Origin of the sequence: Ligilactobacillus pobuzihii E100301 = KCTC 13174 (assembly GCF_000349725.1) — a bacterium.
Lineage (GTDB): Bacteria > Bacillota > Bacilli > Lactobacillales > Lactobacillaceae > Ligilactobacillus > Ligilactobacillus pobuzihii.
The window spans coordinates 51,180-107,698 of record NZ_KB714701.1 but is presented as its reverse complement, the minus strand read 5'-3'; the positions used below and the strand labels follow the sequence as shown (position 1 = coordinate 107,698).

Sequence of the window (56,519 nt, the reverse complement as noted above, 5' to 3'; positions counted from 1 at the left end):
TACACCTGTTCCCATGCCGAACACAGAAGTTAAGCTTCGTCACGCCGAGAGTAGTTGGGGGATCGCCCCCTGCGAGGGTAGGTAGTTACCGCGCTTTGTTTTATTCCGGCATAGCTCAGTCGGTAGAGCATCTGACTGTTAATCAGGGTGTCGACGGTTCGAGTCCGCCTGCCGGAGTTTTTTAGTAGTTCAAAGCACTATTTTGACCCGTTGGTCAAGTGGTTAAGACACCGCCCTTTCACGGCGGTAACATGGGTTCAAATCCCGTACGGGTCACTTAACTGAATTAGTTTTGCCGGCTTAGCTCAGTTGGTAGAGCATCGGTATCGTAAACCGAGGGTCACAGGTTCGACTCCTGCAGCCGGCATAAAATAGTGGCTTAAAGTACTGATCTAGTAATGTTTTGTAAAACAAATCACCCATTTATTATCCACAATTTTCATTTTGAGAATTGTGGGTAATTTTTTGTCTTTAGTAAAACAAGCAAACTTCCGGTATGTTCTTCTGATTTAGCTTTGTATTTTTCAATAAGATAAACATATTTTTAGATGCAATCTACCATATTGGAATGGTCCGAGTGTTTGCTGGCAGCATATTCGATCGTCAAATAATGATGATTTTTCTTTTATGATCCTTTTTAATTAAAAAAAGCAAAAATTACGTGATTGTAGTCATGATTTGAAGTGTGTGACTGCGAGATCAAATGTTTTTGGTTTATGTTTACCAGGTTTAAAATACTATACTTAATTATGGAAGGTTACGATTTTTTAAAGATGAAATTTCATTTGAAGACACAGGATCATAAGTCGTAAAAAATGGGTAGTGCCATTTTATGCATATGTTCAGAAGATTTTTTATGATCATATTTTCAAGCCCATACATTAAAATTTAACCCTTGAAGGTAAATCATTTATTGTTCATATGAAATTTTTGCCTGTAAAATCGAAAATCCTAGCAGTATATTTTTTAATTTATTCTGAATAATAAATTCTCATTGAGTAAAATCAAAGAGTAAAATCAAAATAAGTAAAACTAGGTGAATATCGCTGACAAATCAAATATGCCTAACGAACCATTAAAAAATGCTTACGCTAACTTAGTTTATATGATTATCTACGAAAATTTACTATAAAAAGCTAAGGCTGCCCTTAGCTTGAAATGATAAAATGTTTAGCTAACAATTAATAATTGATGAATTTCATTGACGCATATATTATTGAATTTTATAATTAGTAATGTTATTTAATTTTATTTAAATGAATAAAACCCTTAGGGGTAAAGTATGGAGGAATCATATCTAATGAGTGGTAGTAAGGAGCCATCATTTCTTGGACACCCACGTGGTCTATCTACGCTGTTCTTTACTGAAATGTGGGAAAGATTCAGTTATTATGGTATGCGTGCCATTTTACTGTATTATATGTATTTTGCTGTTAGCAAGGGTGGATTAGGCTTTGATAAACCGACTGCAGCATCGATCATGTCGATTTATGGTTCACTAGTTTATCTTTCGAGTGTGCTTGGCGGATTTGTTAGTGATAGATTGTGGGGGCCACGTCGGACTGTCTTTGTCGGTGGTATCTTGATCATGTTTGGACATATCGTCTTGTCAACGCCATTTGGTAGTGCTGCATTGTTTATTTCAATTGGCTTGATCGTTATCGGTACTGGTTTATTGAAACCAAACGTGTCTGAAATGGTCGGTGGCCTTTATTCTGAAGAAGATACACGCCGAGATTCTGGGTTTAGTATTTTTGTTTTTGGTATTAATATGGGTGCATTCATTGCTCCTTATGTTGTTGGCTGGTTAGGCCAAAATGTGAACTTCCACCTTGGTTTTTCCTTGGCAGCTATCGGAATGTTTTTCGGATTAGTTCAGTATACGCTAGACGGTAGAAAGTATTTACCAAAAGACAGCTTGTATGCTTCTGATCCAATTCAGCCAGAAGAAACAAAATCGTTGATCAAGAAAGTTTCTATTGGTGTTGTAGCGATCATCTTGATTTTTGTCATCATGGCATTATTCAAAATGTTTAATATTAATAATGTAATCAATATTTTAAGTATCTGTGCTGTTTTAATACCTGTATTTTACTTTATTAGTATGTTGACCAGCAAGAAGGTAAGCAAAACTGAACGTTCGCGTGTATGGGCTTATGTTCCTCTATTTGTTGCTTCGATCCTATTTTGGTCAATTGAAGAACAAGGTTCAGTTGTTTTAGCATTGTTTGCTGAAGAACAAACAAAATTATCGATTGCCGGGTTCAACTTCCCAGCAAGTTGGTTCCAAAGCGCGAACCCATTATTCATTATGTTATATACACCATTCTTTGCAATGTTGTGGAGCAAGTTGGGTAAGAGACAGCCATCTTCTGGTAAAAAGTTCTCATACGGACTCTTCTTTTCCGGCGCATCTTTCTTATGGATGATGATTCCATTGTTAATGCATGGGACTGATACAAGAGTCAGTCCATGGTGGTTGATTGCTAGTTGGGCCTTGGTAATTATTGGTGAAATGCTAATTTCTCCAATTGGTTTATCAGTTACTACTAAGCTGGCTCCAAAAGTTTATCAATCACAGATGATGAGTATGTGGTTCTTAGGTGATGCGGCTGCGCAAGCTATTAATGCACAGATCGTTAGATTTTTTACTCCATCCAACGAAATCATGTACTTTGGCTTGATCGGTGGTATTACAGTTATTTTTGGTGTTATTTTATTATTCTTCGTTCCTAAAATTGAAAAACTTATGGCTGGGGTTAAGTAGCCATGAAAAGCTTTATGCCTTTCCTTTATAGGGGTATGAAGCTTTTTTTTAACTGGATTTGGATTTTTTTATATATTATTTAAAATAAATGTTGCATTTTAGTTGGAAACAGGTTATTATAAATAGGTCGGATAAATTAGACAAACATTTTTGGAAGGGTAGCGAAGTCTGGCTAAACGCGGCGGACTGTAAATCCGCTCCTTCGGGTTCGGTGGTTCGAATCCACTCCCTTCCACCATTATTGGGGTATAGCCAAGCGGTAAGGCATCGGGTTTTGATCCCGTGATTCGCTGGTTCGAATCCAGCTATCCCAATTAAAATAACTGATTCTCCTAAATCTTCGTTGAATGTTGATTTGGGAGTTTTTTTATCCTCAAGATTCAATAATTTGTTATAATCTAGAATGAAAAGAACATACAGTAGAAAAAGATAGGAGACTAAAATATGAGAATAGGTTTCATTGGTGTTGGTAATATGGCAAAAGCAATCATTGAAGGTATATTAGTAGCAGGTAAGATACCGTCACAAGATATTTATATTCATAGTGCTCACACTAATAATTATGAAAATTATGCTGAAGAAAAGAAGCTTGTAGCTTGTGTAGATAATAATGAGGTTGTGCAAAAGTCCGACATGGTGTTCTTAGCTGTTAAGCCTTTAGCAGCGGGTAAGGTCCTAGAAGAGATCAAGGACAGCGTATTAAAGAAAAAGGTTATTTTAGTTTCAATGTTAAGTGGGGTAAGCATAGAAGATCTAGAGAATTTTATTGGCTCTGATCAAGTAGAATTTTTGCGTATCATGCCAAATGTCAATGTAGCAATCAACCAAGGGATCACGGCGCTTGTTTCAAACCGGTCTTTAACTGATGAACATTATCAACAAGCTCAGTCTATCTTGAGAGACATTGGTCAAACTATCGATTTAAAAGAATCCGACTTTAGTACTTTTGTTGCTTTGGCAGGCAGCTCCCCGGCTTTTGTTTATTTCTATATTGATTCAATGGCTAAAGCAGGAGTTAAGTATGGTCTGAAAAAAGATGACGCAGTCAAAATCGCGGCTCAGGCAGTTTTAGGTAGTGCCGCTAATGTTTTGCAAAGCTCTAAAAGCCCACAGGATCTTGTAGATGATGTTTGTTCTCCAGGTGGAACGACTATCGCTGGATTACTTGCAATGGAAGAGACTGGCTTTATGCGTGCTGTAGTTAAGGGGATCGATGCGACTATTGCAAAGGATCAAGAATAGGTAATTAATTTAAGCTAAAAGCGTGAGTCAACTTGTTTTTTTGGTATATACCGATTATGATAGATATATTGAATCTAAATGAGGTGTAAAAATGAGCAAAGTACTAAAACATGCAGTAATTTATACAGGTGAAGAAAAAATAAACGATGGTTATTTGCGTTTTTCTAAAGAAATCGAAAACGTTGGACCAATGACAGATTTTTCTCCCCAGGCGGGTGATAATGAGGTCGTTGATCTGGAAGGAAAAATAGTAGTTCCAGGTTTCATCGATGTACATAGCCATGGCGGTTATAGTTTCGATGCAATGGACGGAAATGCGGCTGAGTTAGATGAAATGGTCACAGACATGGTATATGAAGGTGTGACCGGTTATTTCGCAACAACAATGACTCAATCAAATGAAAATATTGATAAAGCTATGATTGCTGTTGATGAAGCAATGAAAGAAAATCCTGTAATTTTAGGTGCGCACCTTGAAGGACCGTTTGTTGCAATGGATTTTAAAGGCGCTCAACCACCAGAATATATCAAAGATCCAGATGCCAAATTACTGGCTCATTGGAATGAGTTAGCTGGTGGAAATATTAAAATGATCACGTACGCACCTGAGCATAAAGGAACTGCAGAATTTGAAGACTATTGTTTAGCACACGGGATCGTACCATCTGCTGGCCATAGTAATGCTACTAGAGCTCAAATGAAGGCTTCTAAAGCGAGCCATGTCACCCATTTATATAATGCCCAGCGTGAATTTAAGCATCGTGAACCAGGTGTGACAGGCCATGCTTTGTTAGAAGATAACATATACTGTGAAATGATCGCCGATGGTTTCCATGTGATTCCGGATATGGTCAAATTAGCCTATGAACTTAAAGGACCTGACAAATTAGAGTTAGTCACTGATTCGATGCGTGCAAAGGGAATGCCTGAGGGAATTTCAGAACTTGGCGGACAAAAGGTGATCGTTAAAGATAAGCAAGCTCGATTGGAAGCTGGAAACTTAGCTGGTTCTGTTTTGCAATATCAAGATGCCTTTGTTAATATTATGAAATTCACAGGTTGTGGGATAAAAGAAGCAGTTAAAATGTCTTCTGTTAACCAAGCTAAAGAATTTGGACTAGAGTCTAAAGGTGGTTTACAGGTCGGTAAGGATGCAGATCTAAATGTTTTTGATACAGATCTTCATTTACAAAGAACTTATAGTTACGGCCGCCTTTTTGAAAAATAATGGTGGTAGATTTATAGAAAGATATGAATTGTAGAGGAAGTAGGGGTGCCGAGTGAGTTCGCCAATATATATACAGATCCATAATAAAATTAAGCAGACTATCGAGTCGGGCCAATGGAAAATTGGAGATCGGATCCCAGCTGAACGAGACTTAGCAGTTCAATTTGGTGTTAGTCGGATGACCTTGCGGCAAGCTGTGCAAACTTTAGTCGACGAAGGTATCTTGGAACGTCATGTTGGTTCTGGAACATTCGTTGCTCGACAAAAAGTGCAGGAAAGAATGTCTTCTGGTGTGACTAGTTTTACAGAAATTATTGAATCGCAAGGCAAGCAGGCTTCGAGTAAGACAATTTCTTATTTGGTCACTATGCCATCGATTTCTGAAAGTGAAAAATTGCATCTGATAAATGGTGAGAAAGTTTTACGCATGGAGCGGATCAGGTATGCAGATGATTTGCCAATTTGTTTTGAGGTAGCAACTTTGCCTTATAATTTGATCAAAGATTATGAACGCGCGCAAATTTCTGCTTCATTATATAAAACTTTAGAGGAACACGGTTTGTCGATTGGCCATGCTGAACAAACTGTTTCGGCGACATCAGCGCCCGAGCGAATCGCAGACTATCTTGATGTTAAGCGTGGGGCTGCAATTTTACGTTTACGGCAAACAACTAGTCTGAGTGACGGTCGCCCGTTTGAATATGTCAGAACTCAATATGTTGGTGAACGTTTCGAGTTTTATTTGGCAAAATAACATGAATAAAAGTTCAACTTGGTTATATTGGTGTGATATACACTGACATGACTTCACTGAGCTTTCTATTTTAAAGCAAATATAAAAAGAGGCTGGGCAAAACAATGTCCCAGTCTCTTCTTTTGCTAAAAATAATCAAATTATCGCTTGTAATTTTTTATAGCATAAACGCGTTTCAAAAGTCTGAATCCTCAGTGTAATGCCATTTACGCCATTCCTGTCCTGCGCCTTGCTACGGCCAAAAATGACGTAAACGACATTACACACCGGCTTCAAAACGGCTTTTGTCCCGCTCTCTTTATACATACTTTGTAATTAAAATTTGAAATCATAATCGCTATCTTTCATAGCCTCAACGTCACCTAACAAGTAACCATTACCGACCTGTGAAAAGAAATCGTGGTTAGAAGTAGAAGTTGAGATACCGTTCATAACGACTGGGTTCACATCTTCAGCGGTATCAGGAAAAAGCGGGTCCATTCCTAAGTTCATGAGCGCTTTATTAGCGTTATAACGTAAGAATGTTAACACGTCTTCTGCCCAACCAACTTGATCATATAATAAATGGGTATATTTTTCCTCATTTTCATAAAGGTCATACAGTAGGTCATACATCCATTCTGTCATCGATGAGCGTTCTTCCTCTGTCAATTCGTTAAAGCCAAGTTGAAACTTGTAACCAATATATGTTCCGTGGACTGATTCGTCACGTAAGATCAACTTAATGATCTCGGCAACGTTTGCTAGCTTGTTATGGCCTAACCAGTAAAGCGGAGTGTAGAACCCTGAATAAAACAAGAAAGTCTCTAAAAAGACAGAGGCGACTTTCTTTTGCAAGGGGTGTCCATTGTGGTAGATATCATTGATTTTTTGGGCCTTGTACTGTAGAAATTCATTGTTGTTCGTCCATTCGAAGATATCATCGATTTCTTTTGGTGTGTTTAAAGTTGAAAAAATTGATGAATAACTTTTAGCATGTACAGATTCCATGAATTCAATGTTATTTAACACAGCTTCTTCTTGTTGAGTTCGGATATCTTTTTTTAAAGATGCCATCCCATCTTGAGATTGTAAAGTATCTAGTAACGTTAAACCACCGAACACTTTATCTACTACATCTTTGTCATTGTCAGATAACGAACGCCAATCACTCAAATCATTTGAAAGCGGGATCCGAGTATCTAACCAAAACTGTTCAGTTAATTTTTCCCAGGTTGCTTTATCGATTTGATCTTCCAAAACGTTCCAATTTATCGCAGTATAATTTTCATTGTTCATTAAAGTTAACTCCTTAGAATAAAAAGGTCTTTAAATCGAGCAGCTTTCACATTCATTTGCCCCGATCACACCATTGTCGTCGGTAAAAGTCCGAATGTAATAGATCGATTTGATTCCTTTAGCGTGAGCATAATTTCTTAAGATAGAAAGGTCACGTGTAGTTAATTTGTCTGATTGAGGATCTTTCCATTCGTACATTCCTTTCGGAAGCGTCGAGCGTACAAATAAAGTCATACTTAGTCCCTGATCAACGTGGGTTTGTGCAGCTGCATAGGTATCGATCACTTTACGCATATCCATATCGTAAGCAGAAGTATAATACTGGATCGTATCGTTAGACAAGTATGGAGCAGGGTAGTAGATTTTACCGATCTTACGCTCCTGTCGTTCTTCGATCCGATTAATGATCGGTTGTAATGAAGCTGTTGTGTCATTGATATATGAGATCGAACCGGTTGGAGCAACTGCCATACGATTTTGGTGGTAAAGACCATCTTTTTTGATAGCTTCTTTTAATTGTTCCCATTCTGTTGGTCCAGGGACAAAGATATCTTTGAAAAGGTCTTGTACTTTTTTTGTTTGGGGACCAAAATTTTTTTGCAAATATTGATCAAAATACGAACCGTTTGCGTATTTACTCTTGGAGAAACCTACAAAAGTTTCTTGACGTTCTTTGGCAATCTTATTTGATGCAGCTAATGTCCAGTAGTTCAAAAGCATAAAGTAGACATTGGTGAAGTCAATTGCTTCTTTTGAACCATATTCAATATGATTCTTAGCCAGGTAGCCATGTAAGCCCATTGCACCTAATCCGATCGTATGAGCCTGATGGTTACCATGTTCGATCGATGGTACCACGTCGATCTTAGAATGATCTGTCACAAATGTAAGGGCACGTGTCATAGTTTCGACCGATTTACCGAAATTTGGAGATTCCATAAGATTAGCGATATTAGTTGAGCCAAGGTTGCAACTGATATCTGTACCTAATTGATCATATTCTTGACGGTTATTAACAATTGATGGCTTTTGTACCTGCATGATCTCTGAACAAAGGTTACTCATAATGATTTTGCCATCGATCGGATTAGCCTTATTTGCAGTATCTACGTTAATAATGTAAGGATAACCAGATTCTTGTTGTAACTTCGAGATTTCTTCTTCAAGTTCACGTGCTTTGATCTTTTGTTTAGGAATATCGGGGTTAGCTACCATATTGTCGTATTCTTTGGTAATGTCTACGTAAGAGAAAGGAGTATGATAAACTCGTTCAACGCCCCAAGGATCAAAGAGATACATGTCTGCGTTATTTTTCGCCAATTCATAGAATTTATCCGGGACAACCACACCCAAGGACAGAGTTTTGACACGGATCTTTTCATCAGCATTTTCCTTTTTGGCTGACAAAAACTGTACGATGTCAGGGTGAAAGACGTTTAAGTAAACAACGCCGGCACCTTGTCGTTGACCTAGCTGATTAGAGTATGAAAAACTATCTTCCAACAGTTTCATAACTGGTACAACACCTGAAGCAGCGCCTTCGATTCCTTTGATTGGTGCACCCGCACCACGTAAGTTACTTAAGGTGATCCCAACACCACCACCAATACGCGAGAGTTGCAAAGCAGAGTTAACACCACGTCCAATAGAGTTCATATCATCAGTCAGTTGAAGCAGGAAACAAGAAACGAGTTCACCACGACGTTTGCGACCGGCGTTTAGAAAGCTAGGGGTAGCAGGTTGGTAACGTTGATGGATCATTTCATCTGCTAAGCTAAGAGCAAGATTTTCATCACCATTAGCAAAATACAATGCATTGATCGCAACCCGGTCTATGTAACTTTCTAAATATGAATCATTATCATTTGTTCTTAAAGCGTACTGTGCGTAAAACTTATATGCTGCCATGAATGTTTTAAATTCAAAATCAGCACTTTTTAATTGTTGGTAAAGTTTCTCGATAAAAGACATCTCATATTTAGACAAAAATTCTTTTTCCAAATAATCATTTTTGATCAAGTAGTCAAATTTTTCTGGTAAAGAATCAAATTTGACCATATTTGGTTCAACATTTTCCTTTAGAAATGCTGCTAGAGCATCTTTGTCTTTGTTTAATTGGATCTTATCGTTCATCGGAATATTGACCTGGTTATTTAAGTCGTAGTAACTGACATTGTTACCATCTAATTGTTTAAGACTCAATTTCTTTCACCGCTTTCTCAAAATTTGTGACATCTTTAGTAGTCCCGTTGAATTCAAACGTATATAGAAGTGGAACGTTAAATTCCATCGCGATATCTTTAGCTGTAAAGACAAATAGTTCAGCAAAATTCCGGTTTCCCGTGCCGGCCACTCCTTGAAGTAGTTCTTGATTATTGCCATAATATAAAAAGTCGGTGACCGGTTCGGTAATGTCTTTTTCATACGTAGGTACGATCAAAACAAAGGGTTCACCAACTTCAATTTCTGGATCGATCGGATCGATCTCATATGTGTCGTTCATTGTCAGCTTTTTGACAAATCTTTTAGTTTGTCCAGTTACGCTAAAATAAACTATTTTCATTGTGCGATCAACTTTTTCAAAAGGTCAGGGCGGAAGCCGTTTACGATCGGCTGAGCATTGTTTTCCAAGACAGGAACACTGCGGAAACCTTTACCTTTTAAATAATCAATATATTCTGGTGTGTCATTAATATTTTTTTCGGAAAAATCAATGTTATGTTCTGTCAGAAACTTTTTCGTCATTTTACATTGGATGCAGTTGTTTTTTGTATAAAGTTCTAAGCTCATTTCGAGGACCTCCTAGATTGATTTACTTGATTTAGTATACAACAATATTTGATGATTTCAAGTATAAAACACCAGATATAGTGTAAAGTTTTGCAAAATTCATCGATATATGGTGTAACGGTGGGGGGCTAAAAAATATATTAGTAAAAAATATGTTAAACCAAAGAAAGTAATTGATAGTCAACTTGTCTTAATTTAAGATAAAGAGTGGAAGAAAAATAAAAAATATTTTTAAAGTACTTAACAGTAAATCTTAGAAGAAAAAGAGGAAAATCATTGGCAGATCATTATTATACAAAAGATCCGACTGCAAAACACGCTGAAAAATCATGGACGTTTTCTCTTTATGAACACGACTTTGTTTTTACTACAGATAGTGGTGTTTTTTCAAAAAATACGGTCGACTTTGGTTCAAGGACACTCTTAGATGCGATCAAAGAGCTTGAATTCGTGCAAGGCGAATTTTTAGATGTCGGTTGTGGTTATGGACCGATCGGGCTAGCAGTTGCCTTTGACCGACCCAAGCGCCAGGTCGATATGGTAGATATTAACGAACGAGCACTTGGATTGGCTAAAAAAAATGCTGCTGCTAATCAGATCAGTAATGTAAATATTTTTAGTTCTGATATTTATGCTGGTGTCACGGGGACCCAATATGCTGCAGTACTCACTAACCCACCGATCCGTGCCGGGAAAAAAGTTGTTCATGAAATTTTGTCGGGGGCAAAACAACATCTGGCATCTGGTGGTATTTTATTAGCGGTGATCCAAAAAAAGCAGGGCGCACCATCAGCACAGAAAAAAATGGCAGAAGTTTATGGCAACTGTGAAGTTGTTTTGAAACGTAAGGGATATTTTATCTTGAAGAGTGTGAGAGATTAGATGATGCAATATTCACAAGAACAGTTGAAGCTGTTCATGCAAGCAGCTATTGGAGAAGCTCATAAGGCAGCGACAATGGGTGAAGTTCCAATCGGTTGTGTAGTCGTAGATGATGGTGTGATCATCGGTCGTGGACATAATTTACGAGAGTCTAGTCATGATGTCACCGCTCATGCTGAGATCTGTGCCATCCAGCAAGCTAATCAACAAAAAAAAGACTGGCGTTTAGAAAATTGCAGCTTGTTTGTCACGTTGGAGCCTTGTCCAATGTGTGCGGGAGCAATCGTGAATGCGCGGCTTAAGTCAGTTTATTATGGTTGTGCTGATAAGAAAGCTGGAAGTGCGGGCACATTGATGAATTTATTGACCGAAACGCGCTTTAACCATCAAGTCGAAGTTGATAAGGGACTTTGTCGTTTAGAATGTGTCAAATTACTGAGCGACTTTTTTGCAAAAATTAGAGAAAAAACAGAAAAAGACTAGCATTTTAGGGTGATTTCATGTAATATAGTAGTTGCCGTAAGGCCTTGGGGCAATGTTGTCCTTACAAAGCGTGTCAGGTCCGGAAGGAAGCAGCACTAAGTTTGGTTCGGCATGTGCCTTAAGTTATTATGATATTTAAACCCTGGTCTTTTAAAGATCAGGGATTTTTTTTAAGAATGATACTTGCGCTAGTAGTTGAGTCTGATCGTTAATATTTGCAAATTGTTAATGATTTTAAGTCGTTGGTTTTGTTTTATTGAGCAACACTGATTTGGATTTATTAAACAAGTGTCTTTATTAGAAAAGTGAGATGTGGTTGATAAGAATATAGCCACTTTTTGGTCAGACAGATAACCTAAGTGTTTTATTAAGGAGGAGACGGAAATGAGTTACCAAGCCTTATATCGTGCTTGGCGTCCGCAAAAGTTTGATGATCTTGTTGGACAAGAATTAGTTACTAAAACTCTGAAGAATGCTTTAATAACTAAGCAAACGTCTCATGCGTATTTATTTACTGGACCACGTGGAACCGGGAAAACCTCGGCGGCTAAAATTTTTGCCAAGGCGATCAATTGCCATTTTCAAGATAATGGCGAACCTTGTAATGAGTGTGAGACTTGTACTTCGATCACTGCTGGCAGACAAAACGATGTAATTGAGATCGATGCTGCCTCAAATAATGGTGTCGAAGAGATTCGCGACATTCGTGACAAAGTCAAATATGCTCCAACTGAGTGTGATTATAAAATATATATAATTGACGAAGTTCATATGCTTTCAACTGGGGCATTCAATGCTTTATTAAAAACATTGGAGGAACCACCTGGTAATGTAGTTTTTATTTTAGCTACGACCGAACCGCATAAGATACCAGCTACCATTATTTCACGGACTCAACGTTTTGATTTCAGAAGGATCCAACCAGCGGTCATCTTACGCAGAATGGAATATATTGTTAAAGAAAAACAGTTAAAATATGATCCGGCTGCTTTAAAACTGATCGCACAGGCTGCGGAAGGCGGAATGCGTGATGCTTTAAGCATTTTAGATCAGGTAATGTCGTTTGGAAACGATGAGATCACGTTAGAAAATGCATTGATGGTCACGGGCAGTGTTCAAAATGATGAATTGCTAAAATATTTACAACAAGTTACTAAAAAAGATACTGCACAAGCATTAGAAACCTTGCATCAGATTTTAGATGATGGTAAAGATGCTGCACGTTTCGTTGAAGATCTGATCAGTTTCTGTCGTGATCTATTATTGTATCAACAGATGCCTGAACAGATCGAAAAGGATGAACTTGACGTCGTTAATGATGATTTTCGTAATTTTGCTCAAGAAATTAAACCAGAAAAGATTTATCAAATGATCGATCTTTTAAATGAACAACAAGAAAATATGCGTTTTACCGCACATGCTTCGATTTATTTAGAAGTTCTGACGGTTAAATTGTCTTCAAGCCAACCAGCTACAACTGCACCAAATGCTACAGCAGTACCTGCGCCGGAAAACCTAGAACCAAAATATACTGTTAAGTTTGAAGATTTAACACGACAAATTAAACAGTTACAACAACAAGTTGAACAGTTACAACAAGCACAAAGTTTAGGTCAGACAACAAATGCTGACCAGCAACCACCTCAGCAGGCACAAGCTAAACACTCACAAAATAGAAGGGGTTCTTCTTCAACTAAAATAGATCTACAACAGGTCTATGGGGTACTAGGAGAAGCTACTAGGGATAGTCTTAATGAAATAAAAGATGTTTGGAATGATTTGTTAAATATGTTGACAGTTGCTCAACGGGCTGTGATGCATGTTAGTTCACCAGTTGCAGCAAGTTATGACGGAGTGATCGTTACCTTTCAATTTGATTTTCTGTGTCAACGAGCGCAGAATGACCAACAGTTAGAAGACACTTTGGAAAACGGGCTTGATCGGTTGATTGGTCGGGTGCCGCGATTGATTTTTATGCCACAAGAACAATGGCCGCAGATCAGACAGGATTATTTAAATGGTCAAAAGGTTGGTAAAAAAGGTATACCAGATCCAGTTGGAAAGGAAAATGGTCAAGCAAAAAAAGGTTCCACACCAAAAAAATCAAAGGCAGATCCAGTTGTGGATGAGGCTCTAAAATTATTTGGTAACGAAATAGTAGATATTAAAAATGACTAGAAAAAAGGGGTAAATACTTATGATGCCAGGAAATATGCAAGGTATGATGAAAAAGGTCCAAAAAATGCAAAAACAAATGCAAAAAGATCAAGAAGAGCTGAATCAGACAGAATTTACAGGTAAAGCATCAAATGATGAAGTTGTTGCCAAATTCACTGGTGATAAAAAAATGACGGATCTTTCGATCAAAGAAGAAGCAATTGATCCAGACGATCCGGACATGTTACAAGACTTGATCATTATGGCTGTTAATGATGCAATGGATCAAATTGACCAAAAGACACAGTCGACTTTAGGCAAGTATTCTCAGGGAATGCCTAGAATGTAATTTTAAGTCAGAGGAGTTTTTGTCATGCAATATCCAGAACCAATCGCTAAATTGATCGATAGTTATATGAAATTGCCCGGTATTGGGAACAAAACTGCGATCCGTTTGGCATTTTATACGATAGACATGGATGAAAAAGATGTGGCTAACTTTTCTGCGTCTTTATTAGCCGCAAAACGTGATCTGCATTATTGTAGCATTTGCGGGAATATCACTGAAACAGATCCTTGTACCATCTGCGCTGATAAAGCCCGTGATCGCTCCCAGTTGATCGTGGTCGAACAGCCTAAAGATGTAATGTCGCTGGAAAAAATGCGGGAATATCATGGCTTGTATCACGTTTTACATGGTGTTTTATCGCCAATTGAAGGCAAAGGTCCAGAAGACATCAATATTAAAAGCCTGGTTCAAAGGTTACAGAAAAACGATAGTATCAAAGAAGTGATCATTGCGACTAATGCAACTCCTGAAGGAGAAGCTACGGCAATGTATCTTTCACGTTTGATCAAGCCAGCTGGGATCAAGGTAACTCGCTTGGCTTCTGGTTTAGCTGTAGGTAGTGATATTGAATATGCTGATGAGATGACACTCTTTAAGGCAATTGAAGGACGTCAAGAAATCTAGGCGGGGTAGAAAATGTTTGGCAAAAGAAGAAAAAATTTAAAAAAAGAGTTCGATGATATTCTTTTGGAAGATATTGATCAAGCCTTTACTACTTGGATCAATGCTAGGAAGAACCAGGAAACAGTCTTTGAGGCTGATGAAGAGATGGCTGCACAGACCAAAGCAACTCGAGCACAGTATGAGCTGTTATATCGAGAAGCACGGATTCGACAAGTTAAGGGTCATCTACAGTCTTCTGTTATTAGTCGATAAGTATAGCTAATGTCTGTTTAGCGTAAAAATGGACAGTGAACTATTTTTTAAGTACAATATAATTAATTAAATATAATTGAGGTTTTTTAAGTGGCTGGAATGTTTGTAACATTTGAAGGAACAGATGGCTCAGGTAAAACTAGTGTCATCAAAGGTTTGCTTGCTCGTTTAGACGAGATAGGCTTGCACGATGATTATCTCGTCACTAGAGAACCTGGTGGCAGTTGTATATCTGAAGCGATACGCGAAGTTATTTTAGATAAAAAAAATACTGAAATGGATCAGAAAACGGAGGCTCTGTTATATGCAGCATCCAGACGGCAACATTTAGTTGAAAAGATACTTCCGGCGTTAGCGGATGATAAAATTGTTCTATGTGATCGTTTTGTTGATAGTTCCTTAGCTTATCAGGGAGCTGGACGTGAAGTTGGTGTTAATGAAGTTGCTGCGATCAATCGGTTTGCAACGGGGGGATTGAGTCCCGATTTAACTTTTTACTTTGATTTAGATCCAACAATCGGTTTAAAGCGTATCAAAACTAATCGTCAAGATGAAGTTAATCGGCTTGATGAAGAACAATTAAGTTTTTATCAACAAGTCCGGGCTGAATACTTGGAGTTGGCACGTCAGGAACCAAACAGAATTAAAACTATTGATGCTTCGCAAACTGAATCTATGGTCGAAGCAGAGGTTTTTTCTCAATTGAAAAAGTATTTATGATAAAGTTAACTATTTAGTATAGAAATTTTGGAGGTAGAAACCATGAAATTGATTATTGCAATCATTCAAGATAAAGACAGTAACCGATTAAGCAATGCTTTTATAGAACAAGACATTCGGGCAACTAAACTTTCATCGACCGGTGGGTTCCTCCGGTCTGGTAATTCGACATTTTTAGTGGGTGTGGAAGATGAAAAGGTTGAAAGTGTCTTAGAATTGATCAAAACGACTTCAAAGACAAGAAAACAATTTATGGCACCGCCAGTAAACTTAGATTCACCAATGGAAGCTGCTGGGGCATATCCAGTAGAAGTTCAAGTTGGTGGAGCGACAGTTTTCGTGTTGCCAATAGACGCGTTTCATCAATTCTAAGCGTGACGGCTAATGGATATTAAAAAAGCTCAGCCACGATTAACAAATCATTTTGCTGACCTTATTTCACATAAGCGTTTAGCTCATGCATACTTGTTAACGGGGGAGTCTGGATCTGGAAAAAAAGAATTAGCATTGTGGGTTGCAAAGTTACTATTTTGTGAGGATCCTAGTTTGTCTGGTCCATGTGATCATTGTTCTGAATGTTTGCGGATCAGCCAAAATGAGCATCCAGATGTTGTTGAGATCGCACCTGCTGGTTTGTCGATCAAAATCGACCAAATTCGTTATTTGAAATCTGAATTTGCCAAAAGTGGTGTGGAAGGAGTCCAAAAAGTTTTTATTATTGAGGACGCAGAAAAGATGTCAATCAGTGCTGCGAACGGTTTATTAAAATTTTTGGAAGAACCGAGTGGGACTGTGACAGCTTTTTTGCTGACTAGTGAGCAAAATAAGATCCTACCCACGATTATTTCAAGGTGTCAGTTGTTAGAGTTGAATGCGCCTCAACTTCCTTTACTAATTGAGAAGTTAGAGTCAGATGGAATCGAAAAAAATCAGGCTAACTTACTGGTCAATTTGACAAAAAATGTTGATCGAGCAGAACAGATCAATGAAGATGAAGATTTTCAGAAATTGATCAAAAATCTGTGGAGTTGGTATAGTGCGGTTTTAAAGAATGATTTAATTGCTTTTGTTAAAGTACAAACCACTTTAGTTCCGTTAGTTGATTCGCGCGAAAAACAAGATAATTTATTATTTTTAATAGCTTTGTTGGCTCGTGATTTAATGCTTTTTGCAAATAATCCTAACCAACAGTTTGTTTTTACAATGTTTGAAAAAGATTTTAGTTCAAAAATGAAAAATATTTCCGCAGCGGCAGCCACCAATGCTTGTGAAACTGTTTTAAAAAAGTGGAGATTGCTGTCGGTCAATGTCTCGATTCAGAATATTTTAGAGTCGTTAACGTTGGAATTATGTGATTGTTATCATCAATAAGTGAAGGTGAATTGTGTTGGATAAACGTGAGTTATATGACAATTTTGATCAGTTAGGTAAAAAAGCAGACGAACTGCGCCTAACAATAGGTGATACACAAGATTCAATAAGATATTTGATTGAGAAAAACGCTGAACTTGAGATCGAAAATCAACATTTGCGCGAACGATTGCGTGAGCTTGAAGATAAGACAACCTCTAAAAATAATGCAACAGGTTTGTCAAAATCCCGCCAAAATTTGGAAAAACTGTATGAAGAAGGTTTTCATGTCTGTAACGTGGATAACATGTATGGCTCGAGAAGGATCAATGACGAGCCGTGCGTTTTTTGTCAGGATGTCATTTACGGGGAGAGAAGTTAATGAGTATTCAAATCACTAGTAGTTTTCGTGGTGAAAACATTAAGGGGACGTTATATTTAGTGCCGACACCGATCGGAAATTTAGGCGATATGAGTTCACGTGCTATTTCAACTTTGCAAGATGTGGATTTGATCGCAGCTGAGGATACTCGAAATACCCAAAAACTATTAAATCATTTTGAAATTACAACAAAACAGATCAGTTTTCATGAATATAATACAAATGAGCGGATCCCACAGTTAATTAAAAAATTACAAATGGGAGTAGATATCGCACAGGTCAGTGATGCAGGTATGCCGTCTATTAGTGATCCGGGTTCTGAATTAGTTGAAGCTTGTGTTAATGCTCAGATCAGGGTCGTCCCGATTCCTGGTCCAAATGCAGCCTTGACAGCATTGATTGCTTCTAGTCTGTGCCCCCAGCCTTTTTTGTTCTACGGTTTTTTATCACGCAAAAATACTGAAAGGCGGCAGGAATTAGAAGAGTTATCTGCTCAGAGAGTTTCTTTGATTTTTTATGAAGCACCACATCGCCTGGTGAAGACTTTAAAAAGTTTAAGTGAGATACTGGGGGCAAAACGACGTATAGTTTTGTGTCGTGAACTAACTAAACGATACGAAGAATTCTTACGTGGAACGATCGCAGAAGCGTATGAATGGGCTAATAGTTCAGAAATCAAGGGTGAGTTTGTATTAATAGTTGAGGGAAATCCTGAACCACAACAAGCACAATCACAGGCTATTTTACCTCTTGAAGAACAGGTTGAGCTCTTACTTAAAAATGAAAATTTAAAACCGAATGATGCAATCAAACAAGTTGCAAAACAAAACAAGCTAAAAAAACAAGTTGTTTATAATAAATATCATCATCTTGACTAGTTTTTAGTAAAATGTTTGTAAGCCATTATTCATAAAAACGTTGCTTAGGTGTTTTTACATCAAGCTCGTTTTTTTGTATCAATGCTTAGTTAAAAATTTAAGTTCAAATTAAATTACGAAGTAAAGCAGAGGTTATTTAAAATGAGTGCAAAACAATATAGTGAAGATCATCGTGTTGTCTATTATGAAACGAACGTAACTGGTACTGTGGGAATTGGTCGTTTAGTTGACTTAATGATGTTAGCTTCAGAAGATCAAAGTAAACAATTAGGCGTGACTAACGAAAAGATCGCAAAACGTGGATTAGGTTGGGTAGTGACACAACATATCATTGATATAACTCGTTTGCCACAAGCTGATGATGTGATTACACTTTCTACGATCGCAAAAAGTTATAATCGTTTCTTTTGTTATCGTGATTTTAAGGTAGAAGATCAACATGGAAATGAATTAGTTAAAATGCACAGTGTTTTTGTTCTGATGGATCGTCAAAAGCGCAAAATCGTGCGGTTGCCCGTAGATATTATTACACCATATGAAGCTGAATATACTAAAAGAATTGAACGGTTAAAAACGCCACAGTCCGTTGAAAATATTAGTGGTCAAAAAAACTACCGGGTTCGTTTCATGGATATTGATGCTAATCATCATGTCAATAACGTGCACTATTTTGACTGGATGTTAGATGCTTTATCATCTGATTTTTTGTTGAACCATCGCTTAACTAAGATGAATATTTCGTATCGTCAAGAAGTGTATTATGGTGACCAGATCACTAGTGAGGTTGAATTAGACGAAAAAAACTTGACTACTAAGCATTTGATCACAACAGGCGACCAGCAAAATTGTTTGGCCGAATGTCAGTGGGAAAAAATTAAATAATTATAAGGGCGTTAGGAATTTTTTACTATCACCTCTTTTGTAAGAGAGCGAGACAAAAGATGCTTCAATCTTTCTTTTGGAACATGATTAAGGGGCCGTCGATTTAACCGTATTTAATGGGTTAGATCGATGGCCCCTTTTAGAATCTTAACAGCACCTTTAAATCATTAAAAATGGTGATTGGTGATCAAGAAACTGCGTCACTAACAAATGATGCTAGGTCATTTGATGACATGTCAGCACTGAGTCCCACTAGTAATTTAATTCGTGCTTTTTGACCATTTAAACCGTGACAGAAAATAGCACCCATTTGTTCTAAGCGAACTCCACCGCCTGCATAATCATAGACACTTTCAGCTGTACCATTAAAGCAACGGGAGACGATAACGACAGGGACATTTTGATCTAATAATGCTTGAAGTCCAGGTAAAGTAGCAGGGGGAAGGTTACCTGCACCTAAAGCCTCGATCACGACACCGCTAATATTTTGTTTAACAAGTGCTTTAAAAAGTTCAGGGCCCATACCTGCGAAAGCTTTTAATAAATATACATTATCGACAATGTGATCGATCGGTACATAAGTTTGCCGAATTAGTTTGGAAAAAAATGTGACCCTTTCCTTTGAAATCGAGCCAACTGGTCCGAAAGTTGGGGTCCGGAAGGTAGCAACATTTGTAGTATGTGTTTTTGTAACGAACCTTGCAGTATGAATTTCATCATTCATTACGACCAGAACACCCTTACCATGAGCCTCATCACTAGCAGCAGTTTGAATAGCTGTTTGAAAATTGTGTAAACCATCCGAACCGATCTCGTTAGCAGAACGCATTGCTCCAGTAACCACTACTGGTATTTCTGATGGTAAAGTAAGATCTAAGAAATAGGCAGTTTCTTCTAACGTATCAGTTCCATGTGTGATCACGACACCATCTATGCCTTCACTTTCTGCCTCGATTATTTTATTTCTTAAAGTGAGCATTTCTTGTGGGCGCATATGAGGTGAAGGTAAGTTGAACGGATTACGAATATCTAACTTTATTTTTCCCGTAAAAGGGTTATTGAAACTATTAAGTGGATTTTGTTCTCCAGGAATAATTGCACCATTTTCTCCTTCAGACATGGCAATCGTTCCACCTGTATGTAAAACTAAAATTGTTTTCATTTTTTCACTCCAAATTGCATTTGATTTTAAATTGAAATACTTAACAATTATAATGATTTTTGACATCATAGTAAAATATCTGAGGAGATATTTTTATGAAAACAAGAGACATTTTTCTATTTTGTGAAATGTATGCGTGGGTTTATGTTAAACTAATTAAAGAAGGATCAAGCGTAAAAAAGAGGACTGAACATAACATGAAAATTCTTGCAATTGATACCTCTAATCGACCATTAAGTGTGGCTTTATTGGAGGATCAAAGTTTGTTAGCAGAAAATACGACAACTGTTAGCAAAAACCATAGCGTGGCATTAATGCCAGCTATTAGTGAAATATTTGAGCAAAGTCATTTAAAGCCAACAGAAATTGACCGAGTTGTAGTTGCAAAAGGGCCAGGCTCATATACTGGTTTACGGATCGGTGTCACAACAGCAAAAGCTTTAGCCTACAGTTTGGATAAAGAATTAGTAGGTGTTTCAAGTCTGGCAGTTTTAGCAGCAGCAGTTCATGTAGACCATGAAACTTTATTGGTTCCAGTTTTTGATGCCAGACGAGATAATGTCTTTGCTGGGGGATACGTTTGGGATAATGATCAGCTCATAAATGCTTTACCTGACCAACATATTTCTTTTAAAGATCTTTGTGCTCAGCTCGTAGGGAAAAAAGTCTGTTTTATTGGAGCCGATCTTGTTAAATTTAAAGACGAACTTCTAGAGTTAATGGCAGGACAAGACTACAGTTTCGCTCCTGCTGATTCTGCGATCCCACGAGCTTTTAATTTAGGATTGCTAGGTGCTAGTGAGAAACCACAAAGTGTAAGTGATTTTGTGCCAAAATACTTACGTTTAACACAAGCAGAATCACAGTGGTTAGAGAAAAATCCGCAAGGAAAGGAAAAACATGGACCTTACGTTAAAAAATATTAAAGACGAATTAACTAACAAGATTAAAATGACATTTCAGGATAAAAATTTAGACTTTAAAAATAAAGATGTTTCGATAAATGGCCAAGACTATTTCTTGTGTCGTAATGTAGTTTCGACGATCCCAGAAATGGTAGCCGTTGAGGAAAGGTCACAGCCAGAAGAAGACGTATGGAATAATAAAACTTTTCATTTACGAATGCGCGATCAGAAAAAGTCTTTATATTTTGGTTTGCGTAAAAATGATCGGCTGATCGCATTTATTGGTTGTCGCGTAAATGCTTCGATGACGAGAATGCGTGTGATGCGTTTGTCTGTTTTGCCACGCTATGGTAACCAGGATGTCGGAACGTACTTGGTGATGAGTTTATTGAATAAAGCACAACAAGCGGGGATCCGTTCAGTTTTTGTTCAGGTCAGAAATGATCAAATAAAGCTAGGTGAATTTTATCGTGAAATTGGTTTTAAAAAAGTCGAGACGCAAAAATCTAGTCAATCTGAAAGTGAAATGAAAGAGTTTCAATTTTTAGTTAATGAGAATAAGGACAAGATAATAAATGAATGAAGAAAAAGATACAATTATTTTGGCTTTTGAATCGAGTTGTGATGAAACGAGTGTGGCCTTAGTTAAAAATGGATCTGAAGTTTTGGCTCAGTCGACTGCAACACAAATCAAAAGTCATCAGCGCTTTGGTGGAGTCGTACCAGAAGTGGCTAGTCGTCACCATATTGAACAGATCATTGGTTGTTTAGATGATGTTTTTCAAGAAACAGGTTTAGCATATGACGATCTTTCCGCAATTGCAGTGACATATGGTCCTGGCTTAGTTGGTGCACTTTTGGTAGGCGTATCGGCAGCTAAGGCAGTTGCTTTTGCACATGGTTTACCTTTAGTGCCAGTAAATCATATGGCCGGACACATTTATGCAGCACGTTATAGCGCTCCGATAGAATTCCCCACTTTGGCTTTATTGGTTTCTGGTGGTCATACAGAATTAGTTTATATGCCGAAAGAAAATGAGTACCAAATTATCGGGGAAACACGTGACGATGCTTGCGGGGAGGCATTTGACAAAATTGGTCGTGTACTAGGATTAAATTATCCTGCTGGTAAAGAAATCGATGAATTAGCACATCAAGGTAAAGATACTTTTAATTTTCCGCGTGCGATGGAAAAAGAAGATAACTTTGATTTTAGCTTTAGTGGTTTGAAAAGTGCATTTATCAATACGGTCCACCATGCTGATCAGATAGGGGAAAAGTTGTCTCAGGCTGATTTAGCGGCTAGTTTTCAACAAAGTGTCGTTGATGTTTTATCTGAGAAAACGTTACGTGCACTTCAAAAATATCCAGTCAAACAACTGATCTTAGCAGGAGGAGTGGCAGCTAACAGTGAATTGCGTGCTCGTTTAAAAGAAGAGTGTAGCAAATTATCAGGTCTTGCATTGATCGAGGCACCATTAAAATATTGTGGTGATAATGCAGCTATGATCGGAGCGGCAGGATATGTGGCTTATAAACATGGGGTTAGGGGCGATATGTCCTTGAACGCAGAACCGGGTTTAGAATTTTCATGGTTGTCAGAATAATCGCATAAAAAAAGTGGAAAACATCTTTTGGAACACGTTTAAGGGCCGCTGATCTAACCCATTTAAATGGGTTAGATCGACGGCCCTTTTAAAATCGCATAGTTAGTTATGTTCCCGCTCATTTTTTATGACATAAATTCTTCTAGTTCAACTGAACTTTGTTCCCAATGATCTTCAGTGTCAGTTAATTCTTGACTGATATTTTCCAATTTTTGTTGTAATTCTTGCATTTTTGAAGGGTCATTGAATATTTCTGGTTGAGACATTTGCTGCTCTAGATCAGTTTTTTGTTGATCTAAAGTATCAACTTTTTCTTCTAGTTGTGCGACTTGTCTTTCTAATTTACGCTGTTGTTTTTGTTTACTTTTACTCAAAGCGTAATTATTTTTCGCAGTTGAAGTGGTTTTTTTAGGCTGCCCACTTTCTGTTTGTTCAGCATTTTTTTGTTCAGCGATCAATCGTTGCTCTTCTTTTTTCTCAATATAGTAATCATAATCGCCAAGGTATAGTGTACTACCAGAAGGAGAAATTTCGATGATCTCATCGGCTGTTTGATTTATAAAATAACGATCATGTGAAACGAATAAAACTGTGCCAGTGAAGTTTTGAATTGCTTTTTCTAAAACCTCTTTGCTATTTATGTCTAAATGGTTGGTAGGTTCGTCTAAAATCAACAAATTATCATGTTGCATGGCTAACTTAGTCAGTAAAAGACGTGCCTTTTCACCACCAGATAAACTATGCACGATTTTTTTAACGTCTTCACCCTTAAATAAAAAACCACCTAAAAGTGAACGAATATCTTTTTCTGGAGTAGTAGGGTGTTCATCCCAGATCTCATTCAAGACATTTTTTTTAGGATGTAAACCTTCTTGTTCCTGGTCATAATAACCGTACTGGACGTTTGTACCAAATGTAGCCGAACCAGAGATGAACGGGATCTGACCGATAATGCTTTCGAGTAGAGTTGATTTGCCGATCCCATTTTGTCCAACAACTGCTAAAACCTTGTTCTTACGTAGTTCAAAGTTGACTGGGCCAGAAATTGTTTGTTGATCATGCCCAATATAACCATCTGCAACAGTTAATACAACTGATCCACTTTTAAAAGCAGGGGTAAATGAAAAATGTGGCCCCTTTTCGTCCCCTTCAGGACGCTGTATACGTTCCATTTTATCCAGTTGCTTTTGCCGACTCTGTGCGCGCTTACTAGTTGTTGCTCGCACTAGGTTTTTATTAACAAAGTCTTGTAACTTGCTAATTTCTGCTTGTTGTTTGTCATATTCTTTCCAGGCCTGTTTTTGTGCTGCATCTTTTTGTTTCACAAATTCAGAGTAATTCCCTGGGTATGTGGTGGCTTTCTTGTGACTTATATTGCAGACTTTTGTGACTATTTTATCCAAAAAATAACGATCATGAGAAACAAGTAACAAAGCCCCAGGATATCCCTGCAGGTAATTTTCTAACCACTGTAAGGTCTCGATATCTAAATGGTTGGTAGGTTCGTCTAAAATTAGTAAGTCTCTTTTTTCGAGCAGTAAACGAGCCAAAGCCAACCGTGTTTTTTGTCCCCCCGATAAAGAAGAAACTTTTTTATCAAGATCTTCTTCATAAAAATGAAAACCGTGCAAAACTGAACGGATCTCTGCTTGATATCCATAGCCATTTTTGGCAGAAAAGTCATGCATTAATTGATCATATTGTTTGAGTAATGCTTGGTATGAAGAAGAAGTGTGGTCTTGACTGACAGCAATTTGATTTTCCAAATGATGGATCTGTTTTTCCATTGCGATCAAACCTGAAAAGACTTTTAACATTTCATCATAGATCGTGTCTTCTGACTCTAAACCAGTGTCTTGCGCTAAATATCCGATCGTTAAGCCTTTACGACCAACTATTTGGCCTTCATCGGGTTCATTTTCGCCAATGATCATCTTGATCAAAGTAGATTTACCTGCACCATTTGGTCCGACAAGTGCGATCCGAGAATTGTCTTGGATATTCAAATCGACGTTTTCAAATAGTGGATCTCCAGCAAAAATACGCGCGACTTGTTGGACTTGTAATAAAAGCATAAATGTTTCACCTGCCTAATTTTTTTCTACATAGACTATTCTAGCATACTGTGCAATACATCGTCCTAAATTTAAATTTTTTCAATTAAGTTGTGAATCAATGAACTTTTTATTTGATTGTGAAATTTTATATGGTAGAATTATGTCAGTGAGCATTTGTGAAAGGGGCTTTAAAATGGTAAACGCAAAAATACCTAGAGCAACGGCTAAAAGATTACCGATTTATTATCGTTACTTAGGTATATTATATAATTCAGGAAAGAAGAGAATTTCTTCAACTGAATTGGCAGAAGCAGTTAAAGTTGATTCTGCTACGATCAGACGTGATTTTTCATATTTTGGTGCATTAGGAAAACGAGGCTATGGCTATGATGTTAAAAGCCTGCTGGATTTCTTTAAGAAGACTTTGAACCAAGACAAATTAACAAATGTTGGACTGATCGGTGTAGGTAATTTAGGTCATGCATTATTAAATTATAATTTTCATGGAAGCAATAATGTTAGGATCAGCGCTGCATTTGATATTGACGATCGAATCACTGGCACGATCCAAAGTGGTGTGCCAATTTATCCAATGAGTGAAATGAAAGAACAGTTAGTTCAACAACAAATTGAAGTTGTGATCCTAACTGTGCCTTCTCCAGTTGCACAACGTGTTACTGATGAATTAGTAGCAGCAGGGGTCAAGGGAATTTTGAACTTTACACCTTTACGTGTTACTGTCCAAGATGGTGTACGCATTCAAAATGTTGACTTGACCAATGAATTACAGACATTGATTTACTTTCTCAACCATGTTGACCAATCAGGTGAATAAGTGAAATTGTTTATGGATAAACAAATAAAAAAATCGTAGAAACTTACTTTAAAGTAAATTTCTACGATTTTTTAGTTGAGCAATAAAACTGCGCAGTTCATTAAGATGTGAGTAGTCATAGAATATTGGACCTTGCCAGTTTTTGCGTAGATCAAACATAAAAGCAGACCGATCACCGTGTATGTTAGAAAGTGACCATCACCATGCCCCAATGCAAATAACAAACTGGAAAGTAGTGCAGTTTGCCAAGGCTTAAACCAGTGTGTGAAGTTTCCAAATAAGACCTTACGATAGATCAGCTCCTCTATTATAGGTTCAGTGACTATGATCACTAATAGATAGTAAGGATATTTTGCAGTAACTGCCATTAATTGACTCGTGTTTTCGGATACCGTTGGTTGTTGCAAAATTACGGCTTCGAACCAAAGTAAAATTTTTTGAGCTAATAATATTACGGCAGTTCCAACCACAGCCCATAAGAGCCCTTGCCAGATATTAGTAGACTTATTTTCTAATTGGTTCTGATACTTAAAGTGGTGTGCGACCCATAACAATAACAGTGCTCCAGTAAGATTCAAGCATGCTTGTAGTGGATATAGTAGGTCATTATTAGATACTAAATGAAAACTGATCTGCTGAAGAAAAACTAGGATAAAGTAACCTAAAAATAGACTTAGCGAGTTTGATTTTAATTTCAATTACAAAAGCTCCTTTACTTGCTTGCGTTATTATAGCATATATTTTATAAAAAAATTAGCACTCGAAGACGGAGAGTGATAAAAAGTACTTGCAATTTAAAAATAAAATGTTTATGATAATAACTGTAATCAAATTAGCACTTAGGTATACTGAGTGCTAAAAACTATTGGAGGGATCTAGAGTGCTGAAACCATTAGGAGACAGAGTAATCCTTGAAGTTCAAGAAGAAGAAGAACAAACAGTAGGCGGAATCGTCTTGGCAAGTAATGCTAAAGAAAAACCACAAACTGGTAAGGTTGTGGCCGTGGGTGCTGGTCGTGTACTTGATAACGGTGAAAAGAGTGCCCCAGAAGTACAAACTGGCGACTCAGTGATCTATGATAAATATGCTGGCACAGAAGTCACATATGATGGCGAAAAATACTTAGTTGTTCGAGCTAATGATATTGTCGCAGTTGTTGAATAAACTTTTTAGTAAAAGTATAGAACTCTAATTTTTGATGAGGTGAAAAATTAATGGCTAAAGAAATTAAATTTTCCGAAGATGCACGAGCAAAAATGCTTGCTGGTGTAGACAAATTAGCAAATACAGTAAAATCAACGATCGGTCCTAAGGGTCGTAATGTAGTTTTGGAACAATCTTACGGTTCTCCTACTATCACTAACGATGGTGTAACGATCGCTAAAGATATCGAATTAGAAGATCATTTTGAAAACATGGGTGCAAAATTAGTTTCTGAGGTTGCATCTAAAACAAATGACATTGCTGGTGACGGTACAACAACAGCTACTGTTTTAGCACAATCAATTGTTTCAGAAGGTATGAAGAATGTCACAGCTGGCGCTAACCCAGTTGGTATTAGAACTGGCATTGAGAAGGCTACTAAAGCAGCTGTTGACGCCTTACATGAAATGTCACATGATGTTTCTTCTAGAAGTGATATCAGCCAAATCGCTGCTGTTTCCTCTGCTAGTGAACAAACTGGTGATTTGATCGCCGAAGCAATGGAAAAAGTTGGTAACGATGGTGTTATCACGATCGAAGAATCCAAAGGTATCGAAACATCCTTAGATGTTGTTGAAGGTATGCAATTTGACCGTGGTTATCTTTCACAGTACATGGTAACTGATGAAGATAAGATGGAAGCCGATTTGGATAATCCATACATTTTGATCACTGACAAGAAGATCTCAAATATTCAGGATATATTGCCATTGTTACAAAATATCGTACAACAAGGTCGTCCATTGTTGATCATTGCTGATGATATTGAAGGCGAAGCATTGCCAACGTTGGTTCTTAACAAGATCCGCGGGACATTCAATGTTGTTGCCGTTAAGGCTCCTGGCTTTGGTGATCGTCGTAAAGAAATGTTACAAGATATTGCTGTTTTAACTGGTGGTACAGTTATTACTGAAGACTTAGGCCTACAACTTAAAGACACAACGGTCGATCAATTAGGTACAGCAGGCAAAGTTACTGTCGACAAAGAAAATACAACGATCGTTGAAGGTTCCGGTGATAAAGATCAGATCGCAGAACGTGTTGCTCAGATCAAGAAACAAATCGGTGAAACAACATCTGACTTTGACCGCGAAAAATTACAAGAACGTTTGGCTAAGCTATCTGGTGGTGTCGCTGTAGTTAAAGTTGGTGCTGCTACTGAAACTGAATTAAAAGAACGTAAATATCGGATCGAAGATGCCTTGAACTCAACGCGTGCCGCTGTTCAAGAAGGATTCGTTGCTGGTGGTGGTACAGCGTTAGTCAACGTGATCGATAAAGTTGCTGCCTTGGAAGAAAAAGGCGATGTTCAAACAGGTATTAACATTGTTAAACGTGCCTTAGAAGAACCAGTTCGCCAAATCGTTTTTAATGCCGGTTTGGAAGGCTCTGTCATCGTCGAAAAATTAAAGGATGAAAAGGCTGGCATTGGTTTCAATGCTGCTACTGGTGAATGGGAAGATATGATCGATGCAGGTATCGTTGACCCAACTAAGGTAACACGTTCAGCCTTGCAAAATGCTGCATCCGTTGCTGCTTTGTTATTGACAACTGAAGCTGTTGTTGCTGACAAACCAGAACCAAAAGATGATAATGCTGCAGCACCTCAACCAGGTGCCGGTATGGGCGGTATGATGTAAGATCGATCAAATATTAGTATTTGGACCAAGGACTAGTTCCTTGGTTTTTTTAGTGTAAAAACAATTCATTATTTAACAATGAACCTGTTAAAATATTGTCGCTAAATTATTTGAGATTTATTTAAGGAAATGCTTGCAAGAAGATCAGTAAAAGGAGTAATATTAGGTTCGCTAAAATAACTGTTCGAAAACAAAAATGTGTGTGGATACACTCCCACAGGGGTTTGTTGTAGAATTAGGGCGTTTAATTTTAGCAATAAAATCTTATAACGTTTAAAGGAGCAAAAATTATGTGGCGTTACTTAAAACGGCTGTTGATCGGTAAACCGCTCAAAACAGTCGATGAAGGTGGCCAATCATTGACCAAGTTTAAAGCTTTGGCTTTGCTTTCGTCCGATGCTTTATCATCAGTTGCATACGGGACCGAGCAGATCACAGCAACTTTGATTGTTTTATCTGCCGCTGCGACTTGGTATTCAGTACCTGCAGCAGCAATCGTTTTAATTTTATTATTTGCTATTACTATGTCTTATCGACAGATCATTCATGCTTATCCTTCTGGAGGCGGTGCATATGTCGTTGCGACTAAAAACTGGGGATCAGGTGCCGGTTTGGTTGCGGGTGGCTCATTACTGGTTGATTACATGTTAACTGTGGCTGTTTCTGTGACTTCTGGTACAGAAGCCATCACTTCAGCTGTCCCTGTTTTACGACCACATGCCATTTTGATCTCAGTGCTGATCGTCTTATTTATTATGACTTTAAACCTAAGAGGTATGAGAGAATCAGCTTCTTTTCTGACAGTTCCGGTTTATTTGTTCGTTGTTATGATCGCAGTTATGATCGTTTGGGGATTTATTAATATAGCGACGGGAAATATCGACTATCAAGCCACGGCAAGTTTAGGTGCGCCAGTTCAAGGAATGTCAGTTGTTTTATTCTTGCGGGCTTTTTCGGCCGGCTCTTCTTCGCTGACTGGGGTGGAAGCAATCAGTAATGCCGTTCCTAATTTTAACCGACCAAAGAGAAAAAATGCTGCTAATACTTTAGCAATTATGGCTTTGATCTTGGCAGTATTTTTTGCAAGTATTACTTTCCTTAGTTATTATTTAGGGATCTTGCCAAATGACCATGAGACCGTACTCTCGCAAATTTCAGAAACTATTTTTGGTCATGGCATTATGTATTATTTGTTACAACTAGCTACTGCGATGATTTTGGCTGTAGCTGCTAATACTGGTTTTTCGGCTTTTCCGATACTAGCGTATAATTTAGCGAAAGATAAATATATGCCGCATATGTTTATGGATAAAGGTGACCGATTGGGTTACTCTAATGGTATTGTTTCTTTGGCAGTGGGTGCTATCGTGTTGATCTTTATTTTTCATGGTCAAACTAATTTATTGATCCCATTGTATGCAGTGGGCGTATTTGTGCCATTTACTCTATCGCAATCTGGCATGATCATTCATTGGTTCCGTGAGCGGGGAAAACACTGGTGGTTAAATTCAAGTTTTAACTTGTTAGGAGCAGTGATCTCACTGGCATTAGTGGTCTTTTTATTCTGGCTGCATTTTCCCAATGTCTGGCCCTATTTGATCATTATGCCTGTATTACTATTTGCTTTTTATCGGATCAAAAAGCATTATCTACGAGTTGCGGATCAACTAAGAGTTAATTCCCAAGTACAACAATTACATGACTTTAGTGGCGCCACTGTCATTGTTTTGATAAGTTCAGTGACGCATGTAACTACTGGTGCCATCAATTATGCGCGCTCGATCGGCGATAACGTGATTGCGATGCATGTTTCATTTGATACAGATCCTAAAAAAGAACATGAAACTGCCAAGGAGTTCAAACAGGCTTTTCCAGAGGTCAGGTTTGTTGATCTGCATTCTTCGTATCGTTCGGTAGTCGATCCAGTTATTCGTTTTTGTGATGTGATCGCGAAAAATTCTGCAGATAGAAATGATTCCGTAACGGTCATTGTACCGCAATTTGTTCCACGTAAACCATGGCAGAACATCTTGCATAACCAGACAGCGCTACGGTTACGCAATTCTTTGAATACGCGTGAAAATATTATTGTTGCCACTTATAATTATCATTTAAAAATGTAAAAAAGCGGATAAAAGGCAGAGCTGGGATATAATTAGATGTGCGATCCTAAAAGGGCCGTTGGTCTATCTCGTTATTAATGGGATAGACCAACGGCCCTTAAACGTGCTCCGAAAGATTGAAATCTTTTACTGTTGCAACGATTGCGTTATTCTGGTTCTTCGCTTTGCTACGATCCAAAATGAACCGTTCGTTATTTTAAATCGACTTCAAAACATTTTTTGTCACATTCTTTCTTATTTAATAACGAGCGTTTTTATCGGTAAGATCGTAAGGGACCTCATGATAAACTTCTGGTCCTTTCGTGATCGTAACCTGAGCATTTAAAAAATCATTGATCAGAGAGATTTTTTCATCGTATTCGGTTGTATTTAAAGCGATAGTCAAAGAAACTTTGTCTGTATATTGGGTATCTATAGTCTGGATCTGTTGTTTTGCTAAAAAATGTTCCAATTTGCCTTGTAAAGGGTAGGTAATGGTCAAAGTGCTTTCTGTTTGCGGCTGACGTTGATTGACACCAATATGTTCAATTGTTTTTGAGGTTGCATTACTATAAGCGCGAATAAGTCCCCCAGCACCTAACTTGGTCCCGCCGAAATAACGTGTTACGACTGCAGTTACATTACGAAGTTCCAATTGTTCTAAGACATTCAAAATTGGTGCTCCTGCTGTACCAGAAGGTTCACCGTTATCATTTTGTTTCATTACTTCATTATCCATCCCTAAAACGTAAGCATAACAATTATGTGTTGCCGAAGAATGCTCCTTTTTAATTTGCGTAATAAATTCTTCTGCTTGTTCTTTAGTTTCAGTACGTGCGATGTTGCAAATAAACTGAGATTTCTTTATATCTATTTCAAAGTTTCCGGCCTGTTTGATGGTCAAATAGGATCTCATTGAAAATTCCCTCCTTAAAATTTTGATTTTTTGCGTATATATTATGTGAGGTGATCATTAAATGGATAAAACTGAATTATATGGGCGACTACTTTTAGACACTGAGCTCACAATGGAATTAAGAAGATCTTTAATTGATCGGGCACAACCAGCAGTGGTTCAACAAGGGAACTATATCGAATGTCAACGTTGCTTGTCAAAAACTAGAAAAGAACAAGCAATGCTCCCCAATGGGACCTATTATTGTCCTCAATGTATTTTATTAGGCCGAGTTTCTTCCACTAATCAATTATATCATTTAAATGAACCAAATTTATTTTCGAAATTAACTCAAACACCATTAAGCTGGCAAGGACAACTATCCCCTTTCCAACAAAATTGTTCAAAAAAACTTATTAAAGCACTGGATCGACCTGGAAAATATTTGATGTGGGCTGTTACTGGTGCCGGAAAAACAGAAATGTTATTTCCAATGTTGACTAAAGCATTATTACAGAAAAAAAGAATCTGCTTAGCATCGCCCAGAGTTGATGTGTGTAATGAACTTTATCCACGGATCGTTGCTGCATTTCGCAAAATTACCCCGGTTTTATTGCACGGTCATAGTAAACAATCCTATCAATATAGTCAATTGACTATTTGCACGACTCATCAACTTCTTCGTTTTCAACATGCATTTGACTTATTGATCATTGATGAAGTCGATGCTTTTCCTTTTGTTAATAGTCAGATGTTAAAAAAAGCTGCAAAGCGAGCAATGAAAATAAGTGGGACTCTGGTCTATCTAACGGCAACTCCAACTAAAAACATGTTAGTTCGTATTAAGCAAAATAAATTACCAGTTAGTTATTTACCGATTCGATTTCATAGAAAGCTGTTACCTGTCCCGCAAGTGTGGCTGCTCAATCACTGGCAAAATAAATTAGCCAGGAAAAAATTCCCCGTCAAATTAACCAATTGTTTGCGTAAATGGAGTAAAGATGCTTTGCCTTTCTTAGTTTTCGTGCCCAATATTGAGTTGCTCAAACCAGTTTTGCAGGTTTTACGGTCTGTCTTACCTAAAAACGTTTTAGGAGATTCGGTTTATTCGGCTGACCCACAACGGATCACTAAAGTTCAGGCGATGCGTGATCACCAACTTAATTATTTAGTGACGACTACTATTTTAGAAAGAGGAGTAACATTTCCAAGTTTGAATGTGATGATTCTAGGAGCCGACGAACGCACTTTTTCTGTGTCAGCGTTAGTTCAGATCGCAGGACGGGTAGGACGTAGTCAGAAACGTCCGTATGGAGATGTGATCTTTATTTGTCAAGATTATGTGAAAAATGTCAAAGACGCTGTTCAACAGATCAAAGATCTCAATAAAAAAGGGGACAAGTTGCTAAATGAATAAGTGTTTAATGTGTGGGCGTGAGATCAAAATAAAATTAACTTTAAAATGGTTGCTTTCTATGCAGCACTTAAAAGACCCGGTCATCTGTCAAAATTGTATGGAAAGCTTTTCTAAAATTGAGCTCAGAAGTATTTGTCCAGGATGTGGTCGTCGACAAAAAGAACGACGATTATGTCAGGACTGTCAGCGATGGTTGAAAATGGGTGAGGAAAATTTACTAAAAAATCGTGCTATGTTTGTGTATGACGTAGTGATGAAAGAATATATGCAACGTTATAAATTTAGCGGGGACTATCAGTGGAGGTTGATCTTTCAAGAACAGTTTACTAATTTTATTAAGCAAAACTCTCAGCAAAATTATTTGTATGTTGCTATCCCAGTCGATCAGCAGACGTTTAATACTAGAGGTTTTAACCAAGTAGAAGGATTGCTACAAAATATCGAACTCAGTGAGCTTTTAGAATTTCAAACAAAGCAGGGACATGTTAAACAATCAACCAAGACACGTAAGGCCAGGATGGAAACGGGCCAGCCATTCAAATATAAAGGAGCAAGAAAATTAGATGGAGAGAATATCATTTTACTAGACGATATTTATACGACAGGTCGGACACTTTATCATGCCAAACATATTTTAGAAGCCCAGGGTGCAGGTTCGATTTACTCATTTACATTGGCGAGATAAAATATATTAGCTCATTCATTTAAATAAAATAAAAAAATTATGAATTGCTTAAAACACTATGAAAGCGCTATTTACATTGCCTTTTAGGCTCTTCTTGATGAAAATTTGAATAGAAAAATTTGTTTATTTACCAGCTTTCTATTATAATTAATTTGTAGATGAGATATCTATTTTAATTGATATCCACCCGCCAGGATCAAAAATTCTGGTTGTGAAAGGAGAGGTAACCATGTTAAAAATCAACGTACGTGGTGAGAATATTGAGGTTACATCAGCTTTAAGAGATTATGTCGAGAAAAAATTGACAAAACTTGAAAAGTATTTTGAGGATACCTCCAATTCAACTGCTCATGTTAACTTGAAGGTTTACTCAGATAAAAATGCTAAGGTCGAGGTAACTATTCCGTTGCCATACTTGGTATTAAGGGCGGAGGAAACATCGCCTGACATGTACGCAAGTATTGATTTGGTGACCGACAAACTTGAACGTCAAATTAGAAAACATAAGACTAAGATCAACCGTAAGTCACGTGAAAAGGGCTATAAGGGCTTAGAGTTTGTTTCACAAGTTCCAGAAAGTGATAATTCTAAAGACGAAGATAACATCGAAATCGTTCGGACAAAAAATATCGCTTTGAAGCCAATGGATAGTGAAGAAGCGGTTTTGCAAATGGAAATGTTAGGACATAACTTCTTTATCTATGAAGATGCTGAATCACAAGGCGTTAACATTGTATACCGTCGCCGTGATGGTCGCTATGGTTTGATCGAAGCAGGTCAATAAAATTTAGTTAAAATTAAGTGAAGGTAGGAGCAAAACGTTTGTTTTGCTCCTATTTTTGGGTTTAAACTACGTATTGGTCCTGCCAAAGGGATGTTTTTTACTTACTGTCTTTGTGTAGTTGGGGCGGTTTTTGTTTTAATTTGCAAATAAGAATGCTAGAATATAAATTAGTGTATTATATCTTAAAAGATGAAATGAATTTTAATTAAAAGTGTTTTGTTAAAGAAGGGAATTATTTCATGGCAAACGTCCTGAAAAAATGGGTTGAAAGCGATAAGCGAGAAATAAAAAGATTAGATAAGATCGCCGATAAGGTCGAGGCTTTTGCTTCTGATATGGAAGCTATGTCTGACGAAGAACTTCAGGCTAAAACTCCAGAATTTAAGTCACGGATCCAAGACGGCGCAACTTTGGATGATATTTTACCAGAGGCCTTTGCGGTTGTGCGTGAAGGTGCACGACGCGTATTAGGATTGTATCCTTTCCACGTGCAAATTATTGGTGGTATCGTACTCCATGAAGGTAATATTGCTGAAATGAAAACTGGTGAAGGTAAGACTTTAACGGCAACAATGCCGGTTTATTTGAATGCCTTGGGCCAAAAAGGAGTACATGTTGTTACAGTTAATGAATATTTAGCCTCACGTGACGCAACTGAAATGGGAGAGTTATACCATTGGTTAGGTTTGTCAGTTGGGTTGAATGTTAATGGTATTTCAGCTGAAGAAAAGCGTGAAGCATACAATGCTGATATTACTTATTCAACAAACAGTGAATTAGGTTTTGATTATCTACGTGATAATATGGTCGTCTACAAAGAAGATATGGTACAACGCCCCTTAAACTTTGTGATCGTCGATGAGGTCGATTCGATCTTGATCGATGAGGCTCGGACACCGTTGATCATTTCTGGACAAGCACAAGGGTCAACTAAACTTTATATCCGCGCCGATCGCTTTGCTAAAACCTTGACTAAGGAAGATGATTTCAAAGTTGATTTGGAATCCAAGACAGTTTCATTAACTGAACAAGGTATTCAGAAAGGTGAAAAATATTTTGGATTGACCAACTTGTTTGATCCAGATAATACGGCTTTGAATCATCATTTGGATAATGCATTGCGGGCGAACTACATTATGATCAAGGATAAAGATTATGTGGTTCGTGATGGTGAAGTTTTGATCGTCGATCAGTTTACAGGTCGGATCATGGATGGGCGTCGTTATTCTGATGGCTTGCATCAGGCTATCGAAGCTAAAGAACGTGTCAAGATCGAAGAAGAAACAAAAACAATGGCTAATATCACTTACCAGAACTTCTTTAGAATGTACAAGAAGTTAGCTGGTATGACAGGTACAGCTAAAACTGAACAAGAAGAATTCCGTGAGATCTATAATATGGAAGTCATTGGGATCCCGACTAATAAGCCGGTTATTCGTGATGATCGTCCTGATTTGTTGTATCCAACACTAGTCAGCAAATTTAATGCGGTCGTAGAAGACATCAAAGCGCGACATGAGTCTGGACAACCAATCCTGGTCGGTACAGTAGCTGTTGAAACTTCTGAATATTTATCCTCACTTTTGGATAAAGCAGGCGTTCCTCATGCTGTTTTGAACGCTAAAAACAATGCTAAGGAAGCTGATATCATCACAAGTGCCGGTCAACGCGGTGCTGTTACGATCGCCACTAATATGGCTGGTCGTGGTACTGATATTAAATTAGGGCCTGGTGTGACTGATGTGGGTGGCTTAGCGGTGATCGGTACTGAACGTCATGAGTCGCGGCGTATCGATAACCAGTTACGTGGTCGTTCTGGTCGACAAGGTGATCCTGGTGTAACACAATTTTATCTTTCATTGGAAGATGATTTGATGTTACGTTTTGGTTCTGATCGGATCAAGGATCTCTTACATCGGATGAAAGTTGAAGATGATGATGCAATCATTCAATCACGAATGATCTCTAGACAGGTTGAATCTGCACAAAAACGTGTTGAAGGTAATAACTATGATACACGTAAGCAAGTTTTGCAATACGATGATGTAATGCGGGCGCAACGCGAAGTTATCTACGCTCAACGTCAGCAAGTGATCATGGAAGAGAGCTCTTTGAAGCATGTGATCATGCCAATGATCCAGCGAACTGTGAAGCATACAGTCCAGATGCATACGCAAGGTGAGAAAAAAGATTGGGACTTGCAAGCAATCGTTGACTTTGCAATTGCGGTGATGGTCAATGAAGATAGTATTTCGGTCAATGATCTAGCAGGTAAGAAACCCGAAGAAATTATTGATTATTTGATGTCACGTGCTGAGGCTAACTATCATATGAAAGAAAAACAACTCTATGATCCAAGCCAAATCTTGGAATTTGAAAAAGTTGTTATCTTACGAGTGGTTGATTCACGTTGGACCGATCATATCGATGAAATGGATCAATTACGTCAATCGATTGGTTTGCGTGGTTACGGCCAGTTGAATCCATTGGTTGAATATCAATCTGATGGTTATCGGATGTTTGAAGAAATGGTTGGTAATATCGAATATGATGTTACTCGTCTCTTCTTGAAAGCCGAGATCCGTCAAAATATTAAGCGATAATAAGTCTAAAACGGGCGGACTACTACGAAAATGGTAGTTTATCGTCCGTTTTTTATGGAGTAGTTATTTGAAAAATTGATTTTGAACATAGAATTCAAAAATTCAGGTAACTTTTTATAATACGAGGAGGAAGAAAAATGGAATTTAGCGATTATAGTCGTGAAATTGAACATTTGAAAAAACAACTCACAGACTTTAGGGGGTCTCTTTGACCTCGAAGGTTTGAAAGAATCAATTGCAGAAAATGAAATGAAAATGTCTGACCCTGCGTTTTGGAACGACAGCCAGCAAGCACAGGTCGTGATCGATGAAAACAATGTTTTAAAAACAAAGTATGATAATTTTAATTCATTGGAAGAAAGTATTGAAGACCTGCAAGTCTTGCTTGAATTGGCGGAGGCTGATCCTAGTGACCAGGAAATTGCCAATGATTTATCTAATAAATATGAAGCTGTTCAAAAACAAATGGAACAATACCAGTTGACTTTACTTTTTAATGGTCGATATGATAAAAATAATGCCATTTTGGAAATACATCCAGGTGCTGGTGGAACTGAGTCGCAAGACTGGGGTTCGATGCTGTTACGGATGTACGATCGTTGGGCAGAACAACATGACTTTAAAGTTGAAACAGTTGATTATCAAGAAGGCGAGGAAGCTGGGATCAAGAGTGTAACATTAATGGTCTCTGGGACTAATGCATATGGCTATTTACGTAGTGAAAAAGGTGTCCATCGTTTAGTTCGGATCTCACCGTTTGATTCTGCAGGTCGGCGTCATACTTCATTTGCTTCGGTCAATGTGATGCCTGAGTTATCGGATGATGTAGAAGTTGATTTACGTCCAGAAGATATTAAAATGGAAGTTTTTCGTTCCTCTGGTGCCGGTGGTCAGCATATTAATAAAACATCTTCTGCGGTACGTTTGATCCATATACCAACTGGGCTTGTTACTTCTAGCCAGGCTCAACGTTCGCAGTTTCAAAATAAGGCAACTGCTGAAAAGATGATGAAGTCTAAATTATACCAAATGGAAATGGAAAAAAAAGAACAGGAACGAGCTAAGATCCAAGGCGAACAGCTGGAAATTGGCTGGGGGTCACAGATTCGCTCATATGTGTTCCATCCATATTCGATGGTCAAAGATCATCGTACAAACCAAGAAACGGGAAATATTCAGGCAGTTATGGATGGAGAGTTGGATCCCTTTATTAATTCGTATTTACAATGGAAATTACAGCAAGATAATCCACAGTAAATAATAGTATCCGGAAGGGACTGGGACAAAACTAGCTGTGCGATTCTAAAAGGGTCGTCGATCTATCCCATTAAATGGGTTAGATTGGCGGCCCTTAAACCTGTTTCAAAAAAATTGAGGCCTTACAGTAACAACGATTACTTTATTCTGATTTTTCATTTTGCTACGCCCCAAAATAAAGCAATGGTCGTTACAAATCGACTTCAAAACACTTTTTGCCTTACTCCCTTTCGCAATCTTTTTGTAACAATAATGTACTGTTAATTGAATATTAGGTAATGTTATACTAATGAAGTATGAAAAATATTTTGGAGGAAAAGTTCTCTTGATCGAATTTAAAAATGTAGTGAAAGATTACGGCAATGAAGTACTTGGCGCCGACCGCTTATCTGTGCGGATCGACCAGGGCGAATTTGTCTATATTGTAGGTCCTAGTGGGGCAGGTAAAACAACTTTTATTAAGTTAATGTATCATGAAGTAGGCGCTACTTCTGGCGAAATACGTGTTAATGATTATGATGTAAGTTCTATTACAAATAAAGAGGTCCCCTTTTTGCGTCGCGAATTAGGGGTCGTTTTTCAGGACTTTAAATTATTGCCACGACTCACAATTTTTGAAAATATTGCGTACGCCTTACAGGTGATCGAAAAGAAACCAGAAGAAGTTGAAAAACGAGTGAATGAGGTTTTAAAACAAGTTGGTTTAAAAGATAAGGCCCAAAACTTCCCCAATGAAATTTCTGGTGGTGAGCAACAACGTGTGGCTATTGCACGCGCGATGGCTAATCGTCCGGGAATTTTAATTGCTGATGAGCCTACCGGTAACTTGGACCCTGATACGTCTGAGGAAATTATGGAAATTTTGGAAAAAATCAATCAAGATGGCACAACTATCGTGATGGCAACTCATAATAGTAATATGGTTAATGAACATAAACATCGTGTATTAGAAATCTCTGCCGGAAAGATTATCCGTGATCAAGAAGGAGGAGGTTACGAAAATGAGTAAGTTAACTTTGAAGCGTCATTTAACCGAAAGTTTGCGAAACTTAAAAAGGAATGGTTGGATGACAACAGCTGCGATTGCCGCTGTGACTGTGACTTTACTGTTAGTTGGGGTTTTGCTTTCGATCTTACTAAATGTTAATAAAGTTGCTAATGATGTACAAAATGATGTTGAAGTCCGTGTTTTCATTGACCGTAAAACAACTGACAAACAACAACAGGATTTAAAAAAGAAACTTTCTAATATTGATGGCGTTGATAGTATTAGTTTTTCTAGTCGTAAAAAAGAGTTAAATAATGTTGTTGGAGAATATGGTAAGGAATTTCGTTTATTCTCAGGTGATGATAACCCACTTTATGACGTGTATGTTGTTAAAACGAATGACCCTAAAGATACGATCAATGTTGCCAAGACAGCTGAAAAATACCGCCATGTTTATCAAGCTCAATATGGAGGGGCATCAGCGAAGAAACTCTTTAACGTTGTTTCGGGAATCAGGCGTTGGGGAATGATCATTAGTATCTTGCTTTTGTTTGTGGCTGTCTTTTTAATTTCAAATACGATCAGGCTAACTATCTTATCAAGGAGTAATGAAATTTCGATCATGAGATTAGTTGGTGCAACAAACGGTTATATCAGATGGCCATTCATTTTGGAAGGAGCATGGACTGGTTTGTTCGGTTCAATTATTCCAATCTTGGTCGTTGATTTTAGTTATGGATGGATGTATAACGTTGTTTCTCAGTCATTACAAAGCACCAATATGTCACTATTAACACCACATACTTTCTTAGTGGAAATTGATCTTTTATTAGCTTTGATCGGTATCGGTATTGGGGCTTTAGGTGCTGCGTTATCAATGGGACGCTTCTTAAAACTAAAAAATTAAATATAATTCTAAAAACTTGGTTTTGTTATAATAACAAGCTAAGTTTTTTTGTTATTGTTTTAAAAAGTTGACCGATTATAGAGATACTTTTTTGTTTTCATTAGCTGATATTGATATACTGAGAACATAATACTTGATGCAGGGGGCTTGATCGTGGAATTCTGGCAGATTATTTTATCTTATTTAATGCAGCCTTTAATTTGGCTGGGGCTCATAATGACAGTTGTTATATATCGACAACGTATTTCTAAAGAAAGACGTTTTTTTAGGATAGCTATCGACCGGGATTTTTATGAAGGCCGGCACTTTTTAAAAACTGCTTTTTTTGGTTTGTTGATAGGCGGGATAATTTCTTTAGCAGCTGGATTAATGTTAACTACTGGTTCGATAGCGCTAATTGAAATAGTTGGGATCATTGTAGTAATTTTATTGCCATTTTTTGACTTAAGTTTAATTGGCTTATGGCTTTCAGCTGCGGGGATCAGTGTTTTAAATCTTGCGGATATTGCTGATTTTTCGATTGGTAAGATGTCTTTTTCATTTGACGGAAAAATGTTACCAGCCAGCGTTTTATTGTTATTAGGAATCTTTTTTTTAGTCAGATCATTTTTGTTACATTATAAGAAGAATACATGGTTTACACCGCGAATAAAGGGTGGTAAAAGAGGAAGACGAGTTGCATATTACAATTGGAAGGAATTTAGTGTGATCCCGTTGATTATTTTGTTTCCAGTTGATACGTTTCAAAGCTCATGGAGTTATTGGCCAGTCTTTTCATTTAATGGCCGTTCATTTGGTATAATGCTCTTGCCTTTATTGATCGCTGCAGCTTTATGTGTCTTTAAAGAAGAGCCGCAAGTAATTTTGAGTAGATTTTATAAACAGTCCCTAATATTAAGTATCCTAAGTGTAGTCTTGGCAGTTTGCGGACTCTTTTATCCTCTGGTTGCCGTACTGGGAATTGTTATTGTCGGAATTTTGGCTGTTTACTATTATTTTCAACGGAAACACGTCGATGAAAAAGGACAAAGATGGTACGTAGAAACTAATGATGGTGTGCGTGTGATTGCTGTCATACCCAACACGCCTGCTGCAAAAATGGGGATCCAAAAAGGAGATACGATCTTAGACTGTAATAAGGAAGTTGTTAGAAATGAACCTGAGTTATATGCTGCTTTGCAAAAAAACTCTGCTTATTGTCATTTGAAGATTAGAACGTTTGAAGGAGACCTTAAAATTACGGAAAGTGCGATTTATGCGGATGCTCCACATGAAATTGGCTTAATATTATTTCAATGAAAGAAGGAGAGCTGAATTGAAAAAAGTCTTAGTTGTTGATGATGATCAAGCTATTTTAACTTTATTAGAATATAACTTAACCAAAGAAGGATATGAGGTTAAAACTGCAATTGATGGGCAAGAGGCTTTAGATACGGCATTGTTTATTTCTTTTGATTTTATTTTATTAGATATTATGTTACCGAAGTTAGATGGGATCGAAGTTACTAAGAAATTACGACAGGAAAAAGTTACAACCCCAATTATTATGCTGACAGCGCGTGACGAAGAAACTGATAAAATCATTGGACTTGAATTGGGTGCTGATGATTATATTACTAAGCCATTTTCACCACGGGAAGTTATCGCACGACTTAAAGCAATTGGTAGACGTGTAACTCCAGCTAATGACCGGATGCAAAGCGGTGATTCACAAAAAAACGAGGAATTGTATACCTTTCAAGATTTTTCTATTGATTTAACGAACTATACAGTTACTGTGGGTGACCAGAAAATTTCACTAACACCTAAAGAGTTCGAACTATTGGCCTATTTTGTAAAACGTCCGGGTCGTGTTTTAAGTCGAGAAAATCTCTTAAACGGTGTTTGGGGTTATGATTATGTGGGGCAAACGAGGATGGTTGATATGCATGTTAGTCATTTACGTGAAAAAATTGAGAAAGATCCAAGTCATCCGACTAATATACAAACCGTTCGTGGTTTCGGTTACAAGTTTGAAGGAAAACTAGATGAAAGTTAGACAGATCCTGCGACGCTTATTATTAGCAGTAGTAGCCCTCTTTTTGACAGTTTTGCTTTATGTAAGATATTCAGGGGTTACTTTCGGGGTTGCTGTTACCCAGTTACATCTTTTTTGGTTAGCACTAGCTGTGTCATTATTCTTTATCTTGATCTTAATGCTTGAATATATGGAAAAAAGGCATGAGAAGAATTTATTGCGACTTTTTATAAAAAAATTAAGTGAAATCACAGAAGGTCAGAAAAGCGGTCATGTGCTTGTTTCTAAAAAAGATGAATTGTATGAATTGGGCCAATCTGTTAATCAAGTTCAAAGCGTGATGCAAAGGCTCTCTAAAGACTATAATCGCCAAAAAAGAGGTTACTTTGGTTTGTTGGAGTATGTACCGATCGGTGTCATGGTGATCGATCAGGATAGAGAAATTTATTTAAGTAATCACCATTTAAATGACATCATGGGCCAAGAACTAGAACTACGGCATGAATTATATTACACGGCACTGGCAGAATTTGATATTGTTAAAATCGTTGAGGAAACCTATCGTACTAAAGAAGATCAACAGGCAGAAATAAAAATTAATTTGGCCGATGCCACTAAGATATTAGCTGTCAATGTAGTCTATATCCCAGTCAGTTCACATCATTTTTTTGTGATGTTACTAGTCAACGATATTACTGAACGCAAACAAATCGAACGAATGCAAAATGATTTTGTCAGCAACGTTAGTCATGAATTGAAAACACCAGTCACGTCGATTGCAGGATTTAGTGAAACTTTGAAAAACGGCGCATTAAAAGACCCTCAAGCTGCGAGCCAGTTTGTTGATATAATACATCAGCAAAGTCTGCGTTTAACTGATCTGATCAATGATATTTTATCTTTGTCACGGATCGGGCCTAATATGAGCCTTGACTTTAAACAAATTCAGGTTCTTCAGTTGGTACAAGAATGCGTTCAACCTTATGAAACGATGTTAAATGAACGTCAATTGACTTTTGTTAATCAGGTTTCACCCAATTTAAAAGTTCAAGCGGATGCAAACAAGCTTAAATATATAATGAGTAATCTGATTCAAAATGCGATCAGATATAATAATGTTGGCGGGAAAGTTACTGTTTTGGCAAAAGCTAATGAATCTACTTGGCAATTTCAGGTCAAAGATACTGGGATCGGTATGACAATGGAACAGCAGAGCCGGATTTTTGAAAGGTTCTATCGGGCAGATACTTCTAGAAGTAAAGAAGTTGAAGGTACCGGTCTAGGATTGGCAATTGTTCAAGAATATGTTGAGTTTTTATCGGGGCAGATAAAAGTCGATAGCCAATTGGATGTTGGAACGACTTTTACTGTGATTTTGCCGTCTTCCCAGGAAAATGACTAAGTATTTCTTAAATGTCTGTTTAAAAAAACACAAAGATTGCGGTGGTAATTATTACCATGTAAAATTATACTTGGAACATCTAAACAAGATGTGATTTAAAATGAAAACTTTTGAATATAGGTAAAGTATATATAAATTTCTGGAGGTATGTTTTTTGAAGAAGAAATTACGCCGCTCGTCAACTAATCGTTTCTTGGCGGGGGTTTGTGGTGGATTTGCTGAATATTTTGGTATTCAGGCTAAATATGTTCGTATCGGCTACCTGGTATTTTCACTAATTTGCTCTACCATTCCACGCTTGGCTATCTTGTCAGTTGGGATCTATTTGATTTTATACCTGGCTATCCCGCAAGAAACAGCGGGTGGAAATTGGTCTTCATTTTTCCAAAATGTTAATTCAAATAGGGCACAGAATACAAGGACACGATCACAGACTAAGCCAAAAGATCGTAAAATATTACATGACGCACACGAAAGGAAAAGCAATTGAATTTCATTAGACGTGTTTTGATCAATGCACTGATATTTGTCGCTATAGCGGGACTATTGCCTAATTATTTTCACGTTGCTAATTTATGGATCGCATTATTAGCGGCTGTGGTGTTAAGTTTATTAAACGCTTTTGTTAAACCAGTCTTGGTTATTTTGTCATTACCGATCACGATGCTAACTTTAGGTTTTTTCTATCTAATAATTAATGCGTTTATTTTAGAAATGACATCATTTTTTGTTGGTAGTGAAGTCTTTTATTTTTCTAGCTTCGGTAGCGCATTGCTCATTTCATTGATCATCAGTTTAGTTAACCTAGTTATTACTGATCGCTTTTCTGTTTAAACAATGTATAATGGTTGTAGAAAAGTAATTGGTCTAGAATTTATTTGGAAAAGGATGCAACTATCTTTTTCTAATTCTACATAAATATATTTGGACGTATACGGGAGGTTTCAACTTGAATAAAGTCAGCGTGCAAGAGTTAGTCGATGAATGTGACTTAGTAGTATATAGTGGAGGCGTTAACTTAGATTCTCGCTATATTATGACTAGTGATATTTCGCGGCCAGGGTTAGAAATGACGGGATATTTTGATTATTATCCAGCAGAACGAATCCAATTGCTGGGGATGACTGAGATCTCTTATTCACATAAAATGAAAAAAAACGAGCGGGCTCGGATCATGGATAAAATGTGTGGTAAAAATACCCCTTGTTTTTTAGTTTCCCGTTTCTTACCTGTTCCGATCGAATTGGAAGAAGCCGGTAAAAGGCATAATATTCCGATTTTAAGGTCTAAATTATCAACCACTCGTTTATCATCACGATTAACTGATTTTTTGCAGGCTAAATTATCTGAGCGTCGTTCGGTGCACGGTGTACTAATGGATATTTACGGATTAGGTGTTTTAATCACTGGTGATTCTGGTGTCGGTAAATCTGAAACGGCCTTGGAATTGATCAAACGTGGTCATCGCTTGATCGCGGATGATCGAGTTGAGATCTATCAACAAGATGAACGTACATTGGTTGGAGAAGCCCCAGAGATTTTGAATCACTTGCTTGAAATTCGCGGGGTCGGTATTATTGACGTTATGAATTTGTTTGGTGCTGGTTCAGTGCGACAAAATACTAATATTTCTGTGATCGTTAATTTGGAAAATTGGTCTGCCGATAAGCAATATGATCGTTTAGGAAGTGGGGAACAAGACTATGAGTTGTTTGGTGTTTCCTTGCCAAAAATCAATATTCCGGTTAAGGTTGGTCGAAATATGGCAATTATTATTGAATCGGCTGCAATGAACTTTCGTGCTAAATCAATGGGGTATGATGCAACACAGAAATTTGAAGATAATTTAAACCGATTGATTAAGAAAAATTCAATTAATAAGTAATTATTTATCAGACCAAAAACAATCTAATATGGACTCTAAGACTAAATTATTGAATTTTAAGGTAATTTAGTCTTAATCTCTTATAAGAATAAGGAGAGAAAGTTATTTTATGAATCTTGTATTGGGTGCTTTAAATCCAATTGCACTTAAATTTGGACCTTTTGAGGTTCGATGGTATGGTGTGATCATCGCTTGCAGTGTTATCCTAGCCGCTGCACTTTCAGTCAAAGAAGGTCAAAAGCGTGGCTTAAAGGATGATTATTTTTATGATTTTTTATTGTGGGCTCTTCCGTTTTCTTTGATTGGAGCTCGTCTATATTACGTAATATTTGAATGGCCATATTATGCTAGCAATCCGAGTGAAATTTATCGGATATGGGATGGCGGTATCGCGATTTATGGTGGCCTGATCGCTGCGGTGATCGTGTTATTAGTCTATTGTCACAGTCAGGAAATTTCTAGTTGGCTCTTTTTAGATGTGATCGCGCCAAATGTTATTTTAGCGCAAGGAATTGGGCGCTGGGGCAACTTTATGAACCAAGAGGCGCATGGCCAAGCTATAACGCTAGACTTTTTACAAAAATTACATTTACCTCAATTTATCATTGATCAAATGAATATCGGTGGTGTTTACTATCAACCGACCTTCTTATATGAATCGCTGTGGGATGTTTTAGGCTTTGTAGTTTTGCTTCTTTTACGCAATAAAAAGCATCTTTTTAAACAAGGCGAGGTTTTCTTTAGTTATGTTATCTGGTATTCATTTGGCCGCTTTTTCATTGAAGGCATGCGGACTGATAGTCTAATGATCGGGCCGTTACGTGTTTCACAATGGTTATCGGTCGTATTGTTTATAGGTGCCTTTTTGTGGTTATTTCATCGTAGATATTGGCATCCATATGCTCCATGGTATCTTGATGGACAAAAAACACTAGCGAAAGAAAAATAAAGACAAGCTTTTTAGTAGACAACTTACAAAAAGTAAGCTAAGATAAAAACATGATCGAAAGAGAAGGAAGGAATAAACTAATGGCAAAGAGTTATGATGTGATCGTAATAGGTGCTGGCCCAGGTGGTATGACAGCAGCTTTGTATGCCTCACGTGCTAATTTATCTGTTTTAATGTTAGATCGGGGGATCTACGGTGGGCAGATGAATAATACTGCAGCTGTCGAAAATTACCCTGGTTTTAATTCAATTTTAGGACCAGATCTAGCTGAAAAGATGTATCAAAGTTCAACACAATTTGATGCACAATATGCTTATGGTAGTGTAGAAAGCGTGTCTGTTGCTGATGATGGCGTAAAAACTATCACTACTGATAGTGATGTGTATGAAACACAGGCTTTGATCATCGCAACAGGTTCTGAGTACCGTAAATTAGGCGTACCTGGTGAAGATGATTATAGTGGCCGTGGTGTTTCTTACTGTGCCGTTTGTGATGGTGCGTTCTTTAAGAATAAGCCAGTTGCAGTGATTGGCGGCGGGGATTCAGCTGTCGAAGAAGGCGGTTATCTTTCTCAAATGACATCGGGTGTTAATATTATTCATCGTCGTGATCAGTTGCGTGCCCAAAAGATCTTACAAGATCGTGCCTTTTCAAATGACAAGATCGGTTTTACTTGGGATACCATTGTGACTGAGATTTTAGGTGACGGGCAAAAGGTTACTGGTGTAAAAACTCATAACAAAAAGACTGATGAAGATGGGACAGTTGATGTTGATGGTGTTTTCATTTATGTAGGTAACCAGCCAATGACTGAACCATTTATAGACCTTGGTATTACTGATGATAAAGGCTGGATCGTAACTGATGAAAAAATGAAAACCAGTGTGCCTGGTATTTTTGCAGTTGGTGATGTTCGACAAAAAGATCTACGTCAAATTACAACATCTGTCGGCGATGGTGGCATTGCAGGCCAAGAAGCCTTTAACTATCTCCAAGCCGTTCAAGATAAAGTGCAAGTTAAATAGGAAGAAGAGAGTGAGACAAAAGATATTTTGAATCCGATTTGTAACGACAATTATATTGTTCTGGGTCGCAGCAAAGCGAAGGAACGGAATAAGTAACGTTGTTACAAGTGAGGCTTCAATCTTTTGGAACACATTTAAGGGCCGTCGATTTAACCCATTTAATGGGATAGATCGACGGCCCTTCTAGTATTGGACAGCTAGTTTTGCCCCAGCCTTGTTTAATTTATGTAAAAATTTTGTTTCCATTAGCCAAGTTATCTAAATGTTTGGGAAAATTGGTATGTGTAATACAATGTTTGTTAAGCACTGCCATTATTAGTTTCAATAGTGTTACGAAAATACAATTAGGTTAGTTATGTTGGCAATACTTGACATGAATAGTTATACTAAAAGGTGAGACAAAATTATACGAGGAGTGGAATACATGAGCTGGAAAGATACTTATACAGTATGGAAAAATAATAATGATTTAGAATCAAGCTTGAAGCAAGAACTAGATGATTTAGCTGGAGATCAGGAAGCATTAGAGGACGCATTTTATGCTCCGCTTGAATTTGGGACAGCTGGGATGCGCGGTGTTTTAGGAGCCGGCATTAATCGAATGAATATTTACACTGTTCGTCAGGCAACTGAAGGTTTGGCTTCCTTTATGGAAATTTTAGATGATGAGGTTAAGCAGCGTGGTGTTGCAATCAGTTATGACTCCAGACATCATTCACAAGAATTTGCATATGAATCAGCCCGTGTTTTGGGTGTACATGGTATTAAATCTTTTGTGTTTGAAAGCCTTCGTCCTACTCCAGAATTATCCTTTACAGTGCGTCATTTACACACATATGCTGGGATCATGATCACGGCAAGTCACAATCCTAAAGAATATAATGGTTATAAGATCTATGGTGAAGATGGGGCACAAATGCCACCTAAAGAATCAGATCTGATCACTAAATATATTCGTCAAGCAGATGATCTATTCGCAATTAAAGTTGCTGATAAGGAGCAATTAATTGAGGATCAGACGTTGACAGTGATTGGTGATGAAGTTGACCGTGCTTACTTGTCAGAGGTCAACAATGTTACCATCGACCATGAGTTGGTTGAAAAAGAAGGACAAACGATGAAGTTGATCTTTAGTCCCTTACACGGAACTGGCGCAATGCTTGGGGAAAAAGCTTTGAAGCAAGCTGGATTTAAGAACTTCACGATGGTACCTGAACAAGCTGTAACAGACGGTGATTTTCCTACTGTTAAGAAGCCAAATCCAGAAGATGAAGCTGCCTTTGATTTATCGATCAAGTTAGGGAAAAAGCAAAATGCTGACTTGTTGATTGCTGTGGACCCTGACGCAGATCGCTTAGGGGCAGCTGTTCGTCAACCCGACGGGCAGTATCAATTATTGACTGGTAATCAAATCGCCGCTTTAATGCTAAATTATATTTTAGTTGCACGAGAAAATGCTGGCACATTGCCTGAAAACGCAGCTGTTGTTAAATCGATCGTTTCCAGTGAATTTGCAACTAAAATTGCTGAAAAACATAATACTAAGATGGTCAATGTTTTAACAGGTTTTAAATTTATTGCTGAAAAGATCAAGGAATTTCAGGCTAACGATAGCCAAACATTTATGTTCGGTTTTGAAGAAAGCTATGGCTATTTGACCAAACCTTTTGTGCGTGACAAAGATGCGATTCAATCTTTAGTCATGCTGGCTGAAGTAGCTGCTTTCTATCGCGAACAAGGCAAGAATTTGTATGATGGCCTGCAAGATCTATTCAAGGAATATGGATACTTTGCAGAAAAAACAATTTCACAAACTTTTGATGGTATCAAAGGAGCGTCGCAAATTGACAGTTTGATGGCTAAATTCCGGGATGAAGCCCCAACTAAATTTGCCGGTTATACTGTCACAGCAATAGAAGATTTTGAAAAATCATTAAAAACGTTTGTGGATGGAACAGTCGAAACGATCGATCTGCCGCAAGCAAATGTTTTGAAGTATTTGTTGGAAGATGGAACTTGGATCGCTATTCGACCTTCAGGGACTGAACCTAAAATTAAGTTTTACATTGGTACGCAAGCAGCTACTTATGAAAAAGCCCAGCAAAAACGAGCAGATTTTGAAAGTGCTATTAATCAGTTTATTAATGAATAAAAACGTAAAAAGTAGCGGAGCATGTGGATCTTTTAAAAGGAGCCATTAGTAGTTGACGCTGCTTTTTTGTTATGTTCGAAATAGTGTTTTTAGGGCTCATATCAGGGGTTCTGTAGTTTTTGTTTACACAATTTACTAGAACTTCTAGCGGGTCAAAAATATCGCGAAAACATGTTCGGTATGCTACAATGTATGTTGCTGGCTATGGACCTAAACACAGAAAGATTGGGGGAATTATAATGATCGATAGACAAGATGACCATGAATTTGAGTTGGTATCAAATTACAAGCCAACTGGTGATCAGCCTGATGCGATCGATGAGTTAACTTCAGGTATTAAAAATGGTGAAAAAGCGCAAATTTTATTAGGTGCTACTGGGACTGGTAAAACTTTTACGATTTCAAATGTGATCAAAAATGTTAATAAACCAACACTTGTGTTAGCACATAATAAAACTTTGGCCGGTCAGTTATACGGCGAATTTAAGGAGTTTTTTCCCAACAATGCTGTGGAATACTTTGTTAGTTACTATGACTATTATCAACCTGAAGCTTATGTTCCTTCCAGTGATACCTATATTGAAAAAGATTCAAGCATCAATGATGAAATTGATAAGTTACGTCATTCAGCTACAAGTTCACTCTTGGAACGAAATGACGTGATCGTGGTTGCTTCAGTTTCTTCGATTTTTGGTTTAGGTGATCCATCAGAATATAAAGCTCACACGATCTCATTACGTGTGGGTCAAGAAATTGAGCGTGACCGTTTATTAGGTCAACTTGTAGATATTCAATTTGAACGTAATGATATTGATTTTCAACGGGGGCGTTTCCGTGTTCGTGGTGACGTGGTCGAGATTTTTCCAGCTTCGCATGATGAACGTGCTTTAAGGGTTGAGTTTTTTGGCGATGAGATCGACCGGATCCGCGAAGTCGACCCTTTGACGGGTGAGATCTTGGGTGATCGTGATCACGTTGCAATTTTTCCGGCAACTCACTTTATGACTAATGAAGAACGAATGGAAGAAGCCGTTAATGCGATCTCTACTGAGTTAAAAGAACAAACAGACAAATTAAAGTCAGAAAATAAATTACTAGAAGCACAACGCTTAGAGCAGCGGACAACTTATGATGTAGAAATGTTAAAAGAAATGGGTTATTGTTCTGGTATTGAAAACTATTCACGGCATATGGATGGTAGAAAACCTGGTGAGCCGCCATTTACGTTACTTGATTTCTTTCCAAAGGACTTTTTGATCGTCGTGGATGAATCACACGTAACGATGCCGCAAGTTCGAGGTATGTATAATGGGGACCGCTCAAGAAAACAAATGTTAGTTGATTATGGCTTTCGTTTACCGAGCGCCTTAGACAATCGTCCCTTGAAGCTAGAAGAATTTGAAAAACACGTTAATCAAATCGTATATATGTCGGCCACGCCTGGACCATATGAACGTGAACAAACTGATGATGTGGTTGAACAGATCATTCGACCGACTGGATTATTAGACCCTGAAGTTGAAGTCCGAAAAACTGACGGGCAAATGGATGATCTGGTCAGTGAGATCAATAAACGAGTCGAAAGACATGAACGGGTCTTTGTCACAACTTTAACAAAAAAGATGGCAGAAGATCTGTCTGATTATTTTAAAGAATTAGGTATTAAAGTTAAATATTTGCATTCAGATATTAAGACTTTGGAACGGACTGAGATTATTCGAGACTTGCGCTTAGGTAAATTTGATGTTTTAGTGGGGATCAATTTATTGCGTGAAGGTATCGATGTTCCGGAAGTCTCTTTGATTGCTATCTTGGATGCTGACAAAGAAGGTTTTTTACGCAATGAGCGTTCATTGATCCAAACGATCGGACGTGCATCTAGAAATGAACACGGACATGTCATTTTATATGCTGATTCAATAACAGATTCCATGCAAAGGGCGATGGATGAAACTCAACGGCGGAGGAATATCCAACAAGAATATAACGCAGAGCACGGTATCGTACCACAAACGATCAAAAAAGAAATACGTGCTTCAATTTCTGGAGTTTTGCCTGTTTCTGACGAGAATAAAGATTCAGAAGGTGTTGACTTTTCCAGCATGAAGAAGTCAGAACAAAAAGAAATGATCTCAAGCTTGGAAGACCAAATGAAGCAGGCTTCGAAACGCTTAGACTTCGAAGATGCTGCCACCCTACGTGATACTATTTTGGAATTGAGAGCGCAGATCAGTTAAGTAAGCTCCAGTCAGAAAATCGTGAGATAATATGAGAAAGAGGGAAAAAGGTTGGCACAAGATAAAATTGTGATCCACGGCGCACGTGCGCATAATTTGAAAAAAATTGATGTGGCTATTCCTAAAAATAAATTTGTTGTAATGACTGGTTTATCAGGGTCTGGGAAAAGTTCTTTGGCTTTTGACACCTTATATGCTGAAGGCCAACGTCGTTATGTTGAAAGTTTGTCAGCTTATGCTAGGCAATTTTTAGGTCAAATGGATAAACCAGATGTTGATTCGATCGATGGTTTGTCACCGGCAATTTCAATCGATCAAAAGACAACATCTAAAAACCCACGTTCAACTGTTGGTACGGTGACAGAGATCAATGATTATTTACGTTTATTGTGGGGGAGAGTAGGGACACCAATCTGTCCCAATGATGGACATAAAATTACTAGCCAGGCACCAGAACAGATGGTAGACCGTGTCTTGAATTTACCAGAGAGAACTAAATTACAGATACTGGCTCCGATCGTGCGTGCACAAAAGGGACAGCATAAAAAAATTTTAGAACGGATCAAACGTGAAGGCTTTGTGCGGTTGATCGTTGATGATGAAATGCATGATGTCGAAGAAGAGTTGGAATTAGACAAGAATGTTAAACACTCGATCTCTGTAGTTGTTGATCGAATCGTAGTCAAAAAAGGTGCTAGATCTCGTCTGTTTGATTCCTTTGAATCAGCCTTACGTTTATCTGGTGGATATGCGTATGCAGATGTGATCGATGGTGAAACTATCCAATTTTCAGAAAATTTTGCCTGTCCATACTGCGGTTTTACGATTGGTGAATTGGAACCACGTTTATTTTCATTTAATGCGCCCTTTGGTGCTTGTCCTGACTGTGATGGCTTGGGGGTTAAGTTAGAAGTTGATAAAGACTTGGTCGTCCCAGATCCTGATAAAACCTTAAATGAAGGGGCATTAGTTCCTTGGAATCCCATAAGTTCTCAATACTACCCAACGTTATTGGCTGAAGCCTGTGATAAGTTCGGTATTGATATGGATAAACCATTTAAGAAATTGACTAAAAAACAGCAAAATACTGTTTTGTATGGTGCTGGAGAAAAGACTTTCCATTTTGTATTTGAAAATGACTTTGGCGGTAAGCGTGATTTAGATATGCGATTTGAAGGTGTTATCAATAATATTTCACGCCGTTATCGTGAAACAAATAGTGATTTTACCCGTGATGTGATGCGTAAATATATGACAAGTTTAACTTGTCAAACTTGTCATGGTTACCGTTTAAATCGTAAAGCTCTGGCAGTTAAAATCGGTGGTAAGCATATTGGTGAAGTTTCAGATTATTCGATCGGTGATTCTTTGACTTTTTTTGCAGGTTTAGAGTTTTCTGAACAGAACGAACAAATCGCCCAACCAATTTTAAAAGAGATCAAGAACCGTCTGACCTTCTTACAAAATGTCGGTTTGAACTATTTAACTCTAAGTCGCTCAGCTCGAACGCTTTCTGGTGGGGAAGCACAAAGAATCAGGTTAGCCACGCAAATTGGTTCTAATCTGTCGGGCGTTATGTATATCTTAGATGAACCATCGATCGGTTTACATCAACGAGATAATGATCGTTTGATCGCTTCATTGAAAAAAATGCGTGATCTGGGTAACACCTTGATAGTGGTCGAACATGATGAAGACACGATGCGTGCAGCCGATTATATTATTGACATCGGCCCGGGAGCTGGAATCAATGGTGGTCAGGTAATGGCAAGCGGGACACCTAAACAAGTTGCCCGTTCTACCAAGTCGATCACCGGTCAATATTTATCTGGTAAAAGGTATATTCCGATCCCTAAAAAAAGACGAGCAGGCAATGGTGAATTTGTAACGCTAAGTGGTGCGAGTGAAAACAACTTAAAGAATATTACAGTTGATTTTCCCTTAGGTAAATTCATTACTGTAACGGGTGTATCCGGCTCGGGTAAATCGACATTAGTTAACTCGATTTTAAAGCGTGCTCTAGCCCAAAAGCTAACGCGTAATTCTGAAAAGCCAGGAAAGTATGAAAAGATTTCAGGTTATAAACCGTTAGAAAAGGTGATCGATATCGACCAGTCACCGATCGGACGCACACCGCGGAGTAATCCCGCTACTTACACTGGCGTATTTGATGATGTGCGGGCTTTATTTGCCCAGACTAACGAAGCAAAACTACGTGGTTACACTAAAGGACGTTTTAGCTTTAATGTTAAGGGTGGTCGTTGTGAAGCATGTAAGGGTGATGGGATCATTAAGATCGCTATGAACTTTTTGCCTGATGTTTATGTGCCGTGTGAAGTATGTCATGGGACTCGTTTTAATTCTGAAACACTTGAGATCGAATATAAGGGTAAAAATATTTCACAGATCTTAGATATGACGGTTGAAGAAGCACTGAACTTTTTTGCTCCTATTCCTAAGATCAAACGTAAATTGCAAACTATCATGGATGTTGGCTTAGGTTATGTTAAATTGGGCCAACCTGCTACGACTTTATCCGGAGGTGAAGCTCAGCGGATGAAGTTAGCGTCTGAATTGCACCGTAAATCAAATGGCAAGACCTTCTATATCTTAGATGAGCCAACTACAGGGTTGCATAGTGAGGATGTCAAAAATTTGCTTTCAGTCTTGCAACAGTTAGTTGATAAAGGAAATACTGTGCTAGTGATCGAACATAACTTGGATGTGATCAAGACATCAGACCATCTGATCGATTTAGGACCAGAAGGTGGGGAAGGTGGCGGTCAGGTCGTTGTTACCGGTACGCCAGAAGATGTTGCTGCCTGCAAAGAAAGTTATACTGGTCAATATTTAAAAAATATTTTAGCAAATGGGCATTATAAATAAGAATTAGCTATTTAAAAAAGTGGATGACTTGCATTTTACAGTGAAACTGCTAAAGTTTATTTATACTAATTTTTAAAGATAGGAGAGATCATTTTGGCAAAAGTTGAAAGTTTTACATTGGATCATACTGCTGTTAAGGCACCGTATGTTCGTTTAATTGCTTCTGAAGAAGGAACGAAGGGTGACAAAATCTCAAATTACGATTTGCGTTTAGTTCAACCTAATGAAAATGCGATCCCAACAGCAGGTTTGCATACGATCGAACATATGCTTGCTGGTTATTTGCGTGACCATATGGATGGAGTGATCGACTGTTCTCCATTTGGTTGTCGGACTGGTTTTCATTTGATCACATGGGGCGAACACGATACAGTTGAAGTTGCAAAAGCTTTGAAACAGTCCTTAGAAGATATTACAGCAGCTTCATGGGATGATGTTCAAGGGACAGATATCAAGAGTTGCGGTAATTACCGTGATCACTCACTCTTTTCAGCCCAAGAATGGTCTAAGAAGATTTTAAGTGAAGGTATTTCTTCAGAGCCCTATGAACGTAAAGTTGTTAAATAATATAATAAAAACTCTAAAGATATGAGGTGCTCCATAATTGTTAGACCTAGAGATCTAACAATTAAGGGGCATTTTTATTTGCTAAAAGGTTTTCTGATGTATATAAAAAATATATAATAAGAAAAGTTAGTGAATAAGCTAATTTATTTATGTTTTTAAATATAACAATGGACAATTAGAGGTATTAGTTATGAATGAAAAGTATTCGAGTATCTTTGATATAGTTGGCCCAGTAATGATCGGTCCATCGAGTTCTCATACAGCTGGGGCAGTTTTACTAGGACAAGAGGCTAGTAAGCTCTTAGAAACCAGACCTCAAAAAATTACGATCGATTATTATGAATCATTTGCTAAAACACACGCTGGTCATGGGACTGATTTTGCAATAGTGGCTGGTGTACTTAAAATGGCTATGTATGATCCGCATTTACCTGAATCACTTGAACTGGTTGAACAATTGGGAGTCGAACTTGAGATCAATGAACTTAAATCACCGAGCCCGATCGATCATCCTAATACAGCAACTATCACGCTAACAGATGGAAGAAAAAAAGCTGCTCTTTGTGGTTGTTCGATCGGCGGAGGAAAGATCGAAATAAAGCGGTTGATGTTTGGAAGCCATCAGCTTGAGTTACTTGGTTCATTACCGATTTTGTTATTTTCTTGTTCATCTGAGTCTTTGCTGTTAGTTTTAAAAGAATTAACAGAAAATGATGTGGTAGTTACTGCTCAGAATTTTTGTAAATTAAATGAAAATAAAAATTTATATGCACTTAGTTTACAGAAAACTCTTGCTGGCAACCTGGTAAATAATATTTTAAAGTATTGTGATAATTTAGTTTGTTTATGATCCGAGGTGAAAAAATTGTATCATAAAATTGCGGAACTAATAAAGGCGGCTAAAACGCGTCAGATGACGATCGCACAGTTGATGTTGGAACAAGAATGTACCTATTCTAAAGAAACCAAGGAAACTGTACTTTCACGAATAAAACAGCAGTTGGAGGTCATGCATAAGGCTGCGAATAAAGGTTCATCGGGCAATGGAGTTTCTTCAAGAACCGGTTTAACGGGGCATCAAGCGGCTCAGCTTGCCGCATACCGCCGTCAAGGTAAAAGTCTATCAGGAGATACGATCTTAACGGCAATGGAAAATGCCGTGGCGACCAATGAAGTTAACGCGGCCATGGGTGTTATTTGTGCAGCGCCGACTGCCGGTTCTTCTGGTACATTGCCAGGAGTTTTGTTTGCTTTAGAAAAAAAGTTAAATCTAGATGTTAAGGCTGAAATTGATTTTTTATTGTGTGCTAGTGGGTTTGGTTTGATCGTTGCA

The 56,519-nt window shown here is 37.8% G+C and carries 52 protein-coding genes, 5 tRNA genes, 1 rRNA gene and 1 other RNA gene; 51 read left to right on the top strand and 8 right to left on the bottom strand.

Features of this window, described 5'->3' with window-relative positions; all coding sequences use genetic code 11:
* The 10 genes from rrf to LACPOB_RS0109690 form a co-directional block, all read left to right on the top strand.
* A 5S ribosomal RNA gene (rrf, locus tag LACPOB_RS12305) occupies positions 1 to 94 on the top strand; the annotation flags it as partial.
* Positions 95 to 104: 10 nt separating this feature from the next.
* Positions 105 to 177, top strand: a tRNA-Asn gene (locus LACPOB_RS0109730).
* A gap of 27 nt (positions 178 to 204) precedes the next feature.
* Positions 205 to 276: transfer RNA gene (locus LACPOB_RS0109725), tRNA-Glu, on the top strand.
* An 18-nt stretch (positions 277 to 294) separates the two neighbouring features.
* A tRNA-Thr gene (locus tag LACPOB_RS0109720) sits at positions 295 to 367 on the top strand.
* Between the two features lie 933 nt (positions 368 to 1,300).
* The gene (locus tag LACPOB_RS0109715) at positions 1,301 to 2,767 is read left to right on the top strand and encodes a peptide MFS transporter (protein WP_017868651.1); all 1,467 of its coding nucleotides are present in this window, start codon (positions 1,301 to 1,303) and stop codon (positions 2,765 to 2,767) included.
* Between the two features lie 152 nt (positions 2,768 to 2,919).
* Positions 2,920 to 3,005 (top strand) — tRNA-Tyr (locus LACPOB_RS0109710).
* Between the two features lie 4 nt (positions 3,006 to 3,009).
* Positions 3,010 to 3,081: transfer RNA gene (locus LACPOB_RS0109705), tRNA-Gln, on the top strand.
* A gap of 130 nt (positions 3,082 to 3,211) precedes the next feature.
* Complete coding sequence (gene proC / locus LACPOB_RS0109700; protein WP_017868650.1) at positions 3,212 to 4,009, top strand: pyrroline-5-carboxylate reductase; 798 nt, start codon at positions 3,212 to 3,214, stop codon at positions 4,007 to 4,009.
* A 91-nt stretch (positions 4,010 to 4,100) separates the two neighbouring features.
* On the top strand, positions 4,101 to 5,237 hold the full coding sequence (gene nagA / locus LACPOB_RS0109695; protein WP_017868649.1) for an N-acetylglucosamine-6-phosphate deacetylase: 1,137 nt from the start codon (positions 4,101 to 4,103) through the stop codon (positions 5,235 to 5,237).
* A 52-nt stretch (positions 5,238 to 5,289) separates the two neighbouring features.
* Entirely contained in the window at positions 5,290 to 5,991 is a 702-nt protein-coding gene (locus LACPOB_RS0109690) for a GntR family transcriptional regulator (protein ID WP_017868648.1), read from the top strand.
* Positions 5,992 to 6,306: 315 nt separating this feature from the next.
* On the opposite strand, the gene nrdF is transcribed toward LACPOB_RS0109690, so the two are convergent.
* Genes nrdF through nrdH form a run of 4 tightly spaced genes read right to left on the bottom strand, consistent with a single transcriptional unit; the run spans position 6,307 to position 10,059 of the window.
* Complete coding sequence (gene nrdF, locus LACPOB_RS0109685; RefSeq protein ID WP_017868647.1) at positions 6,307 to 7,269, bottom strand: class 1b ribonucleoside-diphosphate reductase subunit beta; 963 nt, start codon at positions 7,267 to 7,269, stop codon at positions 6,307 to 6,309.
* A gap of 30 nt (positions 7,270 to 7,299) precedes the next feature.
* Positions 7,300 to 9,471: a class 1b ribonucleoside-diphosphate reductase subunit alpha gene (nrdE, locus tag LACPOB_RS12035; protein ID WP_017868646.1), complete on the bottom strand. Its 2,172-nt coding sequence runs from the start codon at positions 9,469 to 9,471 to the stop codon at positions 7,300 to 7,302.
* Positions 9,461 to 9,832 carry a class Ib ribonucleoside-diphosphate reductase assembly flavoprotein NrdI gene (gene nrdI / locus LACPOB_RS0109665; protein ID WP_017868645.1) on the bottom strand — a complete coding sequence of 124 codons (372 nt, stop codon included), beginning with the start codon at positions 9,830 to 9,832 and terminating at the stop codon, positions 9,461 to 9,463. The genes nrdE and nrdI overlap by 11 nt, the downstream gene beginning before the upstream one ends.
* Positions 9,829 to 10,059 carry a glutaredoxin-like protein NrdH gene (nrdH, locus tag LACPOB_RS0109660; protein WP_017868644.1) on the bottom strand — a complete coding sequence of 77 codons (231 nt, stop codon included), beginning with the start codon at positions 10,057 to 10,059 and terminating at the stop codon, positions 9,829 to 9,831. Before nrdH ends, nrdI begins: the two co-directional genes overlap by 4 nt.
* Before the next feature lie 276 nt (positions 10,060 to 10,335).
* Here nrdH and LACPOB_RS0109655 point away from each other — a divergent pair, with 276 nt between their 5' ends.
* From LACPOB_RS0109655 to LACPOB_RS0109600, 13 genes are all read left to right on the top strand, one after another.
* Complete coding sequence (locus LACPOB_RS0109655) at positions 10,336 to 10,941, top strand: class I SAM-dependent methyltransferase (protein WP_017868643.1); 606 nt, start codon at positions 10,336 to 10,338, stop codon at positions 10,939 to 10,941.
* A complete protein-coding gene (gene tadA / locus LACPOB_RS0109650; RefSeq protein WP_017868642.1) occupies positions 10,942 to 11,424 on the top strand; it encodes a tRNA adenosine(34) deaminase TadA in 483 nt (160 codons plus the stop codon).
* Positions 11,425 to 11,465: 41 nt separating this feature from the next.
* Positions 11,466 to 11,552: signal recognition particle sRNA small type (ffs, locus tag LACPOB_RS12525), an RNA gene on the top strand.
* Between the two features lie 256 nt (positions 11,553 to 11,808).
* Positions 11,809 to 13,602 carry a DNA polymerase III subunit gamma/tau gene (gene dnaX / locus LACPOB_RS0109645; protein WP_017868641.1) on the top strand — a complete coding sequence of 598 codons (1,794 nt, stop codon included), beginning with the start codon at positions 11,809 to 11,811 and terminating at the stop codon, positions 13,600 to 13,602.
* A 19-nt stretch (positions 13,603 to 13,621) separates the two neighbouring features.
* Entirely contained in the window at positions 13,622 to 13,930 is a 309-nt protein-coding gene (locus LACPOB_RS0109640; protein WP_017868640.1) for a YbaB/EbfC family nucleoid-associated protein, read from the top strand.
* A gap of 24 nt (positions 13,931 to 13,954) precedes the next feature.
* Complete coding sequence (gene recR, locus LACPOB_RS0109635; protein ID WP_017868639.1) at positions 13,955 to 14,554, top strand: recombination mediator RecR; 600 nt, start codon at positions 13,955 to 13,957, stop codon at positions 14,552 to 14,554.
* A 12-nt stretch (positions 14,555 to 14,566) separates the two neighbouring features.
* Complete coding sequence (locus LACPOB_RS0109630) at positions 14,567 to 14,806, top strand: YaaL family protein (protein WP_017868638.1); 240 nt, start codon at positions 14,567 to 14,569, stop codon at positions 14,804 to 14,806.
* Between the two features lie 90 nt (positions 14,807 to 14,896).
* Positions 14,897 to 15,526 (top strand): dTMP kinase, encoded by a 630-nt coding sequence (gene tmk / locus LACPOB_RS0109625; RefSeq protein ID WP_017868637.1) that lies wholly within the window; start codon positions 14,897 to 14,899, stop codon positions 15,524 to 15,526.
* Positions 15,527 to 15,568: 42 nt separating this feature from the next.
* The gene (gene darA, locus LACPOB_RS0109620; protein ID WP_017868636.1) at positions 15,569 to 15,898 is read left to right on the top strand and encodes a cyclic di-AMP receptor DarA; all 330 of its coding nucleotides are present in this window, start codon (positions 15,569 to 15,571) and stop codon (positions 15,896 to 15,898) included.
* 12 nt (positions 15,899 to 15,910) lie between these two features.
* Positions 15,911 to 16,897 carry a DNA polymerase III subunit delta' gene (gene holB / locus LACPOB_RS0109615; RefSeq protein WP_017868635.1) on the top strand — a complete coding sequence of 329 codons (987 nt, stop codon included), beginning with the start codon at positions 15,911 to 15,913 and terminating at the stop codon, positions 16,895 to 16,897.
* A gap of 16 nt (positions 16,898 to 16,913) precedes the next feature.
* On the top strand, positions 16,914 to 17,258 hold the full coding sequence (locus LACPOB_RS0109610) for a DNA replication initiation control protein YabA (protein WP_017868634.1): 345 nt from the start codon (positions 16,914 to 16,916) through the stop codon (positions 17,256 to 17,258).
* The gene (gene rsmI, locus LACPOB_RS0109605) at positions 17,258 to 18,136 is read left to right on the top strand and encodes a 16S rRNA (cytidine(1402)-2'-O)-methyltransferase (protein ID WP_017868633.1); all 879 of its coding nucleotides are present in this window, start codon (positions 17,258 to 17,260) and stop codon (positions 18,134 to 18,136) included. Before LACPOB_RS0109610 ends, rsmI begins: the two co-directional genes overlap by 1 nt.
* Positions 18,137 to 18,277: 141 nt before the next feature.
* The gene (locus tag LACPOB_RS0109600) at positions 18,278 to 19,018 is read left to right on the top strand and encodes an acyl-[acyl-carrier-protein] thioesterase (RefSeq protein ID WP_017868632.1); all 741 of its coding nucleotides are present in this window, start codon (positions 18,278 to 18,280) and stop codon (positions 19,016 to 19,018) included.
* A gap of 187 nt (positions 19,019 to 19,205) precedes the next feature.
* Here the strand turns inward: LACPOB_RS0109600 and LACPOB_RS0109595 are convergent, their stop codons facing one another.
* Positions 19,206 to 20,180, bottom strand: coding sequence for an asparaginase (locus LACPOB_RS0109595; protein ID WP_017868631.1), 975 nt, complete (start codon positions 20,178 to 20,180; stop codon positions 19,206 to 19,208).
* A gap of 197 nt (positions 20,181 to 20,377) precedes the next feature.
* Between LACPOB_RS0109595 and tsaB the strand changes: the two genes are divergently transcribed.
* From tsaB to tsaD, 3 genes are read left to right on the top strand one after another with little or no spacing between them, the layout of a single operon-like run.
* Positions 20,378 to 21,106, top strand: a complete 729-nt coding sequence (gene tsaB, locus LACPOB_RS0109590; RefSeq protein ID WP_026142821.1) for a tRNA (adenosine(37)-N6)-threonylcarbamoyltransferase complex dimerization subunit type 1 TsaB — start codon at positions 20,378 to 20,380, stop codon at positions 21,104 to 21,106.
* A complete protein-coding gene (locus tag LACPOB_RS0109585; protein ID WP_017868629.1) occupies positions 21,081 to 21,668 on the top strand; it encodes a GNAT family N-acetyltransferase in 588 nt (195 codons plus the stop codon). The genes tsaB and LACPOB_RS0109585 overlap by 26 nt, the downstream gene beginning before the upstream one ends.
* The gene (tsaD, locus tag LACPOB_RS0109580; protein WP_017868628.1) at positions 21,661 to 22,692 is read left to right on the top strand and encodes a tRNA (adenosine(37)-N6)-threonylcarbamoyltransferase complex transferase subunit TsaD; all 1,032 of its coding nucleotides are present in this window, start codon (positions 21,661 to 21,663) and stop codon (positions 22,690 to 22,692) included. Before LACPOB_RS0109585 ends, tsaD begins: the two co-directional genes overlap by 8 nt.
* A gap of 125 nt (positions 22,693 to 22,817) precedes the next feature.
* Here tsaD and LACPOB_RS0109575 read toward each other — a convergent pair whose 3' ends face one another.
* On the bottom strand, positions 22,818 to 24,767 hold the full coding sequence (locus LACPOB_RS0109575; RefSeq protein ID WP_017868627.1) for an ABC transporter ATP-binding protein: 1,950 nt from the start codon (positions 24,765 to 24,767) through the stop codon (positions 22,818 to 22,820).
* Positions 24,768 to 24,942: 175 nt separating this feature from the next.
* Between LACPOB_RS0109575 and LACPOB_RS0109570 the strand changes: the two genes are divergently transcribed.
* A complete protein-coding gene (locus tag LACPOB_RS0109570; RefSeq protein WP_017868626.1) occupies positions 24,943 to 25,584 on the top strand; it encodes a redox-sensing transcriptional repressor Rex in 642 nt (213 codons plus the stop codon).
* 71 nt (positions 25,585 to 25,655) lie between these two features.
* Here LACPOB_RS0109570 and LACPOB_RS0109565 read toward each other — a convergent pair whose 3' ends face one another.
* Entirely contained in the window at positions 25,656 to 26,282 is a 627-nt protein-coding gene (locus LACPOB_RS0109565; protein ID WP_017868625.1) for a CPBP family intramembrane glutamic endopeptidase, read from the bottom strand.
* Positions 26,283 to 26,464: 182 nt separating this feature from the next.
* On the opposite strand from LACPOB_RS0109565, the gene groES reads away from it, so the two are divergent.
* From groES to kimA, 3 genes are all read left to right on the top strand, one after another.
* On the top strand, positions 26,465 to 26,749 hold the full coding sequence (groES, locus tag LACPOB_RS0109560; protein ID WP_017868624.1) for a co-chaperone GroES: 285 nt from the start codon (positions 26,465 to 26,467) through the stop codon (positions 26,747 to 26,749).
* A gap of 50 nt (positions 26,750 to 26,799) precedes the next feature.
* Positions 26,800 to 28,428 carry a chaperonin GroEL gene (gene groL / locus LACPOB_RS0109555; RefSeq protein ID WP_017868623.1) on the top strand — a complete coding sequence of 543 codons (1,629 nt, stop codon included), beginning with the start codon at positions 26,800 to 26,802 and terminating at the stop codon, positions 28,426 to 28,428.
* Positions 28,429 to 28,718: 290 nt separating this feature from the next.
* The gene (gene kimA, locus LACPOB_RS0109550) at positions 28,719 to 30,551 is read left to right on the top strand and encodes a potassium transporter KimA (RefSeq protein ID WP_017868622.1); all 1,833 of its coding nucleotides are present in this window, start codon (positions 28,719 to 28,721) and stop codon (positions 30,549 to 30,551) included.
* 238 nt (positions 30,552 to 30,789) lie between these two features.
* Here the strand turns inward: kimA and LACPOB_RS0109545 are convergent, their stop codons facing one another.
* Positions 30,790 to 31,446, bottom strand: coding sequence for a YigZ family protein (locus LACPOB_RS0109545; protein WP_017868621.1), 657 nt, complete (start codon positions 31,444 to 31,446; stop codon positions 30,790 to 30,792).
* Between the two features lie 61 nt (positions 31,447 to 31,507).
* On the opposite strand from LACPOB_RS0109545, the gene LACPOB_RS0109540 reads away from it, so the two are divergent.
* The 21 genes from LACPOB_RS0109540 to LACPOB_RS12030 form a co-directional block, all read left to right on the top strand.
* Positions 31,508 to 32,842, top strand: a complete 1,335-nt coding sequence (locus LACPOB_RS0109540) for an ATP-dependent helicase ComFA (protein ID WP_017868620.1) — start codon at positions 31,508 to 31,510, stop codon at positions 32,840 to 32,842.
* Positions 32,835 to 33,527 carry a ComFC family protein gene (locus LACPOB_RS0109535; protein WP_017868619.1) on the top strand — a complete coding sequence of 231 codons (693 nt, stop codon included), beginning with the start codon at positions 32,835 to 32,837 and terminating at the stop codon, positions 33,525 to 33,527. The genes LACPOB_RS0109540 and LACPOB_RS0109535 overlap by 8 nt, the downstream gene beginning before the upstream one ends.
* Positions 33,528 to 33,756: 229 nt before the next feature.
* Complete coding sequence (gene hpf, locus LACPOB_RS0109530; protein ID WP_017868618.1) at positions 33,757 to 34,311, top strand: ribosome hibernation-promoting factor, HPF/YfiA family; 555 nt, start codon at positions 33,757 to 33,759, stop codon at positions 34,309 to 34,311.
* Between the two features lie 239 nt (positions 34,312 to 34,550).
* Entirely contained in the window at positions 34,551 to 36,914 is a 2,364-nt protein-coding gene (secA, locus tag LACPOB_RS0109525; protein WP_017868617.1) for a preprotein translocase subunit SecA, read from the top strand.
* A 137-nt stretch (positions 36,915 to 37,051) separates the two neighbouring features.
* Positions 37,052 to 38,171, top strand: a protein-coding gene (gene prfB, locus LACPOB_RS0109520; protein ID WP_191976291.1) for a peptide chain release factor 2 whose coding sequence is annotated in 2 segments (ribosomal slippage) — positions 37,052 to 37,123 and positions 37,125 to 38,171 — 1,119 coding nt in all. Because the reading frame shifts where the segments join, the coding sequence is not laid out codon by codon here.
* A 325-nt stretch (positions 38,172 to 38,496) separates the two neighbouring features.
* A complete protein-coding gene (gene ftsE / locus LACPOB_RS0109515) occupies positions 38,497 to 39,180 on the top strand; it encodes a cell division ATP-binding protein FtsE (RefSeq protein ID WP_026142819.1) in 684 nt (227 codons plus the stop codon).
* Entirely contained in the window at positions 39,173 to 40,066 is an 894-nt protein-coding gene (ftsX, locus tag LACPOB_RS0109510) for a permease-like cell division protein FtsX (RefSeq protein WP_017868614.1), read from the top strand. Before ftsE ends, ftsX begins: the two co-directional genes overlap by 8 nt.
* 216 nt (positions 40,067 to 40,282) lie before the next feature.
* On the top strand, positions 40,283 to 41,365 hold the full coding sequence (locus tag LACPOB_RS0109505; protein WP_258420996.1) for a PDZ domain-containing protein: 1,083 nt from the start codon (positions 40,283 to 40,285) through the stop codon (positions 41,363 to 41,365).
* Between the two features lie 16 nt (positions 41,366 to 41,381).
* Entirely contained in the window at positions 41,382 to 42,104 is a 723-nt protein-coding gene (locus tag LACPOB_RS0109500; RefSeq protein ID WP_017868612.1) for a response regulator transcription factor, read from the top strand.
* Positions 42,094 to 43,485 (top strand): two-component system histidine kinase PnpS, encoded by a 1,392-nt coding sequence (gene pnpS, locus LACPOB_RS0109495; RefSeq protein ID WP_017868611.1) that lies wholly within the window; start codon positions 42,094 to 42,096, stop codon positions 43,483 to 43,485. The genes LACPOB_RS0109500 and pnpS overlap by 11 nt, the downstream gene beginning before the upstream one ends.
* Before the next feature lie 154 nt (positions 43,486 to 43,639).
* Positions 43,640 to 43,975: a PspC domain-containing protein gene (locus LACPOB_RS0109490; protein ID WP_017868610.1), complete on the top strand. Its 336-nt coding sequence runs from the start codon at positions 43,640 to 43,642 to the stop codon at positions 43,973 to 43,975.
* Complete coding sequence (locus LACPOB_RS0109485) at positions 43,972 to 44,319, top strand: phage holin family protein (RefSeq protein ID WP_017868609.1); 348 nt, start codon at positions 43,972 to 43,974, stop codon at positions 44,317 to 44,319. The genes LACPOB_RS0109490 and LACPOB_RS0109485 overlap by 4 nt, the downstream gene beginning before the upstream one ends.
* A gap of 115 nt (positions 44,320 to 44,434) precedes the next feature.
* Positions 44,435 to 45,370: an HPr(Ser) kinase/phosphatase gene (gene hprK, locus LACPOB_RS0109480; RefSeq protein ID WP_017868608.1), complete on the top strand. Its 936-nt coding sequence runs from the start codon at positions 44,435 to 44,437 to the stop codon at positions 45,368 to 45,370.
* A gap of 109 nt (positions 45,371 to 45,479) precedes the next feature.
* Complete coding sequence (gene lgt / locus LACPOB_RS0109475; RefSeq protein WP_017868607.1) at positions 45,480 to 46,319, top strand: prolipoprotein diacylglyceryl transferase; 840 nt, start codon at positions 45,480 to 45,482, stop codon at positions 46,317 to 46,319.
* A gap of 80 nt (positions 46,320 to 46,399) precedes the next feature.
* A complete protein-coding gene (gene trxB, locus LACPOB_RS0109470; protein ID WP_017868606.1) occupies positions 46,400 to 47,344 on the top strand; it encodes a thioredoxin-disulfide reductase in 945 nt (314 codons plus the stop codon).
* A 424-nt stretch (positions 47,345 to 47,768) separates the two neighbouring features.
* Positions 47,769 to 49,496, top strand: a complete 1,728-nt coding sequence (locus LACPOB_RS0109465; protein WP_017868605.1) for a phospho-sugar mutase — start codon at positions 47,769 to 47,771, stop codon at positions 49,494 to 49,496.
* A gap of 239 nt (positions 49,497 to 49,735) precedes the next feature.
* The gene (gene uvrB / locus LACPOB_RS0109460; RefSeq protein ID WP_017868604.1) at positions 49,736 to 51,733 is read left to right on the top strand and encodes an excinuclease ABC subunit UvrB; all 1,998 of its coding nucleotides are present in this window, start codon (positions 49,736 to 49,738) and stop codon (positions 51,731 to 51,733) included.
* Positions 51,734 to 51,784: 51 nt separating this feature from the next.
* Entirely contained in the window at positions 51,785 to 54,619 is a 2,835-nt protein-coding gene (uvrA, locus tag LACPOB_RS0109455; protein WP_017868603.1) for an excinuclease ABC subunit UvrA, read from the top strand.
* Between the two features lie 93 nt (positions 54,620 to 54,712).
* Positions 54,713 to 55,186: an S-ribosylhomocysteine lyase gene (locus LACPOB_RS0109450; RefSeq protein ID WP_017868602.1), complete on the top strand. Its 474-nt coding sequence runs from the start codon at positions 54,713 to 54,715 to the stop codon at positions 55,184 to 55,186.
* Positions 55,187 to 55,376: 190 nt separating this feature from the next.
* Positions 55,377 to 56,036: a serine dehydratase beta chain gene (locus tag LACPOB_RS0109445; protein ID WP_017868601.1), complete on the top strand. Its 660-nt coding sequence runs from the start codon at positions 55,377 to 55,379 to the stop codon at positions 56,034 to 56,036.
* A 15-nt stretch (positions 56,037 to 56,051) separates the two neighbouring features.
* A partial coding sequence (locus tag LACPOB_RS12030; protein WP_040533093.1) for an L-serine ammonia-lyase, iron-sulfur-dependent, subunit alpha occupies positions 56,052 to 56,519 on the top strand: 468 nt, incomplete at its 3' end.

What these genes read in the sequence shown, in the direction of transcription:
- LACPOB_RS0109715 (WP_017868651.1), top strand. Translation starts at nt 1,301, where the DNA reads ATGAGTGGTAGTAAGGAGCCATCATTTCTTGGACACCCACGTGGTCTA.
- proC (WP_017868650.1), top strand. Translation starts at nt 3,212, where the DNA reads ATGAGAATAGGTTTCATTGGTGTTGGTAATATGGCAAAAGCAATCATT.
- nagA (WP_017868649.1), top strand. Translation starts at nt 4,101, where the DNA reads ATGAGCAAAGTACTAAAACATGCAGTAATTTATACAGGTGAAGAAAAA.
- nrdF (WP_017868647.1), bottom strand. Translation starts at nt 7,269, where the DNA reads ATGAACAATGAAAATTATACTGCGATAAATTGGAACGTTTTGGAAGAT.
- nrdI (WP_017868645.1), bottom strand. Translation starts at nt 9,832, where the DNA reads ATGAAAATAGTTTATTTTAGCGTAACTGGACAAACTAAAAGATTTGTC.
- nrdH (WP_017868644.1), bottom strand. Translation starts at nt 10,059, where the DNA reads ATGAGCTTAGAACTTTATACAAAAAACAACTGCATCCAATGTAAAATG.
- tadA (WP_017868642.1), top strand. Translation starts at nt 10,942, where the DNA reads ATGATGCAATATTCACAAGAACAGTTGAAGCTGTTCATGCAAGCAGCT.
- dnaX (WP_017868641.1), top strand. Translation starts at nt 11,809, where the DNA reads ATGAGTTACCAAGCCTTATATCGTGCTTGGCGTCCGCAAAAGTTTGAT.
- LACPOB_RS0109640 (WP_017868640.1), top strand. Translation starts at nt 13,622, where the DNA reads ATGATGCCAGGAAATATGCAAGGTATGATGAAAAAGGTCCAAAAAATG.
- recR (WP_017868639.1), top strand. Translation starts at nt 13,955, where the DNA reads ATGCAATATCCAGAACCAATCGCTAAATTGATCGATAGTTATATGAAA.
- LACPOB_RS0109630 (WP_017868638.1), top strand. Translation starts at nt 14,567, where the DNA reads ATGTTTGGCAAAAGAAGAAAAAATTTAAAAAAAGAGTTCGATGATATT.
- darA (WP_017868636.1), top strand. Translation starts at nt 15,569, where the DNA reads ATGAAATTGATTATTGCAATCATTCAAGATAAAGACAGTAACCGATTA.
- holB (WP_017868635.1), top strand. Translation starts at nt 15,911, where the DNA reads ATGGATATTAAAAAAGCTCAGCCACGATTAACAAATCATTTTGCTGAC.
- rsmI (WP_017868633.1), top strand. Translation starts at nt 17,258, where the DNA reads ATGAGTATTCAAATCACTAGTAGTTTTCGTGGTGAAAACATTAAGGGG.
- LACPOB_RS0109600 (WP_017868632.1), top strand. Translation starts at nt 18,278, where the DNA reads ATGAGTGCAAAACAATATAGTGAAGATCATCGTGTTGTCTATTATGAA.
- LACPOB_RS0109595 (WP_017868631.1), bottom strand. Translation starts at nt 20,180, where the DNA reads ATGAAAACAATTTTAGTTTTACATACAGGTGGAACGATTGCCATGTCT.
- tsaB (WP_026142821.1), top strand. Translation starts at nt 20,378, where the DNA reads ATGAAAATTCTTGCAATTGATACCTCTAATCGACCATTAAGTGTGGCT.
- LACPOB_RS0109585 (WP_017868629.1), top strand. Translation starts at nt 21,081, where the DNA reads ATGGACCTTACGTTAAAAAATATTAAAGACGAATTAACTAACAAGATT.
- tsaD (WP_017868628.1), top strand. Translation starts at nt 21,661, where the DNA reads ATGAATGAAGAAAAAGATACAATTATTTTGGCTTTTGAATCGAGTTGT.
- LACPOB_RS0109575 (WP_017868627.1), bottom strand. Translation starts at nt 24,767, where the DNA reads ATGCTTTTATTACAAGTCCAACAAGTCGCGCGTATTTTTGCTGGAGAT.
- LACPOB_RS0109570 (WP_017868626.1), top strand. Translation starts at nt 24,943, where the DNA reads ATGGTAAACGCAAAAATACCTAGAGCAACGGCTAAAAGATTACCGATT.
- groL (WP_017868623.1), top strand. Translation starts at nt 26,800, where the DNA reads ATGGCTAAAGAAATTAAATTTTCCGAAGATGCACGAGCAAAAATGCTT.
- kimA (WP_017868622.1), top strand. Translation starts at nt 28,719, where the DNA reads ATGTGGCGTTACTTAAAACGGCTGTTGATCGGTAAACCGCTCAAAACA.
- LACPOB_RS0109545 (WP_017868621.1), bottom strand. Translation starts at nt 31,446, where the DNA reads ATGAGATCCTATTTGACCATCAAACAGGCCGGAAACTTTGAAATAGAT.
- LACPOB_RS0109540 (WP_017868620.1), top strand. Translation starts at nt 31,508, where the DNA reads ATGGATAAAACTGAATTATATGGGCGACTACTTTTAGACACTGAGCTC.
- LACPOB_RS0109535 (WP_017868619.1), top strand. Translation starts at nt 32,835, where the DNA reads ATGAATAAGTGTTTAATGTGTGGGCGTGAGATCAAAATAAAATTAACT.
- hpf (WP_017868618.1), top strand. Translation starts at nt 33,757, where the DNA reads ATGTTAAAAATCAACGTACGTGGTGAGAATATTGAGGTTACATCAGCT.
- secA (WP_017868617.1), top strand. Translation starts at nt 34,551, where the DNA reads ATGGCAAACGTCCTGAAAAAATGGGTTGAAAGCGATAAGCGAGAAATA.
- ftsX (WP_017868614.1), top strand. Translation starts at nt 39,173, where the DNA reads ATGAGTAAGTTAACTTTGAAGCGTCATTTAACCGAAAGTTTGCGAAAC.
- LACPOB_RS0109505 (WP_258420996.1), top strand. Translation starts at nt 40,283, where the DNA reads ATGACAGTTGTTATATATCGACAACGTATTTCTAAAGAAAGACGTTTT.
- pnpS (WP_017868611.1), top strand. Translation starts at nt 42,094, where the DNA reads ATGAAAGTTAGACAGATCCTGCGACGCTTATTATTAGCAGTAGTAGCC.
- lgt (WP_017868607.1), top strand. Translation starts at nt 45,480, where the DNA reads ATGAATCTTGTATTGGGTGCTTTAAATCCAATTGCACTTAAATTTGGA.
- trxB (WP_017868606.1), top strand. Translation starts at nt 46,400, where the DNA reads ATGGCAAAGAGTTATGATGTGATCGTAATAGGTGCTGGCCCAGGTGGT.
- LACPOB_RS0109465 (WP_017868605.1), top strand. Translation starts at nt 47,769, where the DNA reads ATGAGCTGGAAAGATACTTATACAGTATGGAAAAATAATAATGATTTA.
- uvrB (WP_017868604.1), top strand. Translation starts at nt 49,736, where the DNA reads ATGATCGATAGACAAGATGACCATGAATTTGAGTTGGTATCAAATTAC.
- LACPOB_RS0109445 (WP_017868601.1), top strand. Translation starts at nt 55,377, where the DNA reads ATGAATGAAAAGTATTCGAGTATCTTTGATATAGTTGGCCCAGTAATG.